The organism is Agromyces sp. CCNWLW213 (genome assembly GCF_037199545.1).
Classification (GTDB): domain Bacteria; phylum Actinomycetota; class Actinomycetes; order Actinomycetales; family Microbacteriaceae; genus Agromyces.
In genome coordinates this window covers 111,258-168,075 of record NZ_JBBBDX010000007.1, presented here as the reverse complement: position 1 = coordinate 168,075, position 56,818 = coordinate 111,258, and the positions used below count along the sequence as shown (strand labels likewise).

Here is a 56,818-nt window from a genome sequence, read left to right as displayed (position 1 = left end):
ACGAGGTTCAAAAATTGGCATTGAACATAGTGCACGCTGTTGAGTTCTCAAGGAACGGACGCACCCGGGTCACGGCCGCCTGAGGCGAGCCGATCAGCCGAGGCTGTTCTGTTCTCCATCCGGTGATCCGCTTGAGGACCGTTCCGGACGCTTCGAACCCGGACGATCGAGTCGTCATCAGGTTCGGGATCTTCGTGCCGCTTGAGGAGGAGAAGCTCTCTCGCTTCTCTCGCTCCTGTGGGGCAACGAATGAATACTTTACGGATCCCGGCGGGGTCCTGCAACTCGGCCCTGCATCCCGGGCGTGTCGCCCGTCATTCCGCCCATCTGGGCGCATCCGACCCCCACGGATGCGGCGGCTCGGACCAGGTCATCGCACCCGTCGGCGAAGCGATCGCGGGGAGTGCGATCCGCTGCGTGCCGGCGACTCCGGCGAGCTCGGTGGAGTGCGCCGCAGCCACGGCATCGCCGAGCGACCGCGCCGGCGTCGGGTCGGGCGTGCGCGGCAGACGCAGGAGCTCGGCCGCCGTCCGGCGCAGCGACATCCGTGCCAGCCACGACCCGCCCCCCGCCAGCCGCCGCTCGTGGAGCGTGCAGACCGCGGCGGCGAGGAGGTAGCCCGTGGCGTGGTCGAGCGCCTGCGCGGGCAGCACGCCGGGCGCGTCGGCGCCGCCCTCGACGACCGCGATCCCGCTCTCGGCCTGGACGAGGCTGTCGAACCCGCCGCGCGCCGCCGATGCGTCGTCGAATCCCCATGCCGACAGCTGCGCGATGACCAGTCCGGGGTACCGCACGGCGAGGCCCGCGGGGTCGAGCCCGATCCGGGCGAGGGACGCCGGGCGGTATCCGAGCACGACGACATGCGCGTCGCCGAGGAGTCCGTGCAGGGTGCGCGCCCCGTCCACGGTCCTGGCGTCGACCAGCGCGGTGCGCTTCCCCGGCCCGCCCTCGAGGTGCTGCCAGCCGATCTCGGGAGGACTCGGCGGGTCCACGCGCAGCACGTCCGCACCGAGCAGCGCGAGCGTGCGCGTGGCGACCGGTCCGGCGATCACCCGGGTGAGGTCGAGCACCCGCACGCCCGCGAGCGGGAGGCCTCGATCGGGAGCCGGACGTGCGCGGCGCGGCGGCGCGGCATCCGTCACCCGGGCGACGTCGACGAGCGGACCCGCGGCGAGCCGTGCGTCGACGGCGGGATCCTCCGGCGCCACCACGACGCACATGCCGCCCGCCGCGGTCACCTGGGCGGCGAGGGCATCGGCGGGCCATCGCGACACGGCGTCGTCCACGAGCGCCGGCACCGCGGCGTCCGTCGCCGTGAGCCCCAGCACCCAGCGGAGCGCCGCCGCATGATGCGGGTAGTTGCCGTGCGTGCGCACCCATCCGTCGCGAGCCCGGCGGAAGCCGGACAGGGGCGACCACACGTCCGGCGCCTCGCCGTCGAACCGGGCGACGCGCTCGCTCCGGAACGCGTTGGCGATGCGATCGCCGTCGAGGCGGATCGAGCCGGGGCTCGCGCTCGGGGCCCATCCGGCGAGGCTCGCGGCGGCGACGGATGCCACGGCGAGCGCGGAGACGTCGAGCCGGGCCGGCAGCGGCGCGGTCGGGAGGGGCGCGAGGCGGTCGAGCTCGGCGGCATCGCGCCCGAGCTCCGACCACACGCGCGCGAGGAGTCGGTCGGCGGCTCCTCGCATCATCACGGCCTAGCGGACGAAGACGCCCGCGAGGGTCTTCTTGCCGCGCCGGAGGACCGCCATGCCACCGGACGGCACGCGGTCGGAGATGGTCGCCGTCTCATCGTCGACGCGCACGTTGTCGAGCGAGACGCCGCCCTGCGCGATCGCCCGGCGGCCCTCGCTGAGGCTCGAGACGAGTCCGGTGTCGAGGAGCAGCTGCGCGACCGGCGCACCCGGCTCGGCCTCGGTGTGCGGCAGTTCGCGGAGCGCGGCCTCGAGGGTGCCGTGGTCGAGCTCCGCCAGGTCGCCCTGGCCGAACAGGGCCTGCGAGGCCGCGACGACCGCCGCCGTGGCATCCGCCCCATGGACCAGCGTCGTCACCTCGTGCGCGAGGACCCGCTGGGCCTCGCGGCGGAACGGCTCGGTCGCGACCTTCTCGGCGAGCTCGTCGATCCGCTCGCGCGTGAGGAACGTGAACACCTTGAGGCGCGAGATCACGTCGGCGTCGTCGGTGTTGAGCCAGAACTGGTAGAAGCGGTAGGGGCTGCACATCTCGGCGTCGAGCCAGATGGCGTTGCCCTCGCTCTTGCCGAACTTCGTGCCGTCGGAGTTCGTGATGAGCGGCGTGCCGATGGCGTGGGCGTGGACGCCCTCGACGCGGTGGATGAGGTCGGTGCCGCTCGTGAGGTTGCCCCACTGGTCGCTGCCGCCGGTCTGGAGCACGCAGCCGTACTGCCGGTAGAGCTCGAGGAAGTCGAAGCCCTGCAGGATCTGGTAGCTGAACTCGGTGTAGCTGATGCCCGCCTCCGAGTTGAGACGCGAGGCGACGGCGTCCTTCTTCAGCATCGTGCCGACGCGGTAGTGCTTGCCGATGTCGCGGAGGAAGTCGATCGCCGAGAGGTCGGCGGTCCAGTCGAGGTTGTTGACCATGCGCACCGCGTTGTCGCCCTCGGCCGAGAGGAAGCGGCTGACCTGCGCGCGGAGGCGCTCGACCCACTCGGCGACGGTCTCCTTGGTGTTGAGCGTGCGCTCGGCCGTCGGACGCGGATCGCCGATGAGCCCGGTGGAGCCGCCGACGAGCCCGAGCGGCCGGTGTCCCGCGAGCTGGAGGCGCCGGAGCGTGAGGATCTGCACCAGGTTGCCGAGGTGCAGGCTCGGCGCGGTGGGGTCGAAGCCGCAGTAGTACGTCACCGGGTCGCCGGCGAGCAGTTGCTTCAGGGCGGCCTCGTCGGTCGAGACGTGCACGAGCCCGCGCCAGCGGAGTTCCTCCCACACGTCCTCGAACGTGGGGTCGTTCTGCTGCGTGGCGAGGATCGCGGGGTCGGACACGACTGCAAGGGTATCAGCGCGCTCGTTCCGGTCCCCGAAGGTCGAGGACTTCAGAGATGTCGATCAAGCTTGAACACTTGATCTTACCAGTTCAAGTCTGATACCTTCAGTTCTGGGAGGATGCATGTACGTGATCACCGCCGACCAGATCGGCAGCCGCGCCGACATCGATCGCTCGGAGGCCATGCGGCACCAGCTGCAGGCCGAGTTCGGCGAACGCCTCCTGCTCCCCGTCGACCAGACCGCCGGCGACGAGGTCCAGGCGATCACGGACGACCCCGGCACGACGCTGGACCTCGTCCTCGCACTCCACCGCGCGGAGCGCTGGAGCATCGGCCTCGGGATCGGGGACGTCCGGCAACCACTCCCCGACGCCGTGCGCAAGGCCGCCGGTCCGGCGTTCGTCGCCGCCCGCGAGGCGGTCGACGCCGCCAAGCGGGCCGACGGCCGCTTCGCGCTCCGCGCCGCGGAGGGCCGCCGGGGCCTCCTCGACGCGGCACACGTCGAGTCGCTCATCCGGCTGCTCCTGCTGCTGCGCGATCGACGGACCCCGCAGGGATGGGAGGCGGTCGACCTCGTGCGCGACGGGCGCACGCAGAAGGACGCCGCCCGCCTGCTGGGCATCTCGGACGCCGCCGTCAGCCAGCGTCTCCGCGCGGCGCAGTGGAATGCCGACGGCGACGCCGGTCCGGCCCTCGTGCGGCTCCTCGCCGACCTCGACGGCCTCGCGGTCCCCCCGTCGCACGCGGGCGACGCTCCGCGCCCGGACGCGACGCATGACGGACCGGCTCGCTAGGCTCGTCGCGCGGCCGTCGCCCCGCCCCACCCGGACCCGGACGCCGCAGGAGGAGGACCCGTGAACCTCGTCGAGGCGATGTCGGCGCTCGGCTGGGCGGTGATCATCGCGGCGCTCGCGGCCGCGGCCGTGCTCTCCGTGCTCGCCTACCTGCGACCGCGCCCCATCCACCTCTGGCCCGCGGCCGGGACCGTCGTGGTCGCGATCGTCGCGGCGTCCACCGTGACCGACCCGGTTCCGACGGTCGCCGCACCGCTCGTCGCCGTGCTCGGCATGGTCGTCGCGGTCTTCGGCGGAAGCCCCGCCGCAGCCACCGCGCTGCAGCTCGCGATGGGATCGAGCGCGCCGCCCGGCGCCCACGGCGGCATCCTGGTCGCCGTCCGCCCCGACGAGCCCCGCGCCCCGGGCGTCGCCGCCACGCGGCGCGAGGTGCTCCGCGGCGGGTTGACGATCGGCGTGCTCGAGCGCCTCGGTGCCGCGGGGTCCATCATCGCCGGGTTCCCCGAGGGCCTCGCCATCGTCGTCGCCGTCAAGGGCGTCGGGCGCTTCACCGAGCTCGAAGCCCCCGAGGCGCGCGAACGCTTCATCATCGGCACCTTCGCGAGCCTGATCTGGGCCTGCGCGGCGGCGATCGCCGTCCACCTCGCGATCCGCTGAGCCGGCGACGGGCACGACCGAAGCGGGCTCCGGCGCTCTGCGATCGCGGACGCTCAGTGCGATCGCGGATGCCGCCGGTAGACCGAGACGCCGGGGTCGCCTGCAAGCCAGAACCGCCACGGGTACTCGGTCGCTCCCCCGGCTCCGCTGATGCCCGTGCGCGGCCCGGTCTCGTGCGGAAGCGGGGTCGACGGCACCTGCAGATCGAACGGCTCGGCGAGCAGGTCGGCGCCGTTGCGCGCGAGCGGCACGCCGAGCGCCTGCGCCAGCCGGGCCGGCCCGCGGGCGAGATCGCGATCGGTCGAGCGCGGTCGTCGCGCACGCGCGAGGTCGACCCCCTCGACGATCGTCCCGCCGCGCAGCAGCACCCCGGCGGACCGCCCCTCCCAGCCCGCGACGACGTTGATGCACACGTGCATGCCGTACGTGAAGTACGCGTAGAGGTGCCCGCCCTCGCCGAACATCACCGCATTGCGCGGCGTCCTCCCCCGGAAGCCGTGCGATCCCGGATCCTCGCCGACCCCGCGGTACGCCTCGACCTCGGAGAGGCGGACGGCCACGCGCCCCTCCTCGGTGTCGTGCGCGAGCACCGCGCCGAGCAGCAGCGGGGCCAGCTCGACCGAGTCGCGCGCGAACCACGCCCGCGACGGACGGACGAGGTCGCCGCCGCGGGGCGGCGCCGGCATCCGCTCGCCCGGTCCAGTTCGATCCGGCGACACGTCAGGCGTCGCCGCCCGGCAGCGCCTGGACGAGGTGGCGCACGCGGTCGGCGAGCGCCGCGAACTGGGCGTCGACCCGCACGGGCGCGGTGCCGCCGATGCCGTCGCGACTCGCCACCGACCCCTCGATCGTCAGCACCTCGCGCACGTCGGGCGTGAGATGCGGCGAGACCGCCGCGAGGGCCGCATCGTCGACCTCGTGGAGCTCGAGTCCGCGCTCCTCGGCGTGCCGCACGAGCGCACCCGTGATCTCGTGGGCGTCGCGGAACGGCACGCGGCGCTTGACGAGCCACTCCGCGACATCCGTCGCCAGCGAGAAGCCCGCGGGGGCCAGCTCGGCCATCCGGTCGGCGTGGAAGGCGAGCGTCTCCACCATCCCGGTGAACGCCGGCAGCAGCACCTCGAGCGTCTCGACCGAGTCGAAGACCGGCTCCTTGTCCTCCTGCAGGTCGCGGTTGTACGCGAGCGGCAGCGCCTTGAGCGTCGCGAGCAGCCCCGTGAGGTTGCCGATGAGCCGTCCCGACTTACCGCGAGCCAGCTCGGCGATGTCGGGGTTCTTCTTCTGCGGCATGATCGACGACCCGGTCGAGTAGGCGTCGTCGAGCGTCACGAAGCCGAACTCGCGCGTGTTCCAGAGGATGACTTCCTCGGAGATGCGCGAGAGGTCGACGCCGATCATCGCGGCGACGAACGCGAACTCGGCGACGACGTCGCGACTCGCGGTGCCGTCGATGGAGTTCTCGGCCGGCGCGGCGAGGCCCAGGTCGCGAGCGACGGATGCCGCATCGAGGCCGAGCGTCGAGCCGGCGAGCGCGCCGCCGCCGTAGGGCGAGACATCCGCTCGCTTCAGCCAGTCGACGAGGCGCTCGAGGTCGCGGGAGAGCGCCCAGCCGTGCGCGAGGAGGTGGTGCGCGAGCAGCACGGGCTGGGCGTGCTGCAGGTGCGTGCGGCCCGGCATGATGGCACCGCGGTGGGCGTCGGCCTGCGCGGCGAGCGCGTCGATGAGGTGCACGAGCTGCCGGCCGATGATGGCCGCGTGGTCCTTGAGGTACAGGCGCACGAGCGTGGCGATCTGGTCGTTCCGGCTGCGCCCGGCGCGCAGCTTGCCGCCGAGCTCCGGCCCGACGTCGGCGATCAGCGCCGCCTCGAGCGCGCCATGCACGTCCTCGTCGAATCCGGTCGCGACGAGTTCGCCGGAGTGCACGCGCGCCTCGAGCGCGTCGAGCCCCGTGAGCATGCGGTCGAGCTCGGCCGGCTCCAGGTAGCCCGCCGCACCGAGTGCCCGGGCATGCGCGCGCGACCCGGCCAGGTCGTAGGGTGCCAGCTGCCAGTCGAAGTGCGTCGACTTCGACAGGCGCTGCAGCTCGGGCGAGGGGCCGCCGGCGAAGCGCGCGCCCCACAGCGACCCCTCGTTGGTGCCGTGCGTGCCGTTCGCGTCCGTCATGTTCACGCGTCCTTCCTGGCGAGCAGCCACACGAGGAGCGCCTTCTGCGCATGCAGCCGGTTCTCCGCCTCGTCCCAGATGATCGACTGCGGGCCGTCGATGACGTCGGCGGTGACCTCGTAGCCGCGATCCGCGGGCAGGCAGTGCAGGAACACCGCGTCGGACGCGGCGAGCGACATGAGCTCGGGATCGACGCGGTAGCGGCCGAACGTCGCGACCCGATGCGCCTTCTCGTCCTCCTTGCCCATCGAGACCCACGTGTCGGTCACGATCACGTCGGCCCCCGCGGCGGCCTCGGCCGGGTCGGTGTAGAGCGTCACGGATCCCCCGGTGCCTGCGGCGATGCGATCGGCGTCGGCGACGACGGATGTCGCGGGCGCGAACTCCTCGGGCGAGGCGACGCGCACGTGGATGCCCGCCGTCGCGCCCGCGAGCACGTAGGACTGCGCCATGTTCGACGCGCCGTCGCCGAGGAACGCGACGGTGAGCCCGGTGAGCCGGCCCTTGTGCTCGCGGATGGTGAGGAGGTCGGCGAGGAGCTGGCAGGGGTGGAAGTCGTCCGAGAGCGCGTTGACGACGGGCACCGTGGTGCCGGCGGCCATCTCGTCGAGGCCCGACTGGGCGTAGGTGCGCCAGACGATCGCGGACACCATGCGCTCGAGCACGCGGGCGGTGTCGGAGGGCGTCTCCTTGCCGCCGAGCTGGCTCGAGGCCGTCGAGATGATGAGGGGCGACCCGCCGAGGTCGGCGATGCCGACCGCGAACGACACCCGGGTGCGCGTGGACGACTTGTCGAAGATGACCGCGACGGTCTGCGGCCCCGCGAGGGGCTGCTCGGCCCACCGGTCGGCCTTCAGGCGCTCGGCGAGGTCGAGGATCTCGGCCTGCTCGGCGGGCGTGATGTCGTCGTCGCGGAGGAAGTGTCGCGTCATGTGGTCTTCCGTTCGGGCGCGCGGTGCGCGGGATGGTCAGCGGTGCGGTCGGGCGACCGCGGCGAGCGCGCGCGCGAATCGCGCCTCGAACTCGTCGAGTTCGTCGTCGCCGATGATGAGCGGCGGCGCCAGCCGGATGGTGGAGTCGTTCGCGGCGTTGACGATGAGCCCCGCGTCGAGCGCGGCGGCCGAGAGCGCCTGGGCGACCGGTTCGTTCAGCGCGATGCCCACGAGCAGGCCCCGACCGCGGACCCCCTCGACCAGGGGCGAGCGCATGGCGAGCACGCGCTCGCGCAGTTCTGCGCCCCGTCGTCTCGCGTTCGCGACGAGGTCGGCGCGCTCGATCTCGCCCAGCACCGCGTCGGCCACGGCCGTCGCGAGCGGGTTGCCGCCGAACGTCGAGCCGTGCTGGCCCTTCGAGAACAGGTCGGAGGCGTGCCCGAAGGTCACGAGCGCACCGATCGGGATGCCGCCGCCGATGCCCTTCGCGACCGTGATCGCATCGGGCACGATGCCCTCGTGCTGGAAGGCGAACCACGCGCCGGTGCGGCCGGCACCGGTCTGCACCTCGTCGATGATGAGGAGCGCGCCGTGCCGGCGGGTCAGCTCGCGCGCCGCCTGCAGGTACCCGTCGGGCAGGTCGAGCACGCCCGCCTCGCCCTTGATGGGTTCGACGATGAGGGCCGCGACCGAGTCGTCGAGCTCCGCCTCGAGCGCGGCGATCGTGGACGGCAGGTGGTGCACGCCGCCCGGCAGGGGCTCGAAGCCGTCGCGCATCGCTGGCTTGCCCGTGAGCGCGAGGGATCCCATCGTGCGGCCGTGGAACGCGTCGACGAGCGCGAGCACGCGCGTGCGCGCTCCCCCGGAGTTGTTCCGGCGGGCCAGCTTGAACGCGGCCTCGTTGGCCTCGGCGCCGGAGTTGCCGAACCAGACCCGGCCCGACTCGCCCGCGCCCGTGAGGCGTGCGAGCCGGTCGGCGAGTGCGAGCGCGGGCGCGGTCGCGAAGTAGTTCGACACGTGCGACAGGGTCGCGGCCTGTCGGGACACCGCCTCGACGAAGACCGGGTGCGCATGGCCCAGCGAGTTGACGGCGATCCCGGCGAGGAAGTCGAGGTGCCAGGTGCCCCGGTCGTCCTGCACCCAGCAGCCCTCGCCGCGCTCGAACTTCGCGAGCGGCATGCCGAGCGTGCGCATCATGCGACGTTCGAAGCGATCGCGCCAGTCGTCCGCCGTCGTCATGAGCCCGCTCCCGCGACATCCGTCGGCGCCCCGGCGAGGGACGACGCGGCATCCGTCGCCGGGACGACCTCGGTGCCGATGCCCTGCTGCGTGAAGATCTCGAGCAGGATCGAGTGCGGCACCCGGCCGTCGATGATGGCCGCCTTCGGAACGCCCCCCTCGACGGCCTCGAGGCATGCGGCCATCTTCGGGATCATGCCGGACTCGAGCGACGGGAGCAGCGCCTCGAGTTCGGGAAGGGCGATCTCGGAGACCAGCGAGTCCCGGTTCGGCCAGTCGCGGTACAGTCCGGCCACGTCGGTGAGGATCACGAGCTTCGCCGCCCCGAGGGCGACGGCGAGCGAGGCCGCGGCGGAGTCGGCGTTCACGTTGAGCGACTGCCCGGGCTGGTCGAGGTCGGGCGCGATCGACGACACCACGGGGATGCGGCGGGCCTCGAGCTGCGCGAGAACCGCCTCGGGGTCGACCTCCACGACGTCGCCGACGAGACCGAGGTCGACCTCCTCGCCGTCGACCACCGCGCCGCGCCGTCGACCGCGGAACAGACCCGCATCCTCACCGGACAGGCCCGCGGCGAGCGGTCCGTGCTGGTTGATGAGGCTCACGAGCTCGCGGTTCACCTGCCCCGACAGCACCATGCGCACGACGTCCATGGTCTCGGGCGTCGTGACCCGGTACCCGCCGCGGAACTCGCTCGGGATGCCGAGCCGCTCGAGCATCGACGAGATCTGCGGGCCCCCGCCGTGCACGACGACCGGCCGGATGCCGGCGTAGCGGAGGTACACCATGTCCTCGGCGAACGCGCGCTGGAGCTCGGGGCTCACCATCGCGTTGCCGCCGAACTTCACGACGACGACCTCGCCGTGGAACCGCTTGAGCCACGGCAGCGACTCGATGAGGGTCTCCGCCTTGCGGGCGGCGGCAGCGGCATCCGCTCGGGCGTCGCCCTCGGTGGTCATCTGCTCCTCGCTCATGCTCAACTCGAGTACGCGCTGTTCTCGTGCACGTAGTCGTGGGTGAGGTCGTTGGTCCAGATGGTGGCGGAGGCCTCGCCGGCGTGCAGCTCGATGAGCACGTGCGTCGCGCGCGGCGTGAGGTCGACCGCGTCGCGCGGCTGGTCGGGGCGACCCGCGTGGCACACCCGGACGCCGTTCATCGCGACGTCGACGAGGTACGGGTCGAACGGCGCGCGCGTCGTGCCGATCGCGGCGAGCACCCGGCCCCAGTTCGGGTCGTTGCCGAAGATCGCCGCCTTGAAGAGGTTGTTGCGCGCCACCGCGCGACCCACCTCCACCGCGTCGTCCTCGGTGACCGCACCGCGGACCTCGATCGCGATGTCGTGGCTCGCGCCCTCGGCATCGCCCTGCAGCTGGAGCGCGAGGCGCCGGCACGCGGTCGTGAGGGCCTCGGCGAAGGTCTCGGGGTCGGGCACCACGCCCGACGCGCCCGACGCCAGCAGGGTCACCTGGTCGTTCGTCGACATGCACCCGTCGGAGTCGAGGCGGTCGAACGTCACCCGCGTCGCCCGCCGGAGCGCCGCGTCGAGCTGCGGCGAGGGCACGTCGGCGTCGGTCGTGAGCACGACGAGCATGGTCGCCAGGCCCGGCGCGAGCATGCCCGCACCCTTCGCCATGCCGCCGATGCGCCATCCGTCGACCTGGAGCTCGACCGTCTTGGGGCGCGAGTCGGTGGTCATGATGGCCCGGGCGGCATCCGCGCCCGCCGACGCGTCGCCTGCCAGGCGGTCGACCGCGGACAGCACGCCCTCCTCGAGGACCTCGCCGTCGAGCTGGTCGCCGATGAGCCCGGTGGAGCACACGAGCACGTCACCGGCCGAGACGTGCAGCGCGGATGCCGCGGCCTCCGCCGTGCGATGCGTGACTTGGAAGCCCTCGGGGCCGGTGAAGCAGTTCGCCCCGCCGGAGTTCAGCACGACCGCGGCCACCGTGCCGTCGCGGATGACCTGCTCGGACCAGAGGATCGGGTTCGCCTTCGCCCGGTTCGAGGTGAACACGGCAGCCCCGTGCTGCTTCGGCCCGCGGTTGACGACGAGGGCGAGGTCGAGCGCGCCCGTCCGCTTGAGGCCGGCCGCGATGCCGGCCGCCTCGAATCCAGCCGGTGCCGTCACGCTCACGGTGCCACCCCGTTCACCGGCAGGCCCGTGGTCTCGGCGAGGCCGAGTGCGATGTTCGCCGACTGGATCGCGGCGCCCGCCGTGCCCTTCACGAGGTTGTCGACCGCGGTCACGACCACCACGCGCCCTGCGGCCTCATCGACGGCGAGGCCCATCAGGGCGGTGTTCGCGCCCACGACGTCGGCCGTGCGCGGGAACTGGCCGGCGGGGAGCACCTGGACGAACGCCTCGCCGGCGTACGCGTCCTCCCAGGCCGCGCGGACCGCGGCGGGATCGGTGCCCGGCACGATGCGCGCGGTCGAGGTCGCCAGGATGCCGCGCGACATGGGCACGATGACGGGCGTGAACGAGAGCGTCGGCGCCGCCGCACCGGCCCAGCGCAGCGCCTGCCGGATCTCGGGGATGTGCCGGTGGGTGCCTCCCACGGCATACGGGTTGGCCGAGCCGAGGATCTCGGAGCCGAGGAGGTGCGCCTTGAGCGCGCGACCCGCTCCCGACGGGCCGACCGCGAGCACCGAGACGATGTCGCGGTCCTCGATGACGCCCGCTCGGATGCCGGGAGCCAGCGACAGCGACACCGTCGAGGCGTTGCACCCCGGCGCGGCGATGCGGCGCGTCCTCGCCAGGCGCGTGCGCTGCGTCCCCGACATCCTGGGGAGCTCGGGGACGCCGTACGCCCAGGCGCCGTGGAACTCGCCGCCGTAGAACGCGGCCCAGTCGCCGGGCTCCTCGAGGCGGTGGTCGGCGCCGCAGTCGACCACGAGCGTGTCGTCGGGGAGGTGCGCGGCGATGGCCCCGGATGCCCCGTGCGGGAGCGCCAGGAACACCACGTCGTGCCCCGAGAGCGTCTCGACCGACGTCTCCTTGAGCGTGAGGTGCGTGTAGCTGCGCAGGTGCGGCTGCACCGCGGCGAGCGGCTGGCCGGCGTTGGAGTGCGCCGTGACCGTGCGGACGTCGAACTCGGGATGGTCGGCGAGCAGGCGCAGCAACTCGCCGCCCGCATAGCCGGACGCGCCGGAGACGGCGACGGTATACGTCATGGATTCCACCTTATGGGCTGATCGGTCGGGTGAGACGGCTCCGGCGACGCCCATGACGGCAGGATCAGGCCGTCGCGGGGGCCGCCTCGATTCGGCGCTCGCCTCGCCGTCGGCCGCGCGCCGCGGCGGCACGCGCGAGGCGTGCGGGGGCGGCGGGCCGGCAGGTGGACATGCAGCGACCCTACCGATCGGTTCCCCGGGCTCGCAAACCGGCTCGGGACGGAGTCAGACGTCGTCCCCGCGCGTGCGCACCCACGCCCGGTCGACGAGCGCCTCGAGCACGTGCCGGTCGATGGTCGCGAGCCGGCCGATCCAGAGGCACCCGGCGCCGACCTTGACCTTGCCGAGCCGGTCGATGAGCTCCTCCGCGCCGGGCGTCTGCAGCCCGTACAGGGAGATGCTGGCCTTCCGCGGGGAGAAGCCCACGACCATCCAATCGCCCTCGCGGCCCGTCTCGTACCGGTAGTGGTGGAGTCCGTACCCCACGATCGACGGACCCCACATCACCGCGTCGGCGTCGGTCACGCGGTCGAACAGCTCCCGCAGCTCGAGACCGTCGTCACGGCGCCCGGGCGGCTCCACCGCGTTCAGGAACTCGGACACCGAGGCACCCGTCGGCAGCGTCTTCTGTTCGGCCATGCCTCACGCTACCGCCGCGCCGCCGCCCGCGGCACCCCTATTCGCGGATCACCGCGCCCGTGCGCTCGGCAGCCAGTGCGGCCCCCGCGAGTTTCGCCTCGCTCGCCTCGGCGGCGGTGAGCGTGCGGTCCGCGGCACGGAAGCGCAGCGCGAACGTCAGGCTCTTCGCACCCTCGCGAACGCCCTGGCCGCGGTAGTCGTCGACGAGCCGGAGGTCCTCGAGCAGTTCGCCGGCGCCGGCGCGAACGGCCTCGGCCACCGTGGCCGCGGCCACGTCCTCGCCGACGACGAGCGAGAGGTCCTGCGTCGCAGCCGGCAGCGTGCCGATCGCGCGCGCCTCGACCGCCGGGTCGGTGAGCGCGATCACGGCGTCGAGGTCGATCTCGGCGACCGCGACGACGCGCGGCAGGTCGGCCTCGGCGGTGATCCGCGGGTGCAGTTCGCCGGCGTAGCCGACCACGCGGCCCGCGACGCGGACCTCGGCGGTGCGACCCGGATGCAGCGCCTGGTGGGCGCCCTGCGCGAACTCCACCTCGGCGCCCGCGGCGTGCGCCACGCGACGGACGGCATCGAGGGCGTCGGCGATGCCCGCCGACTCGGCCGCGCGGCCGGGCTGCTTCGGGCGCAGGTCGCCCGTGAGGAGCACCGCGAGGTGACGCGGCTGCGCGGGGATGCCCGCGTCCAGCTCGCCGAGCACGGCGTCCGAGGGCCGTTCCGAGCCGACGGGGAGCTCGGCGGAGCCGTACCTGCGGCCCTGCTCGGGCAGGAACACGAGTCCGAGCTCGAACACGTCGAGGTCGGTGAGGCCCCGTGACAAGTTGCGACGCGCGACCCCGACGAGTCCCGGCAACAGCGAGCGACGCAGGTACGGCGTGGATGCGTCGAGCGCATTGGCGAGCCGCACGCTCGCCACCGGCGACCCGTCGACCGAGCCGTACTGCGCGTTCTCGGCCTCGGTCACGAACGGGAAGGCGAGGACCTCGGTGCTGCCGGCAGCCGCGAGCGCGTCGGCGACGGTCCGGCGCACGCGCTGCGAGCGCGTGAGTCCGCGGCCGGGCGGGGCGACGGGCAGCACCGACGGGATGCGGTCGTAGCCGAGCAGTCGCGCGACCTCCTCGGCGAGGTCGGCCCGGCCGGTGAGGTCCGGTCGCCAGGTGGGCGGCACGACGGAGAAGCCGCCGTCGACGCGCGACACGCGGCCCCCGACCTCGGCGAGCGCGTCGTGCACCTCGGCCTCGGTGTACTCGACGCCGATGAGCTTCGTGACGTAGCCGTCGGGCAGGTGGATCGCCTCGCGCTCGGGCGCCGCGTGGATGAGCGAGCCGGCCCCGTCGGCGGTGCCGCCGGCGAGGTCGACGAGCAGCTGGGCGACACGCGCCGCGGCGGCCCCGGCGATCGCGGGGTCGACGCCGCGCTCGAAGCGCTTGGACGCCTCGCTGGGCAGCTTGTGCCGGCGTGCGGTGCGCGCGATCGAGACCGGGTCGAAGTTCGCCGCCTCGATGAGCACGTCGCGGGTCTCGTCGCCGATCTCGGTGTCGGCGCCGCCCATCACGCCCGCGAGGCCGATGGCGCCGCGGTCGTCGGTGATGAGCAGGTCCTCGGGATGGAGCGCGCGCACCTTGCCGTCGAGGGTCTCGAGGGTCTCCCCCGGCGCGGCACGGCGCACCACGATGCCGCCCTGCAGCGCGTCGAGGTCGTACCCGTGGATCGGCTGGCCGAGTTCGAGCATCACGTAGTTGGTGATGTCGACGGGCAACGACAGCGAGCGGATGCCGGCGAGCTTGAGCCGCGCGACCATCCACGGCGGCGTCGGGCGGCCGGCGTCGATGCCGCGGACGATGCGCGTCGCGAAGACGCTCGCGCCGACGCGGCCCCGGATGGGCGCGTCGTCGCGGATCTCGACCGGGAACGCGTCGGATGCGGCATCCGGCGCCGTCACCTGCGCGGCGGGGTCGCGGAAGACCGCGCCCGTCGCGTGCGCGTACTCTCGCGCGACGCCCCGGATGGAGAACGCGTACCCGCGGTCGGGCGTCACGTTGATCTCGACCGCCGCATCGTCGAGCCCGAGCAGCGCGATCGCGTCGGTCCCCACGGGCGCGTCGATGCCGAGCGTCGAGAGGCGGAGGATGCCGTCATGGTCGTCGCCGAGGCCGAGCTCGCGGGCCGAGGCGATCATGCCGTCGGAGACGTGGCCGTAGGTCGTGCGCGCCGCGATCGGGAACGGACCGGGCAGCACCGCACCCGGCAGGGTCACCACGACCTTGTCGCCCACGAAGAAGTTGCGGGCGCCGCAGACGATGCCGTGCACGGCGTCGCCGCCGTCGGCCGCCGTCTCGCCGTCGGGCGCCACGCGTACCTGGCACCAGCGGATGGTCTTGCCGTTGGACTGCGGCTCCTCGACGAACTCGAGCACCTCGCCGACCACGATCGGGCCCTGGAGGTCGAACGTGTGCACGTCCTCCTCCTCGAGCCCGACGCGCACGAGCGCGGCGTGCACGTCCTCCAGGGACGTGCCCGGGGGCAGGTCGACGTATTCGGCGAGCCAGCTGAGCGGCACTCGCATGTTCTAGACCACCATTCCGAACTGCCGGGAGAAGCGGATGTCGCCCTCGGCCATGTCGCGCATGTCCTGGACTCCGTTGCGGAGCATGAGCCCGCGCTCGATGCCCATGCCGAAGGCGAAGCCCGTGTACTCCTCGGGGTCGATGCCGGCCGCGCGGAGGACGTTGGGGTGCACCATGCCGCAGCCGCCCCACTCGATCCAGCGCGCGCCGCCCTTGAACGTCGGGTGCCAGAAGTCGAGCTCGGCCGACGGCTCGGTGAACGGGAAGAAGCTCGGCCGCAGTCGCACCTTGGCGTCGTCGCCGAAGATCGACTTCACGAAGTGGTCGAGCGTTCCACGCAGGTGCGCCATGGTGAGTCCCCGGTCGACCGCGAGGCCCTCGAACTGCATGAAGACGGGCAGGTGGGTCGCGTCGAACTCGTCGGTGCGGTAGACGCGTCCGGGGGCGAGCACGTAGATCGGGACCTCGCGCTCGAGCATCGAGCGCACCTGCACCGGGCTCGTGTGCGTGCGCAGCACCAGGTGCGACTCGGGCGGGTCGACGAAGAACGTGTCCTGCATCGCCCGGGCCGGGTGGTCGGCGTCGAAGTTCAGCGCGTCGAAGTTGAACCACTCGCTCTCGAGCTCGGGCCCCTCGGCGATCTCCCAGCCCATGCCGGTGAACACGTCGCACACGCGGTCCTGCAGCAGAGCGAGCGGATGCCGCGCGCCCGGCGTGAAGCGCGACGGAAGCGCGGTGACGTCGACCGCCTCGGCGGCCAGCTGCGCCTCGGCCTCGGCGGCGACGATCTGGGCCTCGCGCGCGGCGAACGCCTGGTTCACGCGGCCGCGGGCGGCGCCCACGAGCTTGCCGAGTGCGGCCTTCTGGTCGTTGGGGACGTTCCGCAGCGATGCGTTGAGACGCGCCAGCGTGGACTTCTCGCCGGTGTGCTCGGTGCGGACGGCCTTCAGCGCCGCGGAGTCGCCGGCCGCCGCGATCGCCGCGATCGCGGCGTCGACGGCCGCGTCGACCGCGGCTTCGGTGATCTGGAGGGGCTCGGACACGAAGAACGAGTCTAGTGGGCGGGGTCTCCCCTAGATGGACCCCTGACCCATCTGCCGGGACGCGGCGATCGCCTCGGCCTGGAGCAGCGCGGTGCTCTCGTCGTCCGGATTCGGCGCCGGGCGACCCGTCTTGCTGGCCGTGCGCCGCGCGACCCAGCGCGCGAACCACGACAGCAGCAGGTTCATCGTGAGGTACAGCACGAGCGTGACCAGGAAGAACGAGAACAGGTAGTAGTTGCCGTAGAAGTTCGCCAGCTGGTTCATGTTCACCCGCAGCAGCTCGGCGTATCCGACGATGTACCCGAGCGAGGTGTCCTTCAGCAGGACGACGAGCTGGGCGATGATGATCGGCAGCATCTGCCGGAACGCCTGCGGGAACTCGACGAGCATCTTCGACTGCATGGGCCGCATGCCGAGGCTGAGGCCGGCCTCGCGCTGTCCGCGCGGCAGCGAGGCGAGCCCGGCTCGGAGCGCCTCGCCGATGAGCGCGCCGTTGTAGAGCGCGAGCGCGGCGACGACCGCCCAGTACGACCCGCTGCGGAACACCAGCAGGATGAAGAGCATCATCAGCAGCACCGGCATGCCGCGGACGAACTCGAGCACGACGGCCGTCGGGATCCTCACCCAGCTGCGGTCGGCACTGCGGAGCAGGGAGAACACGATGCCCAGCGCGATCGCGAGCACAGAGGCGACGAGCGCCGCCCGCAGCGTGCCCCACACGCCCTCGATGAAGATGTAGGACCAGACCTGCGGGTCGGCGAACACATCCCAGCGGGACGGGTCGAAGTACCCCGGCAGCTCGCCCTTCGGCGAGGCCAGCGTGAAGACGACCCAGGCGAGCCCGGCGGCGATGAGGAGCCCGCCGACGATCGAGAAGATCAGCGAACGGCGCCGGGCCACCGGCCCCGGGGCGTCGAAGAGGACGTTCGTCATCGCTGGACCACCCAACGTCGTTCGAGCCGGCCGGCCAGCAGTCCGAGCGGCACCGTGATCAGGAGATAGAACGTCGCGACGCCGAGCAGGATCGGGATGACCGCGTCGCCTCGCGCGTTCGCGAGGGTGCGGCCGACGGCGAAGAGCTCGACGACGAAGAAGCCGCCGGCGACCGACGTGTTCTTCGTGAGCGCGATGAACACGTTGATGAGCGGGGGGATGGTCATGCGGAACGCCTGCGGCAGCACGATGAGCCCGACGGTCTGGCCGAAGCCGAATCCGACGCTGCGGGCGGCCTCCGCCTGGCCGACGGGCACGCCGTTCACGCCCGAGCGCAGCGCCTCGGCGATGAAGGGCGAGGTGTAGACCGAGAGTCCGACGATCGCCGCGGTCGCGTAGTCGAGGCGCGACCCGAGCACCGGCAGGACGAAGGCGCAGAAGAACAGCACGAGCGTGAGCGGGGTGTTCCGCACGAGCTCGGTGTAGATCGTGGCGAACCAGCGCAGCGACGGGATCGGCGAGATGCGCATCGCGGCGATGATCGTCCCGATGACCAGCGCTGCGAGCCCGGAGACCACCAGGAGCAGCAGCGTCATGCCGAAGCCCTCGAGGTACGCGGGCAGGTTCTCGATGACGGCGTCCATGCTCCTCCTCGCTCAGTCGTGGACCGGTGGCCGCGGTGCGCCCGCGACGACCGGTGGGCGGGACCCGGCGGCGTGCGCCGCCGAGTCCCACCGGACGGTGATCAGTAGCGGTCGACGGCGGGCGGGTCGCGGAACTCCAGCACGGTGCCGGCGGTCGCGTTCCACGCCTCCTCGTAGGTGCCGTCCTCGTAGGACTCCTCGAGGACGTCGTTGATGAAGTCGCGGAATTCGTCGTCGCCCTTCTGGAGGCCGATGCCGTACGGCTCCTGGGTGAAGGGGTCGCCCACGATCTTGAACTCGCCGGGGTTCTGGTCGACCAGTCCCGCGAGGATCACGTTGTCGGTGGACACGGCGACCGCCTGGCCGCTGCGAACCGGCTCGAGGCAGTTGCTGTACGTGTCGGTCTCGATCACCTCGGCGCCGAGCTCCTTGAGGTTCGCCGCGGGGGTGGAGCCGGTGACGGAGCAGACGGGCTGGCCGACGAGGTCGTCCTCGCTCTGGATGTCCTCGTTGCTCTCGAGCACGAGGATCGACTGACCGGCCTCGAAGTACGGTCCCGCGAAGTCGACGACCTCCTTGCGCTCGTCGTTGATCGTGTAGGTGGCGATGACGATGTCGACCTCGCCCTGCTCGATGAAGGGCTCGCGGTTCGCCGACACGGTCTCGACCCACTCGATGTTGTCGGGCGAGATGCCGAGCTTGCCGGCGATGATCTTGCCGATCTCGACGTCGAAGCCCTCGGGCTCGCCCGACGGCCCGACCAGGCCGAAGAGCGGCTGGTCGAACTTGGTGCCGATCGTGATGCTGCCCGCCTCGGCCAGCTCGGCCATCGTGGTGCCCTCGTCGAACTCGGGGGCCTCCTCGACGCTGGGCTCGGCCTCGTCGCCGCCCGGCGTGCCGGCGTCGCCCGCGCACCCGCTGAACAGGAGTGCGGACGCGGCGGCGGCGGCCACCAGTGCGATTCTGCTGCGTCTCATGTCGTGCCTCATCTCTCGTGGTTCGTTCGGGTTCCCCGTCGCTCGTGGCAACGGAGGTCTAGTGCTCGAGGATCTTCGAGAGGAAGTCCTTCGCGCGGTCGCTCTTGGGGTGGTCGAAGAACTCGGCCGGCGTGGCCTCCTCGACGATCCTCCCGTCGGCCATGAAGAGCACGCGGTCGGCCGCCTTGCGGGCGAAGCCCATCTCGTGGGTGACGACGATCATCGTCATGCCCTGCTCGGCGAGGCCGACCATGACGTCGAGCACCTCGTTGATCATTTCCGGGTCGAGCGCGCTCGTGGGCTCGTCCATGAGGATGAGCTTCGGGTTCATCGCGAGCGACCGTGCGATCGCGACGCGCTGCTGCTGCCCGCCCGAGAGCTGGGCCGGCATCTTCTTCGCCTGGTTCGCCACGCCCACGCGCTCGAGCAGTTCCATCGCCTTGGCGTCGGCGTCCTTGCGCGACATCCGCTTGACCTTGATGGGCGCGAGGGTGACGTTCTCGAGCACGGTCTTGTGCGCGAACAGGTTGAACGACTGGAAGACCATGCCGACGTCGGCGCGCAGCTTCGCGAGTCCCGCGCCCTCTTCGGGCAGCCGCTCGCCGTCGATCGTGATGGTGCCGGAGTCAATGGTCTCGAGGCGGTTGATGGCGCGGCACAGCGTGGACTTGCCCGAGCCCGACGGGCCGATGACGACGACGACCTCGCCGCGGTTGACGACGGTGTTGATGTCGTTCAGGACGTGGAGTTCGCCGAAGTGCTTCTCGACGTGGTCGATCACGACGAGCGGTTCGCCGCGGCGGACCGAGATGTTCGACGTTCGTGGTTCGGTGTCGGCCGGAGGCATACCCCTCAAACTAGGGCCCGCGAGGCCCGCGCGGCCACCCGCCCGGCGGCGCGTTTACCGTTTCGTGACCTACGCGTCGCGCTGGGCGAAGGCGCTCTCGTAGAGGCACACGGATGCGGCGGTCGCGAGGTTCATGGACTCGGCATGACCGTAGATCGGCACGGTCACCACGCGGTCGGCGAGCGCGAGCTTGTCGTCCGGCAGGCCGTGCGCCTCGTTGCCGAACACCCACGCGGTCGGACGCTCGAGGAGGCCCTCCCGCCGGGCGGCCAGCAGGTCGTCGCCCTTCACGTCGGCCGCGAGCACCGTGAGGCCCGCCTCGCGCGCGCGCACGAGCACGTCCTCGAGCTCCGCGCCGACCGCGACCGGCAGGTGGAAGATCGATCCGGTCGAGGACCGCACGACCTTGGGGTTGTACAGGTCGACGGCGCGGCCGGTGAAGACCACGGCGTCGGCCCCCGCGGCATCCGCTGCCCGCACGATCGTGCCCGCGTTGCCGGGGTCGCGCACCTCCTCGAGGATCGCGACGAGCCTGGGCTTCATCGCGAACACGTCCTTGACCGCGGTCGGGAACTGGTGGCACACGGCGACGAACCCCTGCGGGGTGACCGTGTCGGCCATCGCGTTCAGCACCTCCTCGGACACGAACTCCACGTCGACGCCGGCGTCGATCGCGGTGTCGCCGATGTCGCTGTAGCGCTCGAGCGCGGTCGGGGTGGCGTACAGCTCGACGACCAGCTGCGGCCGGAAGGTGAGCGCCTCGGCGACCGCCTGCGGTCCCTCGAGGAGGAACATGCCCGTCTCGACGCGCGCCGGCTTCTTCGCGAGCTTCGCGACGGCCCGCACTCGCGGCGACCTCGGGTTCTCGAGCATGCGGCCAGTCTACGGACCGCATCCCGAGGCGGCGGCAGCCCCGCCGGGCGGATGCGGCCCCGGCCGGGTGCGCCGCGGCATCCGCTCGCAGACGCCGAACGGCCCGGCATCCGCGGGGGATGCCGGGCCGTCGAGCCGGATGGCGGGGCTTACGCCGCGCTCTTCGGGGCGTTCACGTCGCTCGGGAGGGCCTGGCGGGCCGACTCCACGAGGGCGGCGAACGTCGCGGGCTCGTTGACCGCGAGGTCGGCGAGGATGCGACGGTCGACCTCGATGCCCGCAAGGCCGAGGCCCTGGATCAGGCGGTTGTAGGTGAGGCCGTTCTGGCGCGCAGCCGCGTTGATCCGCTGGATCCACAGGCGACGGAAGTCGCCCTTCTTCGCACGACGGTCGTTGTACGAGTAGACGAGGGAGTGGGTGACCTGCTCCTTCGCCTTGCGGTAGAGGCGCGAACGCTGACCGCGGTAGCCCTCGGCGCGCTCGAGGATGACCCGACGCTTCTTGTGGGCGTTGACCGCCCGCTTCACTCTTGCCATTGCTCTGTTACTTCCTTATCGGGTCTCGTCGCTCAGCGACCGAGCAGCTTCTTGATGACCTTGGTGTCGGGCGCCGAGGCGACCTTGTCCTGGTTCAGACGGCGGGTGCGCACCGAGGACTTGCCCTCGAGGTTGTGACGCATACCGGCCTGCTGCTTCTTGATCTTGCCGCTGCCGGTGACCTTGAAGCGCTTCTTGGACCCGGAGTGGGTCTTCTGCTTCGGCATCTCGTGTTTCTCCTTGGTTCTGCCGCCACTCGGGGATGACGGACGTCGTACTGGCCTAGGCCTCGGTGGCCTCGGCCGACTGCGACTCGGCGCCATCGGCCTCGGCCGAGGGGCGCTGCTTCGCCGCAGCACGCTGTGCGTTCGCCTCGGCCTTGGCCTCGGACTTGTTCTTGAGCGGAGCGATGACCATCACCATGTTGCGGCCGTCGATCGTCGGGTTGTGCTCGACCGTGCCGAACTCGGCGACGTCCTCCGCGAAGCGCTGGAGGAGGCGGACGCCCATCTCGGGACGCGACTGCTCGCGACCGCGGAACAGGATCATCGCCTTGACCTTGTCGCCGGCCTTCAGGAAGCCGACGGCGCGCTTCATCTTGGTCTCGTAGTCGTGCTTGTCGATCTTGAGGCGGAACCGGACCTCCTTGAGGATCGTGTTCGCCTGGTTGCGCCGAGCCTCCTTGGCCTTCTGCGCAGCCTCGTACTTGTACTTGCCGTAGTCCATGATCTTGACGACCGGCGGACGTGAGTTCGGCGCGACCTCGACGAGATCGAGGTCGGCCTCCTGCGCGAGCCGCAGTGCCACCTCGATCTTCACGACGCCGACCTGCTCTCCGCCGGGGCCCACGAGGCGGACCTCGGGGACGCGGATACGGTCATTGGTACGCGGATCGCTGATGCGTGTCTCCTCTACTCGAACTGGTTTCCAGCTATCGGGAGACGGTCGCCGCCCGACGACGAGAGCGGAAATCCACGCGATGAACTGCCGCGGATCTCAATTCCGCGGGCTCATGCGGCACCCTTGCTACTCCCCCGCCGGAGCGGGGAAGCGGAGTGCGAACGACCCGGTAACCTTGATGAAGCGGTATGCGCGGGTGGGAGTCTCTCCACTTTCGTACCGGGGACTGACCCCGGAGCCCGCAGTAGTCTAGCAGAGGAATCCCCCGGTGAGCGACACTTCGCCCGAGCCCACGCGTGCGCCCGAGCACGCCCCCGCCGACGAGCACGTCGACGCCGTCGCCGACGCGACGCGCGACATCGCCGAGGTGCCCGCCGTCGAGGTCATCACGACCGCGGCCGTGCACCTCATGAGCGCGGCCGCGGTCAAGGTGGGCCTCGCCGACGACCCCGAGTCGCAGACCGACCTCGACGAGGCGCGCAAGCTCATCAACTCGCTCGCGGGCCTCATCACCGCCGGCGCGCCGGAGATCAGCGACATGCACGCCCGCTCGCTGCGCGACGGGCTGCGCTCGCTCCAGCTCGCGTTCCGCGAGGCCTCGACCATCCCCGATCCGATCGGCCAGGGCCCGGGCGAGAAGTGGACGGGGCCCGTCACCTGACCGGCTGATCCGCTCGGCCGGTCACGGCTGGCAGTGCGGGCACCAGTAGGTCTCGCGCAGCTCGACGTCGTTCCGGCCGAACCGGCCGTGCACGATCCGCGTGCCGCACCGCCGGCAGGGCTGGCCCTCGCGCCCGTAGACCCAGAGCCGGCGTCCCGGTCGGGTGTCGCCCGTCGTGGTGCGCTCGAGGCGATCCCTGTTGGCGAAGATCACCCGGCGCGCGAGGTCGATGGCCGGCGCCAGGTCGACCTCGCCGATCGACCGGTCGGGGCGGATGCCGCGGAGGAAGCACACCTCGTTGACGAGCACGTTGCCGAGCCCGGCGAGGTTGCGCTGGTCGGCGAGGGCGACCACGGCGGGCACCTCGGGCGCGGCCTCCAGTCGTCGGGCCGCCTCGGTCGCATCCCAGTCGGCTCCGAGCAGGTCGGGGCCGAGGTAGCCCATCCGGTCGGCCTCCTCGATCGCCGGGAACACCTCGACGAGCCCGAGGTCGAAGCCGATCGCCGTGGCGTCCGCCGTCTCGACGACCGCCCTGGCCCGATGCGCGGGGCGCGGCCACTTCTGGCCGGGACGCAGCACCCGCCACTCCCCCTCCATCTTCAGGTGGGTGTGCAGCACGGCGTCGCCGATGCGCATGAGGAGGTGCTTGCCGCGGCTCGCGACCGAATGGACGACCTCGCCGGCGAGGTCGACCGTGGCGAACGCGGGCACTCGGAGGTCGGTGCGCGTCACCACGCGCCCGGCCAGTGCGTCGTCGAGGCGCCTGGCGACGCGGAACACGGTGTCGCCCTCGGGCACCCGCTCAGCCCTTCGCCTCGAAGCGGAGGCCCTGCGGAGTCTCGCGGAAGCCCGCGGCGCGCAGCGGCGCGTCGAGCACCGAGCCGTGGACTCCCCCACCGTTGACCGACTCCACCCGGAACCGGGCGCCGCGGGCCCGCCGCAGCGCCTCGGCGAGCGCGGTCGCGCCCGCGGCGAGCGTTTCGTCGTCGTCGGTGAAGACGAGGGCGGTGCGCCCGCCGCGTTCGAGGTAGAACACCGCCTCGCCGTCGACGATCGCGACGAGCGCTCCGCCCTTGCGTGCGGGGCGGTGCGTGAGCTCGGCGGTGGGCTCGGGCCAGTCGAGGGCGGCGCCGAAGGGGTTGGCGGGATCGGTCGCGGCGAGCACGACGGCGCCGCCGGTCGGCGCCTGCCGGAGCCGGTCGACGGCCGCGCTCGTCGCGAACTGCGCCCCGCCCTGCCCGTCGATGAAGTAGCCGCGGCGCACGCGACCCGTCTCCTCGAAGCCCGCGAGCGTGCGGTATGCGAGCGCGAATCCGCCGAGCACGTCTTCGGCGACGACCGACCCGCGCGTCACGATGCCGTATCGCTCGAGCAGCGTCTCGCCGAGCGCGTGCGCCCGCGGGGTGGCGGCGTCGCTCGGGATCGGCAGCACCGACCAGCGGCCCGCTGCACGGGGCGGGGCGGACCGCGGCGTACGGGCGCCCTCGGCGGCCGCCGCCGCCGACACCAGGGCGCGCCGCGAGAGCGAGCGTCCGCGGAGCCTCGCGCGCGGTGCGGCGGCCTTCGTCTTGTGCGCTCCGCCGCCGGTGAGCAGGCCGCGCACCGGGGCGAAGGTGTCGTTGGTGACGAGACCGGCCCAGACCAGTCGCCAGAGGGCGTCGAGCACGGCGGCGTCGTCGGTGCCGCCGACCGCGTCGACGAGCTGGCGGAAGAAGTAGGCGCCGCCCCCGCCGAGCACGGCGAGCAACTCGGTCTCGAGCGCGTCGAGCGGCTGGTCGACGGGTGCCGGCATGGTCAGCTTCGCGGTGTCGGCCAGGTGCAGGCTGATCCATCCGTCGTCGCCGGAGAGCGACCCCTGGCCGGCCCAGAGCACCTCGCCGCTCGCGGTGAGCTCGTCGAGCATGTCGGGTCGGTAGTCGCCGACGCGCGCCGGCAGCACGAAGGTCTCCCACGCCGACGCGGGGATCCGCACGCCCTCGAGCTGCTCGATGACGGCCGCGACGCCGTCGACGCCCCGGAGGCGCCCGCCGACGTGCTGCCAGTCGGGGAGGAACCGCGCGAACTCGCGCGGTGCGACGGGCTCGACCTCCTCGCGGAGCGCGGCGAGCGAACGACGACGCAGCCGGCGCAGCACCTCGGCGTCGCACCACTCGGTGCCCGAGCCGTGCGGCAGGAATGCGCCCTCGACGACGCGCCGGTCGCCGGCGAGGCGCGCGAGGGCCGCGTGCGCGACCGCCACGCCGATGCCGAACCGCTCGGCGACCGCCTGCGTCGTGAACGGTCCGTGCGTGCGCGCGTATCGGCTCACGAGGTCGCCGAGCGGGTCGCGCACCGCCTCGCCGAAGGCCTCCGGAAGCCCCGGGGGGATCGGGACGCCGAGCGCGTCGCGCAGGCGGCTGAGGTCTTCGACCGCGACGATCCAGTCGCCGCCGCCGAACCGGACGTGTGCGGCACGGCGGGCGGCGACGAGCGCGTCGACGGAGCCTGCGGCATCGGTCTCGTCGTCGACGCGCCCGGCGATCTCGGCGGGGGTGATCGGCCCGAGCTCGCGGAGCAGGTCGGCCACGCCCTCGTCGCCCTTGGCGAGCCGGTCGGGATGCCGGCGCTGCAGCATCCGCTCGGTCTCCTCGACCACCGCGGGGTCGAGGAGCTCGCGCAACTCGACCGTGCCGAGGAGCTCGGCGAGCAGGCCCGGGTCGAGCGAGAGCGCAGCGGCGCGACGCTCGGCGAGGGGCGCGTCGCCCTCGTACATGAAGGCGCCCACGTAGCCGAACAGGAGGCTCGCGGCGAACGGGCTCGCGGTCTCGGTCGCGACGTCGACGAAGCGGATGCGACGGGCACGGATGCGCTCGGCGATCGCCGTGAGCGCGGGCAGGTCGTAGACGTCCTGCAGGCACTCGCGCACGGCCTCGAGCACGATCGGGAAGTCGGGGAAGTCGCGTGCGACCTCGAGCAGCTGCGATGCCTTCTGCCGCTGCTGCCAGAGCGGAGACCGCTTGCCCGGATTCTGGCGCGGCAGCAGGAGCGCCCGGGCAGCGCACTCGCGGAAGCGCGAGGCGAACAGCGCCGAATCGCCGACGCGCTCGGTGGCCAGCTGCGCGAGCTCGGCCGGGTCGAACTCGAACAGCTCGCTGCCGGGCGGCTCGTCGGCGGTGTCGGGCAGGCGCAGCACGATCCCGTCGTCGCTCGCGACGGCGTGGGACTCGAGCCCGAACCGCTCCTGGACTCGTGCGTCGACCGCGAGCGCCCACGGTGCGTGCACGCGCATGCCGTACGGCGAGTGGAGCACGATGCGCCAGTCGCCGAGCTCGTCGCGGAAGCGCTCGACGACGAGGTTCTGGTCGTCGGGCACCACGCGCGTGGCCTCGCCCTGATCGGCGATGAACCGCACGAGGTTGGCGCCCGCGCGCGCGTCGAGCCCCGCGGCGGAGCAGCGTTCGAGCGCCGCCGCGGGGTCGGCGCCTGCGAGCTCGCCGATGAACCCGCCGATGGCCTCGCCGAGCTCGGCGGGGCGCCCGATGCCGTCGCCCTTCCAGAACGGCAGCCGGCCGGGCTCGCCGAACGCCGGGGAGACGAGCACCCGGTCGTGCGTGATCTCCTGGATGCGCCAGCTCGTCGCGCCGAGCGCGAACACGTCGCCGACTCGCGACTCGTACACCATCTCTTCGTCGAGCTCGCCCACGCGGCGCCCGGGGCCGGCGTCGCCGATCATGAACACCCCGAAGAGCCCGCGGTCGGGGATGGTGCCGCCGGAGGTGACCGCGAGGCGCTGCGCCCCGCGCCGGCCGGTGATGGTGCCGGCGTCGCGGTCCCAGACGATCCGCGGACGGAGCTCGCCGAACCGGTCGGACGGGTAGCGACCGGCGAGCAGGTCGAGCGTGGCGTCGAAGACGGAGCGCGGGAGCGCGTGGAACGGGGCGGCACGGCGGACCACGTCGAACCAGTGCTCGACCTCCCATTCGTCGACCGCGACGGCGGCGACGGTCTGCTGCGCGAGCACGTCGAGCGGGTTCGCGGGGATGCGGAGCGGCTCGATGCCGCCCGCCACCATGCGCTCGGCGACGACCGCGGAGTGCAGCAGGTCGGCTCGATGCTTCGGGAACATCAGCCCCTTGGAGACCTCGCCCACCTGGTGTCCGGCACGCCCGATGCGCTGCAGGCCGCTCGCCACCGAGGGCGGCGACTCGACCTGCATGACGAGGTCGACCGCGCCCATGTCGATGCCGAGCTCGAGGCTCGACGTCGCGACCACGCACTTGAGGCGACCGCCCTTGAGGTCGGCCTCGACGAGGGCGCGCTCCTCCTTGCTGACCGAACCGTGGTGGGACCGTGCGATGAGCGGCTCGGCGCCGGCGGTGAGCCCCGAGGCGCCCGGCAGGTCGGCCGGTGGTCGCCGCACGCCCGCGGGCGGCGGCGAGGCGGCGGTCGCCCCGGCGACCGGCTCCCGCCCCGCCGGGACCGCGGAACCCGCCGGGACGGAGGCCACGGGGACCGCCGCCTCGAGCGGACCGTCGGAGGCCTCGCCCTCGGGCGGGGCGTTGCGTTCGGCCCACAGCTCGTTGAGCCGGGCCGTGAGGCGCTCGGCGAGCCGCCGGGAGTTCGCGAAGACGATCGTCGAACGGTGCGCGAGCACCTCGTCGAGGATGGCCTCCTCGACGTGCGGCCACACGGAGCCGCCCTGGTCGCCGGAGAGGTCGGCCAGGTCGTCGACGGGAACCGTCACGCGAAGGTCGAAGCGCTTGCCCGAGGGCGGGGCGACGATCGAGACCGGACGCGTGCCCGACAGGAACCGCGCCACCTCGTCGTGCGGTCGCACGGTGGCCGACAGGCCGATGCGCTGCACCGGGGCGGCGACGATCTCGTCGAGCCGCTCGAGCGAGAGCGCGAGGTGGGCGCCGCGCTTGCTGCCCGCGAGCGCGTGGATCTCGTCGACGATGACCGTCTCGACCCCGGCGAGCGTCTCGCGGGCCTGCGAGGTGAGCATGAGGAACAGCGACTCGGGCGTCGTGATGAGGATGTCGGGCGGACGCTTCACGAGCGCGCGGCGGTCGGCGGGCGACGTGTCGCCCGACCGCACGCCCACGGTGACCTCGGGCACCTCGACGCCCATCGCCGCGGCCGTGCGCGCGACGCCCACGAGCGGAGCGCGCAGGTTGCGCTCGACGTCGACGCCGAGGGCCTTGAGGGGTGACACGTAGACCACGCTGGTGCCCCGCCGCGCGGCGTCCGTCACCTCGCCGGTCGCCGCGTCGACGGCCGGGAGGGGCGCGTGGTGCAGCCGGTCGATCGCCGAGAGGAACGCCGCGAGCGTCTTGCCCGACCCGGTCGGCGCCACCACGAGGGCGTGCTCGCCGCGCGCGATCGCGCGCCACGCCGCGTCTTGCACGGTCGTGGGCTCGCGGAAGGACTCGGTGAACCACGCCCGCGTCGCAGGCGCGAACTCGTCGAGGGCGCCGGTCATCCCCCCATTCAAGCGGATGCCACCGACACCGTCGCCGGGTTGCGCTCAGCTGCCCGCGCGCACCTCGGCGAGCGCGCGCTCGACGGCGGCGATCGTGCGGCGGGCCTGCGCGGCATCCGTGCCCCAGTTGCTCACCGAGAAGCGCACGACCGCCCGATCCCGCCAGCGGGAGGTCATCGCGAGGACCTCGCCGTCGGCGAAGAGGCGTGCGCTCAGGGCCTGCGTCGCCGCGTCGTCCTCGAGGGCGATGCACACCTGCGTGAAGACCACCTCGTTGAGCACGGTGACGCCGGGGAGCCGGGCCACGCCCTCGGCGATGAGGCGGGCGGAACCGGCGAGGCGGTCGATGAGCTCGGCGACGCCGGCCCGCCCCAGGTGACGGAGGACCGCCCACGTCGGCACGCCGCGGGCGCGCCGCGACAGCTCGGCGACCTTCTCGTGGGGGTCGGCCCCCACCGCGGTCGCCTGCAGGTAGCTCGCGTGCATGGTCAGCGCGTGCCGCATCGCGGCGCCGTCGCGCACGATGGCGATGCCGCAGTCGTAGGGCACGTTGAGGGTCTTGTGCGCATCGGTCGACCACGAGTCCGCGTCGGCCAGCCCCTCGGCGAGGTGGCGCAGGCGGGGGGATGCCGCCGCCCACAGCCCGAACGCGCCGTCGACGTGCACCCACGCGCCCGCCTCGTGCGCGATGCGCGACGCCTCGGCGAACGCGTCGAACGCGCCGGAGTGGATGTTGCCCGCCTGCAGGCAGACGACGGCCGGCCCCTCGCCCGAGGCGAGGAGCTCGCGCAGCGCCTCCGGACGGATGCGCCCCTGGTCGTCGGACGCCGCCTCGACCGGGGTGCCCAACCCGAGGTACCTCCCGGCGAGGTCGATCGTGCCGTGGCGTTCCGCGCCCACCACGAACCGGACCCGCGGTCCGCCGGCCAGGCCGTCGCGCGCGACATCCCACCCGGCGCGGCGGAGCACCTCGTCGCGCGCGGCCGCGAGGCACGCGAACTGGGCGGTCGTCGCCCCGGTCGCGAAGCCGACCTCGCTCTCAGGGGGCAGCCCCAGCAGGTCGAGGACCCAGGCCCCCGCGATCTCCTCGACGGCGGCGGTGCCGGGCGTGACGTTCCGGAGCCCGTTGTTCTGGTCCCACGTCGAGACCAGCCAGTCCGCCGCGAGCGCCACGGGCTGCGTGCCGCCGATGACCCAGCCGAAGAACCTCGGCGATCCCATGGCCATGAGCCCGGGTTCCACGCCGTCGGCCAGCCGCTCGATCACCGCCTCGGCGGATTCCCCGCGCTCGGGCAGCTCGCGGCCGAGCGCATCGCCGACCTCGTCGACGTTCGCGCGGGGCGGGATCGCGCGCTCCGGCAGGCCCTCGAGCCAGTCGGCGGCGCGGCGATGCGCGAGGGCGAGCAGTTCCTCGTCGTACGGCTGGTGCGCCGGCGGGGCGTGCCCCGCTCCGGTTCGCGGGCGGGCGGACGCGGGGGCCTCGTCGAGTCGGTCGGGCATCATTCACCTGGATTCCGCGCGGATCGCGCACCCCGATCATGCTCCCGGTCCCGAACCGGAGTCAACGTCGGCTCACGCGGCCGGGCAGGTGACGTCGGCGGGCGGGACGACGCCGTCGACGAGGTACTGCTCCACCGCGGCATCCACGCACGCATCGCCCTTGTTGAAGGCCGTGTGGCCCTGGCCGGTGCGCGTCACGAGCACGCCGCTCTCGAGCTGCGACGCGACCGCGACCGCCCAGGCGTGCGGCGTGGACGGATCGCCCGTGGTGCCGAGCACGAGGATGGGCGCCGCGCCGGGCGCGGCGATCGCGACCCGCTCGAGCTCGGACCGGAACGGCCACGACAGGCACGACACGTCGCCGAACGAGAAGTAGACCCCGATGTGCGGCGCCGCCGCGCTGAGGCCCCGCGCCTCCTCCTTCATGACCTCGACGTTGTTCTGCGCCGCGTGGTCGAGGCAGTTCACCGCGCGGATCGCCTCGGGGAGGTTGCCCGAGTACTCGCCCTCGGGGGTCCGCCCGTAGTAGCCGTCGACCACCGTCAGGGCGAACTCCGCCTGCCCGGCGAGCACGGTCGTGAAGACGGTGTCGAGCGCCGGCCAGGTGTCCTCCCGGTAGAGCGGCGCGGCGATCGCGAGGAGCAGCGTGTCGACGCCGAGGACCCGCCCGTCGGTCGACGGGATCGGGTTCTTGGCGACGGCGTCGAGGATCTCGCGCACGACGGGCAGCGCCTGATCCGCCGTTCCCTCGAACGGGCAGGTCGCCGCGGGGATGCATGCGGCGAGGTAGGTCCGCAGGGCGTTCTCGAACCCCGTCGCCTGGGCGAGCGTGATCGCGGCGCGGTCGAGCGACGGATCGATCGGGCCGTCGAGCACGAGCCGACCCACCTTGGCGGGGAACAGGCCGGCGTAGACCGTGCCGAGGTAGGCGCCGTACGAGTAGCCGAGGTAGGCGAGCTGCTCCTCCCCGAGCGCCGCGCGGAGCATGTCGAGGTCGCGCGCGACGCTCTGCGTGTCGACGTTCGCGAGGAGGTCGCCCGTGTTGCGCAGGCACGCCTGGCCGAAGCGGTGCGTGAGCTCGTTCTGCGACGTGAGCCAGTCGGTGGTCCCCCGCACCCCGTGCGCCGGCGCGTACAGGAACTGGTCGAGCTCCTTCGCGGAGAGGCAGTCGACCGCCGTCGATCGACCGACGCCGCGCGGGTCGAACCCGATCACGTCGTAGCGGTCCTGGAGGGCGTCCGTCACGGCGGTGTCGAGCGCGGTGGCGACGGCGTCGTACCCCGAGACGCCGGGTCCGCCGGGGTTCACCAGCAGCGACCCGATGCGATCGCCGCGCGCGGGCTGCCGGATGAGCGCGAGTTCGATCTCGCCCGCCGCGGGCGCATCCCAGTCGAGCGGCGCGATGGCGGTCGCGCACTCGAACTCGCCGCACTGCTCCCAGCGGAGCACCTGGCCGTAGAAGGGCTCGAGCGCCGCATCCACCTTCTCGCCGGTGGGCTTCGACTCGTCCACGACCGGGAAGAACGTCGAGAGGCCGCAGCCGGTTCCGGTCACGGCGATGCCGACGGCTGCCGCGACGGCAGCCGCGAGCACGACCCCCCGCGGTGCCCGACCCATGGCGCCCTAGTATCCATCCAACGGCCGGTCCCGAATGACCCCCCTTCTGGGGGTATGTCCGCGGGCGCCGCGTGTCCCCCGACCCGATCCGCGTCAGGACGCGGATCGTACGCGCTGCATGCAGAGTTGTCCCCCGAATCGGGGATGCGCACCGGGTTGCCGCGGTCCGGCACCCGGAGGACAATCAGGCGGGTCGCGGCACGGACTCGAACGGCTTCCGCCGGTGCCGCGCAGGGGGGTAAGAGTCGGTGAACTCGTACGCGCTCGGAATCGATATCGGAACGACCTACACCGCCGCCGCGATCACCCGGCGGGACGCCGGTGGTGCCCTCGTCAGCGCTCCGCTGGAGCTCGGCAGCCGCAAGGCCGCGATGCCCACCGTGGTCTACCTCGGCGACGACGGCGCCGTCGTCGTGGGCGAGCCTGCGGAACGCCGGGCGATCGACGCGCCCGACCGCGTCATCCGCGGCTTCAAGCGACGCATCGGCGACGAGACGCCGCTCATCGTCGGCGACCTCGTCGTCGCACCCGAGGACCTGTTCGCGCTGCTGGCCCGATGGGTCGTGGAGCGCGCGGCGGAGCAGGAGGGCGCACCGCCGGCATCCGTCACGCTCTCGCACCCGGCAGCCTGGGGCAGCCACCGCGTCGAATCGATCCGGAGCGCCCTCGACGCCGTCGACCTCGGCGACGCCGAGCTCGTCAGCGAGCCCGAGGCGGCCGGACTGAAGTACCTCTCGGAGCACCACCTCGACGACGGCGGAGTCGTCGCGGTCTACGACCTCGGGGGCGGCACCTTCGACGTCGCGCTCCTGCGGCTCGAGGACGGCCGGGGCCTGCGCCTGGTCGGCACGCCGCGGGGCATCGACCGCCTGGGCGGGTCCGACTTCGACCAGGCCGTCTTCGACCACGTGCTCGGCTCCGCCGGCGATGCGATCGGCGACCTCGAGGAGGGCACCGGTGAGACGACGGTCGCCCTCGCGCGGCTGCGGCGCGAATGCACCGAGGCGAAGGAGGCGCTCTCCTTCGACGCGGAGACCGCCGTGCCGGTGCTGCTGCCCAGCGGGCATGCGCGCGTGCGGCTGGTCCGGTCGGAGTTCGAGCAGATGATCGACGCCGACCTGCGGCGAACGGTCGACACCCTGCGCGAGGCCATCGCCGCGGCCGGCCTCGACGCCGACGACCTGGCGACGGTCCTGCTCATCGGGGGATCCTCGCGCATCCCCGCCGTCACCCAGCTGATCTCGTCCGAACTCGGCGTCCCGGTCTCGATCGACGCGGACCCCAAGGCCTCGATCAGCCAGGGCGCGGCGCTCGCCGCCGCCGGCCGACTGGAACCGGTCCTCGCGCCCGCCGCCGAGATCGTCGAGCCCACGGGCGACGACGATGCGGAACCGGCCTCGGCCGACGGACGCGGTGCCGCCCTTCCGGCGTGGCTGCGTCGGGACGGCGGTGCGCCGCGGCTCTCGATGGGTCTGCGGACCACCCTGCTCGCGGGCGCGGCAGCCGCCCTGCTCGGCGTGCTCGTGCCGATCACGCCGCTCGGCGCCGGCGGTGGCCAGGGCGATCCGACCGGCGGTGCTGCCGAGCTCGACGAGGCGGGTGCAGCGACGGCCGCGGGAAGATACGTCACCGGTGGCGGCGCTGCCGGCGACGAGTCCGCCGCACCCCGTCCGGCCCCGACCGACGATCCGCTCACCCGAGCGGACGAGTCGAAGCTCGAGGCGTCGCCGGGCCCGCTGAAGCCCGGGAAGACCACGGCGTCGACCGCGGATCAGGCCTCGCCCTCGTCGAGTTCCTCCTCCGGATCCTCGGGGCGCGACGACTCGTCGTCGGCCTCGGGCCCGGGAACGGACGGCACGACGGAGCCGGTGACCGATCCTGCCCCGAGCCCGACCCCCGACCCGGATCCCTCGCCTTCGCCCTCGCCCGAGCCGGTGCCCGACCCGACCCCCGACCCGGTGCCCGAGCCCGAGCCGGAGCCCGTCCCGGATCCGCAGCCCGAGCCGGAGCCCGAGCCCGAGCCCGAGCCCGCTCCGGATCCGGCGCCCGAGCCCGCGCCCGAACCTGCGCCCGAGCCGGCGCCCGAGCCGACCGTCGCAGCGGAGCCGACCTCCGAACCGACGGAGCCCGCGCCGGCCCCATGACCCCGCCAGCACGAGCGAACGACGACCTCCACCCGGCCCACGTCGCCGGGTGGACCGACGCGTCGGCCCTGGTTCGGCTCATCTTGGGCGGCGACGACCGCGTGATCGCCGGCGTGACCGGTCCGGGCGGATCCGGGAAGTCGACGCTGCTCGGGCGCATCGCCGCCGAGCTGGACGCCGGCGGGGCGCGTGTCGTCCACGGACTCGACGCGGCTCATCCGCCCGTCGCACAGGCCGCCTCCGGCCCCGTGGTCGTGCTGGTCGACGACGGCGAGCAGCTCGCCGCTGGCGAGGTCCCGCTCCTCGAGCGCGTCCTCGGTGACGACCTCGCCCATCTCGTCGTGGCGTTCCGTCCCGTTCCCGCCGCCGCGGCCACCGAGGTGCTCGACCAGGCCGGTCGCCGGCATGCGATCGTGCTGCATCCGCTCTCGGTCGCCGAGGTCGGCGAGCGTGCGGACCTGCTGCTCGGGCACGCCGTGGATCCGGGCACGGCCCAGCGGATCCTCGAGCTGACCGGCGGCAATGCCCGTCTCGTGGACCTCATCCTCGTCGCGGTCCGCGACGACGCGTGGGATCCGGAGCCCCCAGGTCCGCCGCCGCCCTCCGTGCTCGCGCACGTGGCCGAGGAGCTCGACGGACTCGACCGGACGACCCGCCGATTCGTGCTCGCCCTGGCCGTCGGCTTCTCGGCGTCCGGACCCGCCCTCGCCACCGCGCCCCGCTTCTCGGGCGCCGACACGCTCGCGCTCATGCAGGCCGCCAGGGCATCCGGTCTCGTGGGCGCCGACGGCCGGCTCGCGCCCCTCGTGCGGACGGCGGTCCTGAGCACCGCGCTCCCCGACGAGGCGTGGTCCCTGCGCCGGGAGCTCGTCGACGCCCTCGAGTCCGCCGGGATGCCGCTCGACGAGGTGGCCCTCTCGCTCGCCGACCAGGGGTTCCGCGATCACCGCATCGCCTCCGCGCTCGAGCGGGCGGGTGACGAGCTGCTCGCCGTCGACGCCGTCCGGGCCGCGCGACGCTACGCCGCCGCCGTCGCGGTGGGTGCCGACCCCGCCGCCCTCGAGGCTCGCCGGGCCCATGCCGCCTGGGGCTCCGGCGACATCCGCGCCGCCGAACGCCTGGTCGATCGGCTCCTGGACCGGCCGGAAGCCGCCGACGTCCGCCGGGGCGTGACGGTCGCGGCCGCGGTCTGGGCGCGCCAGGGACTGCTTCGCCGCAGCGCCGAGGCGTACGAGCGCCTCGCCGGCGAGGAGTGCGCGCTGACGCCGCTGGCGGTGCTGAGCCTCGCCGCGACGGGCGAGCTCGACCGCGCGACCGCCCTTCGCGCCGACGGCGACCGCGTCGCCTACCCGACGTCGTCGCACCTGGCCGTCGAGCTCATGGCCGAGGGTCTGCTCCAGGTCATCGAGGGCGAGCCCGATCGGGCGCTCGCCTCGCTGCTCAATTCGTCGAGCCTGCTGTCGGAGGCCGGAACCGCCACGCCCCTGCCGGAGGTGCCGGCGGTGCTCGCGGCCCAGGTGGCGCTCGCGGTGGGCGAATCCCGCATCGCCGACGAGGTGCTCGCGGCGGCCATCGAGGCCGGACAGGGCGGCCCCGCGTTCTCGGTGCGCCTGCAGCTCACCCGCGGCCTCGTCGCGCTCCGCGCCGACCGGCCTCTGCACGCCCGCGCGCACCTCGCGGCCGCGACCTCCGAGGCCGCGGCGCGACCACCCGGCCGTCGCGACGAGTTGCTCGCGGGCGCCCTCACGGTCGGGCTCGCGCGCCACCAGGGCGAGATCCCGGGGCTGTTCCGGGCGTGGGGCGCGGCGCGGCACGTCGTCGCGGGGATGCGGCTGGACCTCACCGACCTCCCGGCCCTCGGCGAACTCGCGGTCGCGGCCGCTCGCCTCGGCGAGATGCACGTCGTCGCTCCGCGACTCGGCGAGGCGTGGGAGCTGCTCGAGCGGGTCGGGAACCCCGCGCCGCTGACGGCGGCGCTGCACTGGACCGAGATCGAGTCGGGACTGCTGCGCAACGACGACGACGCGGTGCGCCGGCACGCGGACGCCCTCGACGCCCGCGACGGCGACCGCACGGCGCAGCTGCTCGCGCGAGCCGGGCGCACGTGGGCCTCGGCGCTCGCGGGACGGGTGGACGTGGAGTCCGTCGAGCGAGCGGCGCACGACCTGGCCGCCGCCGGGTACCCGTGGGACGCCGCGCGGCTCGCGGGGCACGCCGCCGGACGCGCCGCCGAGCACCAGGATTCGCTGCGCCTGCTCGCGCTGGCGCGGAGCCTGCACCCCGACGAGTCGCAGCCGGTCGGCGCGGGACCGGCGCCCGAGCGGGAGCCCGCGGCGGCGACCACTTCCGGCGACCGCGACGACGGGATCCTCAGCGCGCGGGAGCGCGAGGTGGCGCGCCTCGTCATCGAGGGCAGGACCTACGCCGAGATCGGCCAGGCGATCTTCATCTCGCCTCGGACGGCCGAGCACCACATCGCACGCATCCGGCGCCGCCTCGGCGCGACGACGCGATCCGACCTCATCGCGAAGCTGCGCGCCGCCCTGGGCGACGAGGGAGCGGCGTGACCGCGCGACGTCGGGGGCCCGATCGCGGGTCGGACCCCGTCGTGCGGGCGCTCCCCCGCCCCGATCCCCTAACGCACCCCCTCCCCCCACCCCGAGTCCCCCACGGGAGTTCGGCGAAGAGGGGGCTCGCCCCCGATGCCGGCGGACCCGCTCGAGGACGAAGCTGACTTCCGGGGGGCCGGCGTGAGGTCGGTCATCGCCATCTCAACGTATGGAGGAGACGATCATGTCGAACATCACGACGGCGCTGCTGGACTTCCTCATGGGTCTGCTGCGCAACCCGGAGGCGAGCGCCGAGTTCGAGGCCGACCCGGACACCGCGCTCACCAACGCCGGCCTGAACGGCATCTGCGCGGCTGACGTCGACGCGGTCCTGCCGGTCGCGCTGGACTTCTCGCCGGTCGGGAACCGCGAGTACAACACCGGCGGCAACAGCATCGACAGCAGCGCCTCCGGCGGCGCCTGGGGCGGCGGCGGCGGCGGCAGCTGGGGCGGCGGCGGTGGCGGACACCACGGCGGCGGCGGACACCACGGCGGCGGTGGCGGACACCACGGCGGCGGCGGCGGACACCATCACGGCGACGGCGACTACGAGGCGGCCGTGCAGAAGATCATGAACGTCGTGCACAACTACTCGTACATCGACGACCGCGACGTCGTGAACGACCAGTCGGTCAACACGAACATCTGGGCGAACGACAGCATCGTCGGCGTGTCCAACGACGTCGAGAACAACGTCACGACGGCCTCGGGCGACGGCGCGGTCGCGGCGAGCACGGGCGCCGTGGTCGACGCGTACAACACCGACATCGACGTCGACATCGAGGACTCCTTCAACGAGGAGACCGAGATCGAGATCGAGGACTCGTTCAACGAGGACAACTCGACGAACACGACGAACATCGCGGTCGACTCGTTCAACACCGACAACTCGACCGAGGTGGACATCGAGGACTCCTTCAACGAGGAGCACGAGCTCGAGGTGGACATCGAGGACTCCTTCAACGAGGACTCCTACAACGACGAGACCGAGATCGACGTCGAGATCGAGGACTCGTTCAACGAGGACAACTCGGTCGACAACTCGGTCGAGACGGACGTCGACGTCGACATCGAGGACTCGTTCCAGGTGAACGACAACAACGTCGAGCAGGGCGGCGGCGACCTCAACGACGATGCCTACAACGGCGCCAACGTCGAGCAGGGCGGCGGCGACCTCATCGAGGACTCGTTCGAGGACGCCAACGTCGAGCAGGGCGGCGGCGACCTCAACGACACCGAGATCGATGTCGAGGTCGAGGAGTCGTTCAACGAGGAGGTCGAGGTCGAGGACTCGTTCAACGACAACAACCTCGAGGGCGGCCCGGGCGACCTCACCGATGTCGATGTCGAGGTCGAGGACGTCGCACTGTGACGACGACCTGACACGCCGATTCGGCCCGGTGCGTGCGAACGCACCGGGCCGATTCGGCTGCAGTCTGCTTGAATCGAAGGACCGAAGGGGAGTGCAACGGTGCAGCAACTCATCGAACTCGTCGACCGCGGCATCGCCCTGGCCGGCAGCGGCGACCGTCCCGACCTGCGCCGCCGGCTCGAGCAGACCCGCGACCGCCTGAACGACCCGAACATCCGGGTCATCGTCGTCGGCGAGTTCAAGCAGGGCAAGAGCCAGCTCATCAACGCCCTCGTGAACGCCCCGGTGTGCCCCGTCGACGACGACATCGCGACCGCGGTCCCCACGACGGTCCGCTACGGCGAGCGCGCCTCCGCATCGGTGCTCTCCACGAGCGCGATCGGCGGGACGATCGAGGCCGACGGGCGATCGCAGCGCACCGAGATCCCGATCACCGACCTGGCCCGCTACGTATCCGAGCGCGGCGGGCGAGGCACCGAGACGGACGTCGCCTCCGCCGAGGTCCTGCTTCCCCGCAAGCTGCTGCGCAACGGCCTCACGCTCATCGACTCCCCCGGCGTCGGCGGCCTGAACTCGGCGCACGCGATCACGACCCTCGCCGCGCTCCCCGCGGCGCACGCGATGCTCTTCGTGTCGGATGCGTCGCAGGAGTACACGGAACCGGAGATCCAGTTCCTGCGGCACGCGATGCGGATCTCGCCGAACGTCGCGTGCGTGCTCACGAAGATCGACCTGTACCCGCAGTGGCGGCAGGTCGAGGAACTCGACCGCGGGCACCTGCAGTCCATCGACCCGACGATCCCGATCTTCCCCGTCTCGTCCAACCTCCGCCTCGCCGCACTGCAGGAGTCCGATCCCGAGTTGAATGCCGAGTCGGGGTTCACCGAGCTCGTCTCCTACCTCCGCCGCGACGTCGTCGGCAAGGCGGAGCTGCTGCAACGACGCTCGGCGGCCGCCGACCTGGTCTCCACGACCGACCACCTCCGGCTGTCCCTCGACTCCGAGCTGAGCGCGCTGCTGAGCCCGGAGAAGACGCCCGAGATGCTGGCCAGGCTCGAGACCACCAAGGCGCGAGCCGATGAGCTCCGGCGCAACTCGGCGCGTTGGCAGACCACCCTGAACGACGGCGCGACCGATCTCATCGCCGACATGGAGCACGACCTGCGCGACCGGCTCCGCACCATCCAGCGCGAGGCCGAGGAGGCGATCGACGAGGGCGATCCCGGTCCCGTGTGGGACGAACTCGTCGACTGGTTCGAACAGCGGGTCTCATCGGCGGTCACGGACACGTTCGTGTGGACCCAGGAGCGCGCCCAGTGGCTGTCGGCGAAGGTCGCACAGCACTTCAACGAGGAGGAGGTGACCCTCCCGCAGATCCACGTGGACGACACCCACGAGGTCCTCGACGCGGTCGACGCCATGTCCGGGCTCGACCCGGGCCGGATGGGACCGATGCAGAAGTTCTACATCGGCCTCCGCGGCTCGTACGGCGGCGTGCTCATGGTGGGCATCATCACGAGCATCATCGGGATGTCGCTGATCAACCCGCTCTCGCTCGCGGCGGGTGCGGTCATCGGGCGCAAGGCCTACAAGGAGGACGTCGAGAACCGGCTGCAGCGTCGCCGAAACGAGGCGAAGACGCTCATCCGACGGCAGGTCGACGAGATCATCTTCCAGGTCGGCAAGCAGTTGCGCGACCGGCTGCGACTCGTGCAGCGCATCACGCGCGACCACTTCACGGCCATCGCCGACGAGCACCACCGGTCCCTGGCCGACTCGGTCCTCGCCGCGCAGAAGGCCGCGAACATGTACGCGAGCGATCGCGACAAGCGCGTGCAGCAGCTGCGAAGCGATCTGCAGCAGGTCGACGCGCTCTCCAGCCGGGCGAGGGCCATCGACGGCGCGACCCCGGCGACGGGCACCCCGCGCCACTCCAGCTCGGCCGCGCCGCCGGCGGGCACTGCGACGGGCGCCGGCACGACCACCGCCAGCGGCACGGCGTGAACGCACGTCTCCTGGAGCAGACGAACGAGCTCCTCGAGCTCGCCGCCGATCACTGCCGGGGTGACGCCGTGGCGCTCGGGCGCATCCGGGCGCAGCAGGAGCGACTGCGGGAGCCGCTCCGGGTGGCCATCGCGGGCATGGTGAAGGCGGGGAAGTCGACCCTGCTCAATGCCGTGATCGGCGAGGAGATCGCGCCGACCGACGCGGGCGAGTGCACCCGGGTCATCGTGTGGTACCGCCACGGGCCGACTCCGCGCGTCACGGTGCACCTGCGGAGCGGCGAGCAGCGACATCTCCCCGTGCGCCGCCCGGACGGCCGGCTCGCCATCGAGTTCGCGCCGGCCACGCCCGAGGAGGTCGAGCGCGTCGTCGTCGAGTGGCCGTCGAAGCGGCTGGAGGACGTGACCCTCATCGACACCCCCGGCATCGCCTCGCTCTCGCCCGACATCTCGGCGCGCTCCGCCGCGTTCCTCACGCCCGCGGCGTCGCCCTCCGCGGCCGACGCCATCGTCTACCTGACCCGGCACATGCACGCCGCGGACGTCGGCTTCCTCTCCGCGTTCCACGACACGGCCGTCGCGAGGTCGCGCACGGTGAACGCGATCGCGGTGCTCTCGCGCGCCGACGAGATCGGCGCCGGACGCATCGACGCGCTGCTCTCCGCCCGGTCCATCGCCGAGCGGTACCGCAGCGACGGCTCCCTGCGCTCCCTCGCGCTCGACGTGGTCCCGGTCGCCGGCCTGCTGGCGCAATCGGCGCGCACCCTGCGCGAGCAGGAGTTCGACGCGCTGCGCCGTCTGGCACGGCTCGGGCGCACGGCCCGCGAACGGATGCTCGTCTCGGTCGACCGCTTCGTGCGCGACGACGCCCCCGTCGACCTGACCGCGGAGGAACGTCGCAACCTGCTGCAGCGCTTCGGCATGTTCGGCATCCGGATGGCCTCCGTGTCGATCCGGGCGGGCTTCCACGACTCGACCTCGCTCGCCGACGAGCTGTACCGGCGCTCCGGCATGGAGGACCTCATCCACCTCGTGGGAGGTCAGTTCCGCTCGCGCGCCGACGCCCTGAAGTCCAGTTCGGCGCTCGCCGCGCTGCGCGCGCTGCTCGCCGACCGGCCGCCCGCGGCGGCCTCGCTCATCGAGCGCTCGATCGAACGGCTGGAGTCCAACGCGCACGAGCTGCGGGAACTCGCGCTCCTCTCGACGGCGCGCACGAGCGACCTGGGCCTGGGGCGGACGGAGTCGGCCGAGGCCGAGCGGCTCATCGGGGCCGCCGGCACCGCTCCGGCCGACCGCCTGGGACTGCCGCCCGACGCGGCCGAGGAGGAACTGCACCGAGCGGCCACCTCCGCACTGCAGCGCTGGCGCGCGCTCGCGGGCAGCCCGCTCCTCGACCGATCGGCCGCCGAGGCGTGCGACGTGGTCACGCGCAGCTGCGAGGCCCTCGTGATCGCCACGGGACCCGTCTCAGTCGAGCGGCGCCGGCTCCACCTTGCCCGCAGTGCGGAACCAGCGACGGGCGGCGGGGAGCAGCTCGGCGATCCATCCGGCGACGGCGAGCGCCAACCCGCCGACCAGCATCGCCTCCACGGCGATGCCGAACTCGGCCACGGTGAGGAAGGCGCTGCCGACCACGACCGCACCGGCGTGCACCACGAGTAGGACGAGCTGCCACCAGCGCGCTCCTCCCCTGCGGTTCAGCACCATCGCGAGCAGGATCCCCTCGACGGTGACGACGACACCGAGGCTCGCGAGCGCGGTCCAGTAGATCACGTCCACGAACGACGAGATGGAACCCGCCTCGTACCCGGGTGCCAGGCGCAGGAGCGTCTCCTCGAGCTCGCTCGCGATGGTCTCCTGCGACAGGAACGCGATGAGCATCGCCACCGCGGTCGCCGCGAAGCTGAACAGCCACAGCACGCGCGCGACCGTGATCGACGAGGGCGGCGGCACGTTCTTCAGCACGGGTGGCGGCCGCTCGTCGGACAGGCTCGGCCGTTCCGGCGGCGCGAGGGCGCTGGTGTCGTCGCCCGAGTCGTCGGCCGCGGTATCGTGCCGCAACGGACGCTCGTTCCCCCCGGAGGCGTCGCTCATGCCGTCAGCCTACGGCAGCACTCCGGTCGAGGGAGGTCCCGCGCCGTCGCCGGTGAGGCGCACCGTGAGCGAGTCCACGCCGGTCGCGATCACGTCGTCGGCGGCCCAGCGCCGAGCGAGGCGCGCGGTGACGGCGTCCAGCTCGACCCTGGTCAGGCCGGCGACGAGCCTGATGCGGACCACGAGCTCCGGGCCGCGGAGTCGTGCACCGGCGTCGCCCGGCATGAGGTCGACGCCCACGACGGCCAGCTCACCCGCGATGGAGCGCTCGAACGCCTCACGCACCGCGTCGGACTCGTGGGGCGGCCGCCACGGCTGCTGCTGCGCGACCGCCCACACGGCGGGTCGGCGCAGCACGAACTCGGTCGGACTGGCGGGATCGAGCACCACGAGCTCGGTGCCGTCGTCTGCCGCGGCGAGCGCCACGCGCACGCCGTCGGCGGGCACCGGACGGGCGAGCGGGTTCCAGCGCGACATCGCCTCGACGGAGCCGAAGACGGGCAGGACCCGCCGACCGTCCGGGCCCTCGACCGTGACGATCGAGAGCTCCTGGCTCTTGTCGACGGCGTGCCCGTGGGCTCCCACCTCGGTGCCGCCGTCGCCGAGTTCGGCGAGCAGCGGGATCAGCAGTCGCGACGTGCCGAACGCCGCGACGACGTCGGCCGCGCCGCCGTCGCCGGAGCGGAAGCGCTCGAGGGCGGCGGCGAGCTCGGGCGGCATCCGCCCGTCGTCGCCGGCGTGCGGGTTCGACTGGAACGACCGACCGGCCCACGGCCGACCGGCGGAGTCGCCGGCCGGGTCAGTGGGAGGCGACATCCAGCGCCTCGGGCAACGTGAACGCGCCCGCGTAGAGGGCCTTGCCGATGATGGCGCCCTCGAGGCCCTGCGGCACCAGCTGGCGCAGGGCGGCGATGTCGTCGAGGCTCGAGACGCCGCCCGACGCGATGACCGGCCGGCGCGTGCGCTCCATGATCTGGCGCAGCAGGTCGAGGTTCGGACCCTGCAGGGTGCCGTCCTTGGTGACGTCGGTCACGACGTAGCGGGCGGCCCCGGCCTCCTCGAGGCGCTCCATGACCTGCCAGAGGTCGCCGCCGTCCTTGGTCCAGCCGCGCGCTGCGAGGGTGTGGCCGCGGACGTCGAGTCCGATCGCGATCGCGTCGCCGTACTGCGCGATGACGGAGGCCGCCCACTCGGGGTTCTCGAGCGCGGCGGTGCCGAGGTTGATGCGCTTGGCGCCGATCTCGAGCGCGTGCTCGAGCGACCGGTCGTCGCGGATGCCGCCGGAGAGCTCGACGTTCACGCCGCGGACCTGCCGGATCACCTTCTTCAGGATGCCGGCGTTCGAGCCCCGCCCGAAGGCGGCGTCGAGGTCGACGAGGTGGATCCACTCCGCGCCCTGGTCGGCCCAGTCGGCGGCGGCGTCGACGGGGTCGCCGTAGCTGGTCTCGGTGCCCGCCTCGCCCTGCGTCAGGCGGACCGCCTTGCCGCCCGCCACGTCGACTGCCGGAAGCAGTACCAGGCGGGGGCTCTTGCTGAACTCACTCATCACTGTCCTCGAATCGGATGCCGCGAGGTTCGCGACTTCGGCACAGTCACAGCATCCTAGTCCGCTGCGGGCCGGTCATGACGAACCGAAGGTCCGTGGCCGTCAGGCGAACGACCCGATCCAGTTCGCGAGCAGGCGGATGCCGGCATCCGACGACTTCTCGGGATGGAACTGCGTGGCCGAGAGGGGGCCGTTCTCGACGGCCGCGAGGAACCGCCCGCCGTGCTCCGCCCACGTCAGCCTCGGCTTCGGGAACGGCGGCATGACGTCGAGGTGCCAGTCCTGCGCCGCGTACGAGTGCACGAAGTAGAACCGCTCGTGCTCGAGGCCGGCGAACAGCACGGAGCCCTCGTCGGGCTCGACGGTGTTCCAGCCCATGTGCGGCAGCACGTCGGACGGCAGCTCGCGAACGGTGCCGGGCCACTCCCCCAGCCCCTCGGTGTCGACGCCGCGCTCGACGCCGTGCTCGAACATCACCTGCATGCCCACGCAGATGCCGAGCACGGGGCGACCGCCCGCGAGGCGACGGTCGATGAGCTCGTCCCCGCGCACCGCGCGGAGACCGTCCATGACCGCGGCGAAGGCCCCCACCCCCGGCACGAGGAGGCCGTCGGCCTCCATCACGGCACGCCGGTCGGCGGTCAGCCGGACGTCGGCCCCGGCGCGCTCGAGCGCCTTCGCGGCCGAGTGGACGTTGCCCGACCCGTAGTCGAGCACGGCGACGCTGGGGGTGCGGCTCACAGCGCGCCCTTCGTGGAGGGGATGCCCGTGACGAGCGGGTCGTGCGCCTTCGCCTGGCGGAACGCGCGGGCGAACGCCTTGAACTCCGCCTCGGCGATGTGGTGCGGGTCGCGACCGCCGAGCACGGTGACGTGGACGGTCAGCCCGGCGTTGAACGCGATGGCCTCGAAGACGTGACGCACCATGGAGCCGGTGAAGTGCCCGCCGATGAGGTGGAACTCGTAGCCGGGGGGCTCGCCGGCGTGGACGAGGTACGGTCGGCCGGAGATGTCGACGACGGCCTGCGCGAGCGCCTCGTCGAGCGGCACGAGCGCGTCGCCGTACCGGGAGATGCCGCGCTTGTCGCCGAGCGCCTGGCGGATCGCCGTGCCGAGGACGATCGCCACGTCCTCCACCGTGTGGTGGACGTCGATCTGGATGTCGCCCCGGGCGCGCACGGTGAGGTCGGTCAGCGAGTGCTTCGCGAACGCCGTGAGCAGGTGGTCGAAGAACGGCACCGTGGTCTCGATGTCGCTCGTGCCCGTGCCGTCGAGGTCGATGGAGAGGTCGATGCTCGATTCGCTCGTCTCGCGCTGCACGCGCGCGGTGCGCCCGGGGCGGTCGGTGGTCATGCGGTCATCCTATTCCGCGGGTCCGTGGGGTCGCCGTACGGCGCGGTCAGGTGGCCGAGGCGGATGCGGCCGGCGTGAACGCCGCCATCGCCTCGAGGAACGCGGTGGTCTCGGCCTCGGTGCCCGCGGTGACGCGCAGGCACCCCGGCAGACCGATCTCGCGGATGAGGATGCCGCGCTCGAGCAGCGCCTCGAACACGGCGTGCGGGTCGTCGACCCCGCCGAAGAGCACGAAGTTGGCTCCGCTGCGGTACGGACGGTAGCCGAGTGCGGCGAGCTCGCGCGCGATGCGGTCGCGCTGGGCGCGGATCTCGTCGACCATCGCGAGCATCTCGCCGGCGTGAGCGAGCGCGCCCAGCGCGGCCGCCTGGGTCAGCGCCGACAGGTGGTACGGCAGCCGCACCAGCCGGAGGGCATCGACGACGGCCGGGTCGGCGGCGAGGTAGCCCACGCGGGCGCCGGCGAAGGCGAACGCCTTGCTCATCGTGCGGGAGACGAGCAGTCGCGGACGCCCGGGCAGCAGGCCGAGCGCGCTGGGCGTGCCCGGGTCGGCGAACTCCTGATAGGCCTCGTCGACCACGACGATTCCGCGGGCGGCGTCGGCGACCGCCTCGACGGTCTCGCGGCCGAGCGGCGTGCCGGTCGGGTTGTTGGGCGAGCAGAGGAGCACGAGGTCGGGATCGTGCCGCTCGACCGCGGCGACCGCGGTCTCGGGCGTGAGCTCGAAGTCCGCGTCGCGGTCGGCGGTGACCCAGGCGGTGCCCGTCCCCGAGGCCAGGAGGCCGTACATCGAGTAGGTGGGCGCGAAGCCGAGTGCGGTCCGGCCCGGCCCGCCGAACGCCTGCAGGACGTGCTGCAGCACCTCGTTGGACCCGTTGGCCGCCCAGAGCTGCTCGGGCACGAGGCCGTGCCCCAGGTAACCGGCGAGCGCGACGCGGAGGTCGGCGAACTCGCGGTCGGGATAGCGATTCAGGCCGATGATGGCCGCCGCGACGCGCGCGACGATGTCGTGGGCGACGTCCTCGGGGATGGGGTGCGTGTTCTCGTTGACGTTCAGCGCGACGGGCACGCGCTTCTGCGGTGCGCCGTACGGGGACTTGCCGCGCAGGTCGTCGCGGATGGGCAGGTCGTCGAGACTCGTCACCGATCAATGCTATCCGCGCCGCGCCGGCGCCCCGCCGAGTGCGGCGCCGGGTGACGCAGCGCCCCGCGGCTCAATCGAGGACGGGAAGGGCGAGTCGCTGCCCGGGCTGCACCACGGCGTCGGACATGCCGTTCAGCCGCATGATCTCGAGGATCACCTCGCGCGGGTCCTCCGACGGTGCGACGGATTCGGCGATCCCCCACAGCGTGTCGCCGGCGCCGACGACGACGGTCTCGAACACGACGGGCGCCGAGCCGTCGTCGATGCCCGCCACGGCCCCGCCGGAGGACAGCGTGCCGACGAGGACCCCGGCGAGGATCGGCAGGGCGGCCAGCACCGTGACGACCCCGCGGCCGCGACGCGTCAGGCGCAGTCGGGTACGGGGGCCCGCCCCGGCGAATCCGGTCACCGACGCACCGGCGGTCGACCCCATCAGCACTGCACTCATTCCGCACCTCCTCGGGAGAGCCCGCATCCGACCCTCGGCCGGGAGGGCCGGATGCGAAGCTGTGTTCCGAATATATCTTCGAACAATCGCCCCTGCAAGGACCGCGGGTGGGAGTTTCGGCCCGGATCGCGCGACACACTCGAACAGATGTTTGTCGCGAGCACATCAGGCGGATACAGTTTCGAATGTCCGACGACAGTCGAACACCGACCACCGACATCCGGGCCATGGCGGCCCCGACGAGAGGCCAGCACCGTGAGCATCGACATCGACCGGGCACCCGGCGCAGGCGGTCGTTCACGTCGGCGCAAGGGGCTCAGCGCGAAGCAGGTGGCCATCCTCGAGGTCATCCGCGACTCGGTCGCCGAGCGCGGCTACCCGCCGAGCATGCGCGAGATCGGTGACGCCGTGGGCCTCTCCTCGCTCTCGAGCGTCACCCACCAGCTCAACCAGCTCGAGCTCGCCGGCTACCTGCGACGCGACCCAAACCGGCCCCGCGCGCTCGAGATCCTCATGGACGCACCGGGCACCGAGCCGCGCCAGCCGACGGTCGCCGAGGCGCCGACGATCGGCGACGCGACCATGGTCCCGCTCGTGGGCCGGATCGCCGCGGGCGTGCCGATCACGGCCGAGCAGCAGGTCGAAGAGGTCTTCCCGCTCCCCCGCCAGCTCGTCGGCAAGGGCGAGCTGTTCATCCTCAAGGTCGTGGGCGACTCGATGATCGATGCGGCCATCTGCGACGGCGACTGGGTCGTGGTGCGCTCGCAGCCGACGGCCGAGAACGGCGAGATCGTCGCGGCCATGCTCGACGGCGAGGCGACCGTGAAGGTACTCCGGCAACGCGACGGGCACACCTGGCTGCTTCCCCGCAACACCGCATTCGAGCCCATCCTCGGCGACCATGCCGAGGTGCTCGGCAAGGTGGTCGCGGTCCTCCGAGCCGTCTGATTCACGGCCCGGCCGGGCCGGCGGCGCACGAGCGGCGGATGCCGCAGCCGACGCCGCGTCACCCGCCCCCGTCCGCCGACTAGCCGGCGCTCGCGCCGATCGCCACGCCCGCACGCACGGCGCGCGTGGCCTCGACGATGTTCGCGAGCGACGCGACGGTCTCGTCGTAGCCGCGCGTCTTCAGACCGCAGTCCGGGTTCACCCACAGGCGGCCCGCGGGCACCCCGCCGACCGCGCGCTCGAGCAGCGCCCGCACCTCGTCGACGCTCGGCACGCGCGGCGAGTGGATGTCGTACACGCCCGGACCGACGCCATGGTCGAACCCGCTCGCGGCCAGGTCGTCGACGACCTCCATGCGACTGCGCGCCGCCTCGATCGACGTCACGTCGGCGTCGAGGCGTCGGATCGCGTCGATCACGACGCCGAACTCGGAGTAGCAGAGGTGGGTGTGCACCTGCGTCGCCGGCGCCGCGCCACCCGTCGCCAGGCGGAACGAGCCGACCGACCACTCGAGGTACGCGGCCTGGTCGGCGCGCTTCAGCGGCAGCAGCTCGCGCAGCGCCGGCTCGTCGACCTGGATCACCCGGATGCCGGCGGTCTCGAGGTCGGCGATCTCGTCGCGCAGCGCGAGCGCGACCTGGCGCGCGGTGTCGCCGAGCGGCTGGTCGTCCCGCACGAACGACCACGCGAGGATCGTCACCGGACCGGTGAGCATGCCCTTGACCGGCTTCCCGGAGAGCGACTGCGCGTAGGCCGACCACTCGACCGTCATCGGCGCGGGTCGCGACACGTCGCCCCACAGGATCGACGGGCGCGTGCAGCGCGAGCCGTACGACTGCACCCATCCGTGCTGCGTGACCGCGAAGCCGTCGAGCAGCTCGGCGAAGTACTGCACCATGTCGTTGCGCTCGGGCTCGCCGTGCACGAGCACGTCGAGGCCGAGGTCCTCCTGCAGGCGGATGACGCGTGCGATCTCCTCGCGCATCAGCTCCCGGTACGCGGCATCCGTCAACTCGCCCTTCACGAGGCGGGCTCTGGCGCGGCGGATGTCGGCGGTCTGCGGGAACGACCCGATCGTGGTGGTCGGCAGCGCGGGCAGGTCGAGGTCCTCCTGCGCCGCCGCCCGCGACTGGTACGCGACGCGCGAGAAGGCGGCGGCGTCGAGCGCGGCCAACCGGTCCCGCACGGCCGGCACGCGCACCCCCGGTGCGGCGGTGCGGTCGGCGAGGGCCTCGGATGCCGCGTCGAGCTCGGCGGCGATCGCCTCCCGGCCCTCGGCGAGTCCCCGCGCGAGCACGGCGATCTGCGCGACCTTCTGGTCCGCGAAGGCGAGCCAGCTCGAGAGGCGGGGGTCGAGCGCGGACTCCTCCTCGACGTCGTGCGGCACGTGCAGCAGCGACGTCGACGTCGACACGGCGACCGAGCCGGAGCGCGACCGCAGGGCCTCCGCCCGCTCGAACGCGCGGTCGAGGTCGCCGCGCCAGATGTTGTGGCCGTCGACGACGCCCGCGACGAGGGTCTTCGCGGCCAGCGCCTCCTCGGTCACGGGATCGAGCCGCGCGGGCAGGTCGCCGCGCACGAGATCGAGCGCGATCGCCTCGACCGGCGTCGCCGCGAGAGCGGGCAGGGCGCCGTCGAGCGAGCCGTACGGCGCGGCGACGAGGATGGCCGGACGGTCGTCCGCCGCGCCCAGCGCGTCGTATGCGGCCGCGGCCGCCTCGAGCACGCGCTCCCGCGCCTCGTCGAGGCTCTCGCTCACGAGCGCGGGCTCGTCGAGCTGCACCCACTCGGCACCGGCCGCCGCGAGTTCGGCGAGGAGGCGCGCGTACACCGGCACCAGGTCGGCCACGCGGTCGAGCGGGCGGAAGCCGTCGGGCGCGTCATCCGCCGCCTTGGCCAGCAGGAGGAACGTGACCGGACCGACGAGCACCGGGCGCGTGACGAAGCCTGCCTCGCGGGCCTCGCGGACCTGCGCGACGAGCGCCTCGGCGTGCGGCGCGAACGCCGTGCCGGGCCCGATCTCGGGAACGAGGTAGTGGTAGTTGGAGTCGAACCACTTCGTCATCTCGAGCGGCGCATCGGCGCCCTCGCCGCGCGCGACCGTGAAGTAGCCGGCGAGGTCCAGGCTGCCGTCGGAGCCGCGGAGCCGCTCGAAGCGCGTGGGCACCGCGCCCACCGCGACCGCGGCGTCGAGCACCTGGTCGTAGTAGGAGAAGCTCTCGGGGATCGCCGAGTCGGTGCGGCCGAGGCCGAGGGAGGCGAGGCGCTCGCGTGTGGCGGCCCGGAGCCCGGCGGCGGTCCGCTCGAGCTCGTCCGCGTCGATGCGGCCGGCCCAGAACGCCTCGACGGCGTGCTTGAGCTCGCGGCGGCGCCCGATGCGGGGGTAGCCGAGGATGGTTCCTGCGGGGAAGGCGGGTGCGGTCATCGTTCTCTCGTGTTCCTCTCGGTTCCCGCGTGGGCGGGCGTACGGATGCCGAGCCGGTCCAGGACGGCGAGCACGGCCTCGTGGCGGTTGAAGGTGTACAGGTGGAGGCCGGGTGCGCCGCTGTCGAGCACCTCGCGGGCGAGGTCGGCGGCGAAGCCGACCCCGAGGTCGAAGAGCGCGTCGGCGTCGGGCTCGATCTCGAGCGGGATCGCGAGCTCGCTCGGCGCCGGCACGCCCGTGAGCTCCTGGAGCCGGGCCAGCCGCCCGGGGGTCGTGACGGGCATGATGCCGGGCAGGATCGGGATGGTCACGCCGCCCCGGCGCGCCCGCTCCACGAACCCGAGGTAGTCGTCGGCGTGCCAGAACAGCTGCGTGATCGCGAGGTTCGCGCCGGCGACCTCCTTGGCGAGCAGCACGTCGACGTCCTGGCCGATCCCCCGCGAGCGAGGGTGGCCGCTCGGGAACGCGGCGACCGCGACGCGCTCCGGGCGCGGACGCTCGAGGATGCGCGTCGCGCCCGGGATGCCGGGGATCCCGGCCTGGCCGAACGGCTCGCGCTCCTGCTGGACGCGGTGGATGAGCTGCACGAGCTCCGCCGCGCTCTTCAGGTCGCCGAGGCCCGACTCGGGTCCGGCACCCGCGGGCGGGTCGCCGCGCAGCGCGAGGAAGCTCGTCACCCCGGCGTCGAGGAACTCGCGCACGAGCCGGTTGGCCTCGGCGTGGCTCGACCCGACGCACGTGAGGTGCGCCATAGGCTCCACGTCGGTGTGCTCGAGCATGTACCGGAGCACGGTCAGCGACCGGTCCCGCGAGGACCCGCCCGCTCCGAAGGTCACCGAGATGAACGCGGGGTCCACCTCGGCGAGCCGGTCGATCGTGCGGCCGAGGGCCAGCGCCGCGGCATCGGTCCGCGGCGGGAACAGCTCGAACGAGATCGGCGGCCGAGGCCGACGGTCGCCGTCGTCGGGTCCGGTTCCGGTCATGGTGCTCCAGGTGGCGGATGCCGCACCGGCCGGTCGGACGCGCGGCACGCCGCGCCCGACCGGCCGTCTCGGCCGGTGGGTCTCGCGGGCGGGTGCCGGGCTCGGCGGTCGCTCCAGGCGGGCGGCATCCGGCCGCTCGCCACGATCAGGTGCGACGATACGCCCGGCGCGGGACGTCCGGGCAGGTTGTTACGACGCGTGACCGCCCGCGCCGCCGGTCACGCGCGCGAACGCCGACGGCCCGGCCGACGCGTGGTCGGTCCGGGCCGTGCGGTGATCGGAGGCTACGCGAGCGCGCCCATGCGGAACTCGGCGAGCTGCGCGGCCTGCTCGGGCGAGGCCAGGGCGCGGATGCGGGTGCCGTCCTCGACGTACTCGGTGGAGAGCACCCGGCCGGTCTCGTGGAGCGTCGACACGACGTCGCCGCGGTCGTAGGGCACGAGCAGGTCGACCTCGACCGCGGGATCGGGCAGCATGCGGCCGATCGCCTCGAGCACGGCGGGCACGCCCTCGCCCGTGCGCGCCGACGCGAACACCGCGTTCGGCTCGAGTCCCTGCAGCACCAACCGGTCCTCGGGCGTGATGAGGTCGGCTTTGTTGAAGACGACGAGCTCGGGGATGTCGCGCGCGCCCACCTCGCCGATGACATCGCGCACGGTCGCGATCTGGCTCGCGGGATCGGGGTGCGCCGCGTCGACGACGTGCACGATGAGGTCGGCGTCGGCCACCTCTTCGAGCGTCGACCGGAAGGCCTCGACGAGCTGGTGCGGCAGGTTGCGCACGAAGCCGACGGTGTCGGCGATCGTGTACACGCGGCCGTCGGCCGTCGTGTTCCGGCGCACGGTCGCGTCGAGCGTCGCGAACAGGGCGTTCTCGACGAGGACGCCCGCCCCCGTCATGCGGTTCAGCAGGCTCGACTTGCCGGCGTTCGTGTAGCCGGCGATCGCGACCGACGGCACGGCGTTGCGCTTGCGGTTCGCCCGCTTCGCGTCGCGTGCCGGCTTCATGCCCGCGATCTGCTTGCGCAGGCGTGCCATGCGGGAGTGGATGCGGCGGCGGTCGAGCTCGATCTTCGTCTCACCGGGACCGCGGGAACCCATGCCCGCACCCGCGCCGCCGACCTGGCCGCCGGCCTGGCGCGACATCGACTCGCCCCAGCCGCGGAGGCGCGGGAGGAGGTACTCGAGCTGGGCGAGCTCGACCTGCGCCTTGCCCTCGCGGCTCTTGGCGTGCTGGCTGAAGATGTCGAGGATGACGGCGGTGCGGTCGATGACCTTGACCTTCACCGCGTCCTCGAGCGCACGCCGCTGGCTCGGTGCGAGCTCGGTGTCGGCGACGACCGTGTCGGCGCCGAGCGCCGCGACGATGTGCCGCAGCTCCTCGGTCTTGCCGCGGCCGAGGTACGTCGACGGGTCGGGGTGCGGACGGCGCTGGAGCACGCCGTCGAGCACGCGCGCGCCGGCGGTCTCGGCGAGGGCCGCGAGCTCGCGCATGGAGTTCTCGGCGTCCTCGAGCGAGCCCTGGGCGTACACGCCGATGAGCACCACGTTCTCGAGCCGCAGCTGCCGGTACTCGACCTCGGTGACGTCCTCGAGCTCGGTCGACAGCCCGCCGACGCGGCGGAGCGCCGCGCGCTCCTCGCGGTCGTACTGCTCGCCGTCGTAGCCGTCGCCCTCGGCGAGGCGGTCGAGGCCGTCGCGCTGGATGGACGTGGCGTCGCCGCCGCCGAAGCGCGCGACGCCGGCGCGCGTCTCGGCGCTGCGCAGCACGCGCTCGACGGCGTCGTCTGAGGTCTCGTGTGCAGCGTCGTTCATCTGGTCCAGCCTACTTCCGTTCGTGCGATAGGTTCCCGTGTATGCCGCAGGAGCACTACTTCTCGTCGAAGCCCGCCGACGACGGCTCGCTCCGCACCGTCCCGGTCCGGCTCGCCGGTCGCGACGTCGAGGTGCTCACCGCGGGGGGCGTGTTCAGCCCCGGTCATGTCGATCTCGGCACCCAGGTGCTCCTCGGCGAGGTGCCCCGGCCTCCGGCATCCGGCCACCTGCTCGACCTCGGCGCCGGGTGGGGGCCGATCGCGCTCACCCTGGGCTTCGAGGCGCCGGATGCCGCGGTGTGGGCGGTGGACGTGAACGAACGGGCGCTCGACCTGGTCCGGAGGAATGCGCGGCGTCTGGGCCTCGGCAATGTCAACGCGGCGCTGCCCGACGATGTTCCCGCCGAGGTGCGGTTCGCCGCGATCTGGTCGAACCCCCCGATCCGGATCGGGAAGGCCGAGCTGCATGCGATGCTCCGCCGGTGGCTGCCGCGGCTCGAGACCGGCGCGAAGGCCTGGCTCGTGGTGCAGAAGAACCTCGGGGCCGACTCGCTGCAGCGGTGGCTCGCGGACGAGCTCGGCGAGGACTGGACCGTGGCCCGCGCGTCCACGTCGAAGGGCTTCCGCGTGCTGACCGTCACGCGCGAGGCCTGACGCGCCGCCCGGGCGGCTGCCCGGTCAGGCGAGGCTCAGCACGCCGTCGAAGACGAGCTCGGCGGGCCCGGACAGCAGCACGTGCTCCCCGTCGGCCTCGGCGACCATGCGCACGCCGACGACGCCGCCGGGCACCTGCACGACCCACTCGTCGAGCGCGGCCTCCCCCGCCCAGTACCGCACGGCCAGCGCCGAGGCGACCGCACCCGTGCCGCACGAGAGCGTCTCACCCGAGCCCCGCTCGTGCACGCGCATGCGGATCCGGCCGCGACCTCCCTCGACGAGCGGTTCGGCGGGCACGACGAACTCGACGTTCGCGCCGGCCGGCGGCGGCGGGTCGAGGATCGGCAGGTAGGCGAGGTCGAGCCCCTCGAGCTCGGCGTCGTCGGCGAGGGCGACGACCACGTGCGGATTGCCGACGTCGATCCCGAGCCCGGGGCGCGCGACCGGCAGGTTCTTCGCCCGCACGAGCGGCTCGCCGCCGTCGAGGCGCCACACGCCGAGGTCGGCCTCGAAGCCGCCGCTGCCGAGGGCACGGACCCGGCGCACGCCCGCGCGCGTGCCGACCGCGATCCACTCGTCGGCGCCGAGCTCGACGAGGCCCTGGTCGATGAGGTAGCGCACGAAGACGCGGATGCCGTTGCCGCACATCTCCGACGGGCTCCCGTCGGCGTTCCAGTAGTCCATGAACCACGTGGCGGCCGGGTCCTCGGCGAGCGCGGCGGCGCCGTCGGCGAGGTGCTCCGAGCGCACGGCGCGGATCAGGCCGTCCCCGCCGACGCCGAAGTGCCGGTCGCACACCGCGGCGATGCGCATCGGCGTGAGTTCCGTCTCGCCCTCGGGGTCGCTGAAGAGCACGAAGTCGTTGCCCGTGCCGTGTCCCTTGGTGAAGCGGAGATCGAACGCCATCGCACCAGTCTAGGGAGGCGGGCGTGGCCGCCGTGCCGCACCGGCGGCGGTCGCGCGCCGGGAGCTGCCGGTGCCGCTCAGGCGGTCGCGGCCGCCTGCCGGGCCGCCTCCGCGGCGACCGCGTCCCGGTCGTCGGCGTCGACCACGGATGCCGCGGCGTACCGCCGGAACCAGCCGACCTGTCGTCGGGCGTAGGTGCGCGTGAGCGCCTGCGTCTCGGCGATCGCCTCGGCCTGCGTCATCCGGCCGTTCACCTCGGCCAGGGCCTGGGCGTAGCCGATGGCCTTCCGCGCGGTGATCCCGCGCTCGAGGCCGAGGGGGATGAGCGAGCGCACCTCGTCGACGAGGCCCGCCGCCCACATGTCGAGCACCCGCGCGTCGAGCCGCTCGACCAGCCGTGCGCGGTCGGCGCGCAGGTGCACGATGCGATGCAGGCGCCACGGGACGGGCTCGTCCGGCAGTCGGGCGGCCTTGGGCTCGCCGGTGAGCTCGATGACCTCGAGCGCGCGCACGATGCGCCGGCCGTTCTGCGGGTCGACGGATGCCGCGGTCTCGGCGTCGAGCTCTCGCAGGCGCCGGTGCAGCAGGCCGGGTCCGACCTCGTCGAGCTCGCGCTCCAGGCGCGCCCGGATCGCGGCATCCGTGCCCGGGAACCGCAGGTCGTGGATCACGCTCGAGACGTACAGCCCCGAGCCCCCGGTGAGCAGCGCGACGCCGCCGCGCGCGACGATGTCGTCGACGGCCGCGCGGGCCGAGCGCTGGTACGCCGCGACGGAGGCCTCGTCGGTGACCTCGAGCACGTCGAGGAGGTGGTGCGGCACGCCCTCCCGCTCGTCGACCGCGAGCTTGGCGGTGCCGATGTCCATGCCCCGGTAGAGCTGCATGGCGTCGGCGTTCACCACCTCGGCGAACCCGCCGCGGGCGGCGAGGGCGTGCGCGACGTCGAGCGCGAAGCGCGACTTGCCGGTGCCCGTGGCGCCGACGATCGCGATGAGGGTCACGTCAGCGCTGTCCGTCGGTCGCGTCGTAGATCGGCATGGTGGCGACGCCCGGCGACGTGAGCGGCTCGCGGCCGATGCGGAGCGTCGGCAGGCCGAGCGAGACCCGTCCGGGGCCGGACGCCGCCGACCCGGCCGTCGTGGGCACGCCGCAGCTCTCGGCCTGCGCGCGGTCCCACGCGTCGCCCGCTCGCGTGCGACGGATGCGGAGCGGTGCCCCGTCCGGCGCGTCGGCGAGCAGGTGGAACGGCGCCGCGTGGCTGATCGTGACCGACACCACGTCGCCCGGCCGTGGCAGCTCGGAGCCGTCGGGCACCTCGAAGTGGACGAGCCGGCTGTCCTCAGCGCGGCCGCTGAGGCGGTGCGTCTCGGCGTCCTTCTTGCCCTCGCCCGTGGAGACGAGCACCTCGACGGGGGTGCCGACGAGGGCGCGGTTCTCCTCCCAGGAGATGCGCTCCTGCAGGGCGGTCAGGCGGTCGTAGCGCTCCTGCACGACCTCCTTCGGCACCTGGTCCTCCATGGTCGCGGCGGGAGTGCCGGGACGGATCGAGTACTGGAAGGTGAACGCGGAGGCGAAGCGCGCGGCCTCGACGACCCGGAGGGTCTCCTGGAAGTCCTCCTCGGTCTCGCCGGGGAAGCCCACGATGATGTCGGTCGAGATCGCCGCGTTCGGGATGCGCGCACGAACGCGGTCGAGGATGCCGAGGAACTTCTCGGAGCGGTACGAGCGCCGCATCGCCCGGAGGACGCGGTCGGAGCCGGACTGGAGCGGCATGTGCAGCTGCGGCATGACGTTCGGCGTCTCGGCCATGGCGTCGATGACGTCGTCGGTGAACGCGGCGGGGTGGGGACTCGTGAACCGGATGCGCTCGAGGCCGTCGATGCCGCCCGCGGCGCGCAGGAGCTTGCCGAAGGCCCGGCGGTCGCCGAACTCGACGCCGTACGAGTTCACGTTCTGACCGAGGAGCGTGACCTCGATCGCGCCGTCGTCGACGAGCGCCTGGATCTCGGCGAGGATGTCGCCGGGGCGGCGGTCCTTCTCCTTGCCGCGGAGCGCGGGGACGATGCAGAAGGTGCAGGTGTTGTTGCAGCCGACCGAGATCGACACCCATCCCGAGTAGGTCGAGTCGCGCTTGGTCGGGAGGGTCGAGGGGAAGACCTCGAGCGCGTCGAGGATCTCGAGCTGCGCCTCGTCGTTGTGGCGTGCGCGCTCGAGCAGGCTCGGCAGCGAGCCCATGTTGTGCGTGCCGAACACCACGTCGACCCAGGGCGCCTTCTCGAGGATGACGTTCTTGTCCTTCTGGGCGAGGCAGCCGCCGACGGCGATCTGCATCCCCTGATGCCGGCGCTTGACGCCGGCGAGGTGGCCCAGGTTGCCGTAGAGCTTGTTGTCGGCGTTCTCGCGCACCGCGCACGTGTTGATCACGACGACGTCGGGCTCGACGCCCTCGGCGCGGACGTAGCCCGCCGCCTCGAGCGAGCCGCTCAGGCGCTCGGAGTCGTGCACGTTCATCTGGCACCCGTAGGTGCGGACCTCGTAGGTGCGCGGCGCGGCCTGCGCGGCGGCGCCGCCGACCGGGCGCGTGGCCTCGTGGATGGTGCTCATGATCGCACCAGTCTACGAGCCGTCACTCGTCCTCGGCGTCGAGCGCGAGACGGACCGCCTCGCGCACGACCTCGCTGCCGTATCCGCGGCGGAGGAGGAACGCGGTGAGCCGTCGATGGGCCACAGCGCGGTCGAGGCCCGCCAGCTGGCGGGCGCGGCGTTCGGCGATGACGGTCGCGTGCTCGAGCTCGACGTCGGGATCGAGCGCCTCGAGCGCCGATCGCGCGAGCTCGCCGTCGATCCCGCGACGGCCGAGTTCGTGGAGGAGCGCGCCGCTCCCCCGTCCGCGCCGGACGCCGTGGCTGTGCACGAGCTGCTCGGCGAGGCGCCGATCGTCGAGGTAGCCCAGCCGCACGTACCGTTCGATCCACTCCTCGGCCTCGTGGTCGTCGAGGCCGTGCTCGGCGAGCGTCGCGCGGACCTCGGCGACCGAGAGCGAGGACCGGCGGAGGCGCGACACGATGAGCCGGTCGATGCGCTCATCGCGCTCGACCCCGGTCTCGTCCTCGAGCTCGTCGCGGACCACGGCGAGGCGGTGGGTCGCGCGATCCGGGCCGCGCCGCGCGGACGTCTCGTCGAAGGTGCGCCCGCGCCGACCTCGACCCACGGGAT

The 56,818-nt window shown here is 73.0% G+C and carries 47 protein-coding genes (1 of these 47 running past the window's edge); 10 read left to right on the top strand and 37 right to left on the bottom strand.

Annotation, left to right across the window (positions count from 1 at the left end):
• Window positions 1–314: 314 nt before the first annotated feature.
• Both WBQ80_RS14045 and tyrS read right to left on the bottom strand, forming a co-directional pair.
• Complete coding sequence (locus tag WBQ80_RS14045) at window positions 315–1,694, bottom strand: CoA transferase (protein WP_336573541.1); 1,380 nt, start codon at window positions 1,692–1,694, stop codon at window positions 315–317.
• Between the two features lie 6 nt (window positions 1,695–1,700).
• Entirely contained in the window at window positions 1,701–3,002 is a 1,302-nt protein-coding gene (gene tyrS, locus WBQ80_RS14040) for a tyrosine--tRNA ligase (protein WP_336573542.1), read from the bottom strand.
• A 124-nt stretch (window positions 3,003–3,126) separates the two neighbouring features.
• On the opposite strand from tyrS, the gene WBQ80_RS14035 reads away from it, so the two are divergent.
• The gene (locus WBQ80_RS14035) at window positions 3,127–3,798 is read left to right on the top strand and encodes a DNA-binding protein (protein WP_336573543.1); all 672 of its coding nucleotides are present in this window, start codon (window positions 3,127–3,129) and stop codon (window positions 3,796–3,798) included.
• A 60-nt stretch (window positions 3,799–3,858) separates the two neighbouring features.
• Window positions 3,859–4,455 carry a hypothetical protein gene (locus WBQ80_RS14030; RefSeq protein WP_336573544.1) on the top strand — a complete coding sequence of 199 codons (597 nt, stop codon included), beginning with the start codon at window positions 3,859–3,861 and terminating at the stop codon, window positions 4,453–4,455.
• 53 nt (window positions 4,456–4,508) lie between these two features.
• On the opposite strand, the gene WBQ80_RS14025 is transcribed toward WBQ80_RS14030, so the two are convergent.
• From WBQ80_RS14025 to infC, 18 genes are all read right to left on the bottom strand, one after another.
• Window positions 4,509–5,141 (bottom strand): DNA-3-methyladenine glycosylase, encoded by a 633-nt coding sequence (locus tag WBQ80_RS14025; protein WP_337282586.1) that lies wholly within the window; start codon window positions 5,139–5,141, stop codon window positions 4,509–4,511.
• A 34-nt stretch (window positions 5,142–5,175) separates the two neighbouring features.
• Window positions 5,176–6,618 (bottom strand): argininosuccinate lyase, encoded by a 1,443-nt coding sequence (gene argH, locus WBQ80_RS14020; RefSeq protein ID WP_337282585.1) that lies wholly within the window; start codon window positions 6,616–6,618, stop codon window positions 5,176–5,178.
• Between the two features lie 2 nt (window positions 6,619–6,620).
• Window positions 6,621–7,550 (bottom strand): ornithine carbamoyltransferase, encoded by a 930-nt coding sequence (argF, locus tag WBQ80_RS14015; protein ID WP_336572950.1) that lies wholly within the window; start codon window positions 7,548–7,550, stop codon window positions 6,621–6,623.
• Window positions 7,551–7,586: 36 nt separating this feature from the next.
• Entirely contained in the window at window positions 7,587–8,789 is a 1,203-nt protein-coding gene (locus tag WBQ80_RS14010) for an acetylornithine transaminase (protein WP_442892722.1), read from the bottom strand.
• Entirely contained in the window at window positions 8,786–9,748 is a 963-nt protein-coding gene (gene argB, locus WBQ80_RS14005) for an acetylglutamate kinase (RefSeq protein ID WP_336572979.1), read from the bottom strand. The genes WBQ80_RS14010 and argB overlap by 4 nt, the downstream gene beginning before the upstream one ends.
• Window positions 9,749–9,765: 17 nt before the next feature.
• On the bottom strand, window positions 9,766–10,923 hold the full coding sequence (gene argJ, locus WBQ80_RS14000; RefSeq protein ID WP_336572951.1) for a bifunctional glutamate N-acetyltransferase/amino-acid acetyltransferase ArgJ: 1,158 nt from the start codon (window positions 10,921–10,923) through the stop codon (window positions 9,766–9,768).
• Window positions 10,920–11,963, bottom strand: a complete 1,044-nt coding sequence (gene argC / locus WBQ80_RS13995) for an N-acetyl-gamma-glutamyl-phosphate reductase (RefSeq protein ID WP_336572952.1) — start codon at window positions 11,961–11,963, stop codon at window positions 10,920–10,922. Before argC ends, argJ begins: the two co-directional genes overlap by 4 nt.
• 225 nt (window positions 11,964–12,188) lie before the next feature.
• The gene (locus tag WBQ80_RS13990; RefSeq protein ID WP_336572953.1) at window positions 12,189–12,602 is read right to left on the bottom strand and encodes a DUF1801 domain-containing protein; all 414 of its coding nucleotides are present in this window, start codon (window positions 12,600–12,602) and stop codon (window positions 12,189–12,191) included.
• Between the two features lie 37 nt (window positions 12,603–12,639).
• Window positions 12,640–15,165, bottom strand: coding sequence for a phenylalanine--tRNA ligase subunit beta (pheT, locus tag WBQ80_RS13985; RefSeq protein ID WP_336572954.1), 2,526 nt, complete (start codon window positions 15,163–15,165; stop codon window positions 12,640–12,642).
• A 3-nt stretch (window positions 15,166–15,168) separates the two neighbouring features.
• The gene (pheS, locus tag WBQ80_RS13980) at window positions 15,169–16,209 is read right to left on the bottom strand and encodes a phenylalanine--tRNA ligase subunit alpha (RefSeq protein WP_336572955.1); all 1,041 of its coding nucleotides are present in this window, start codon (window positions 16,207–16,209) and stop codon (window positions 15,169–15,171) included.
• A gap of 30 nt (window positions 16,210–16,239) precedes the next feature.
• A complete protein-coding gene (locus WBQ80_RS13975) occupies window positions 16,240–17,142 on the bottom strand; it encodes an amino acid ABC transporter permease (protein WP_336572956.1) in 903 nt (300 codons plus the stop codon).
• Window positions 17,139–17,786: an amino acid ABC transporter permease gene (locus tag WBQ80_RS13970; protein WP_336572957.1), complete on the bottom strand. Its 648-nt coding sequence runs from the start codon at window positions 17,784–17,786 to the stop codon at window positions 17,139–17,141. The genes WBQ80_RS13975 and WBQ80_RS13970 overlap by 4 nt, the downstream gene beginning before the upstream one ends.
• Window positions 17,787–17,887: 101 nt before the next feature.
• Window positions 17,888–18,763 (bottom strand): glutamate ABC transporter substrate-binding protein, encoded by an 876-nt coding sequence (locus WBQ80_RS13965; protein WP_336572958.1) that lies wholly within the window; start codon window positions 18,761–18,763, stop codon window positions 17,888–17,890.
• A gap of 58 nt (window positions 18,764–18,821) precedes the next feature.
• Window positions 18,822–19,610 (bottom strand): amino acid ABC transporter ATP-binding protein, encoded by a 789-nt coding sequence (locus tag WBQ80_RS13960; RefSeq protein WP_336572959.1) that lies wholly within the window; start codon window positions 19,608–19,610, stop codon window positions 18,822–18,824.
• A gap of 69 nt (window positions 19,611–19,679) precedes the next feature.
• A complete protein-coding gene (locus WBQ80_RS13955; RefSeq protein ID WP_336572960.1) occupies window positions 19,680–20,483 on the bottom strand; it encodes a TrmH family RNA methyltransferase in 804 nt (267 codons plus the stop codon).
• A gap of 149 nt (window positions 20,484–20,632) precedes the next feature.
• Window positions 20,633–21,019 carry a 50S ribosomal protein L20 gene (gene rplT, locus WBQ80_RS13950; protein ID WP_336572961.1) on the bottom strand — a complete coding sequence of 129 codons (387 nt, stop codon included), beginning with the start codon at window positions 21,017–21,019 and terminating at the stop codon, window positions 20,633–20,635.
• 32 nt (window positions 21,020–21,051) lie between these two features.
• Window positions 21,052–21,246, bottom strand: a complete 195-nt coding sequence (gene rpmI / locus WBQ80_RS13945) for a 50S ribosomal protein L35 (protein ID WP_067949205.1) — start codon at window positions 21,244–21,246, stop codon at window positions 21,052–21,054.
• 55 nt (window positions 21,247–21,301) lie between these two features.
• Entirely contained in the window at window positions 21,302–21,919 is a 618-nt protein-coding gene (gene infC / locus WBQ80_RS13940; RefSeq protein ID WP_336572980.1) for a translation initiation factor IF-3, read from the bottom strand.
• A 268-nt stretch (window positions 21,920–22,187) separates the two neighbouring features.
• On the opposite strand from infC, the gene WBQ80_RS13935 reads away from it, so the two are divergent.
• Entirely contained in the window at window positions 22,188–22,580 is a 393-nt protein-coding gene (locus WBQ80_RS13935; protein ID WP_336572962.1) for a DUF1844 domain-containing protein, read from the top strand.
• A 21-nt stretch (window positions 22,581–22,601) separates the two neighbouring features.
• On the opposite strand, the gene WBQ80_RS13930 is transcribed toward WBQ80_RS13935, so the two are convergent.
• The 4 genes from WBQ80_RS13930 to WBQ80_RS13915 form a co-directional block, all read right to left on the bottom strand.
• The gene (locus tag WBQ80_RS13930; RefSeq protein ID WP_336572963.1) at window positions 22,602–23,378 is read right to left on the bottom strand and encodes a DNA-formamidopyrimidine glycosylase family protein; all 777 of its coding nucleotides are present in this window, start codon (window positions 23,376–23,378) and stop codon (window positions 22,602–22,604) included.
• A gap of 4 nt (window positions 23,379–23,382) precedes the next feature.
• The gene (locus WBQ80_RS13925) at window positions 23,383–28,041 is read right to left on the bottom strand and encodes an Lhr family ATP-dependent helicase (protein WP_337282584.1); all 4,659 of its coding nucleotides are present in this window, start codon (window positions 28,039–28,041) and stop codon (window positions 23,383–23,385) included.
• 45 nt (window positions 28,042–28,086) lie between these two features.
• Window positions 28,087–29,541, bottom strand: coding sequence for a pyridoxal phosphate-dependent decarboxylase family protein (locus tag WBQ80_RS13920; protein WP_336572965.1), 1,455 nt, complete (start codon window positions 29,539–29,541; stop codon window positions 28,087–28,089).
• 72 nt (window positions 29,542–29,613) lie between these two features.
• Window positions 29,614–31,158 carry an alpha/beta hydrolase gene (locus WBQ80_RS13915; RefSeq protein WP_336572966.1) on the bottom strand — a complete coding sequence of 515 codons (1,545 nt, stop codon included), beginning with the start codon at window positions 31,156–31,158 and terminating at the stop codon, window positions 29,614–29,616.
• 248 nt (window positions 31,159–31,406) lie between these two features.
• Between WBQ80_RS13915 and WBQ80_RS13910 the strand changes: the two genes are divergently transcribed.
• From WBQ80_RS13910 to WBQ80_RS13890, 5 genes are all read left to right on the top strand, one after another.
• The gene (locus WBQ80_RS13910; RefSeq protein ID WP_336572967.1) at window positions 31,407–33,302 is read left to right on the top strand and encodes an Hsp70 family protein; all 1,896 of its coding nucleotides are present in this window, start codon (window positions 31,407–31,409) and stop codon (window positions 33,300–33,302) included.
• Complete coding sequence (locus WBQ80_RS13905) at window positions 33,299–35,869, top strand: LuxR C-terminal-related transcriptional regulator (RefSeq protein ID WP_336572968.1); 2,571 nt, start codon at window positions 33,299–33,301, stop codon at window positions 35,867–35,869. The genes WBQ80_RS13910 and WBQ80_RS13905 overlap by 4 nt, the downstream gene beginning before the upstream one ends.
• Before the next feature lie 226 nt (window positions 35,870–36,095).
• Complete coding sequence (locus WBQ80_RS13900; protein WP_336572969.1) at window positions 36,096–37,283, top strand: IniB N-terminal domain-containing protein; 1,188 nt, start codon at window positions 36,096–36,098, stop codon at window positions 37,281–37,283.
• 99 nt (window positions 37,284–37,382) lie between these two features.
• Window positions 37,383–39,287, top strand: a complete 1,905-nt coding sequence (locus tag WBQ80_RS13895; RefSeq protein ID WP_336572970.1) for a dynamin family protein — start codon at window positions 37,383–37,385, stop codon at window positions 39,285–39,287.
• Window positions 39,284–40,948, top strand: a complete 1,665-nt coding sequence (locus WBQ80_RS13890) for a dynamin family protein (protein ID WP_336572971.1) — start codon at window positions 39,284–39,286, stop codon at window positions 40,946–40,948. The genes WBQ80_RS13895 and WBQ80_RS13890 overlap by 4 nt, the downstream gene beginning before the upstream one ends.
• Window positions 40,949–41,389: 441 nt before the next feature.
• On the opposite strand, the gene WBQ80_RS13885 is transcribed toward WBQ80_RS13890, so the two are convergent.
• The 6 genes from WBQ80_RS13885 to WBQ80_RS13860 form a co-directional block, all read right to left on the bottom strand.
• Window positions 41,390–42,196 carry an SseB family protein gene (locus WBQ80_RS13885; RefSeq protein WP_337282583.1) on the bottom strand — a complete coding sequence of 269 codons (807 nt, stop codon included), beginning with the start codon at window positions 42,194–42,196 and terminating at the stop codon, window positions 41,390–41,392.
• Window positions 42,180–42,926, bottom strand: a complete 747-nt coding sequence (gene priA, locus WBQ80_RS13880) for a bifunctional 1-(5-phosphoribosyl)-5-((5-phosphoribosylamino)methylideneamino)imidazole-4-carboxamide isomerase/phosphoribosylanthranilate isomerase PriA (RefSeq protein ID WP_336572973.1) — start codon at window positions 42,924–42,926, stop codon at window positions 42,180–42,182. Before priA ends, WBQ80_RS13885 begins: the two co-directional genes overlap by 17 nt.
• A 102-nt stretch (window positions 42,927–43,028) precedes the next feature.
• Entirely contained in the window at window positions 43,029–43,667 is a 639-nt protein-coding gene (gene hisH / locus WBQ80_RS13875) for an imidazole glycerol phosphate synthase subunit HisH (protein ID WP_337282582.1), read from the bottom strand.
• Window positions 43,664–44,278 (bottom strand): imidazoleglycerol-phosphate dehydratase HisB, encoded by a 615-nt coding sequence (gene hisB / locus WBQ80_RS13870; RefSeq protein WP_336572975.1) that lies wholly within the window; start codon window positions 44,276–44,278, stop codon window positions 43,664–43,666. The genes hisH and hisB overlap by 4 nt, the downstream gene beginning before the upstream one ends.
• 46 nt (window positions 44,279–44,324) lie before the next feature.
• Window positions 44,325–45,422, bottom strand: coding sequence for a histidinol-phosphate transaminase (locus WBQ80_RS13865; RefSeq protein ID WP_336572976.1), 1,098 nt, complete (start codon window positions 45,420–45,422; stop codon window positions 44,325–44,327).
• A gap of 70 nt (window positions 45,423–45,492) precedes the next feature.
• Window positions 45,493–45,870, bottom strand: a complete 378-nt coding sequence (locus WBQ80_RS13860; RefSeq protein ID WP_336572977.1) for a LysM peptidoglycan-binding domain-containing protein — start codon at window positions 45,868–45,870, stop codon at window positions 45,493–45,495.
• A 147-nt stretch (window positions 45,871–46,017) separates the two neighbouring features.
• On the opposite strand from WBQ80_RS13860, the gene lexA reads away from it, so the two are divergent.
• The gene (lexA, locus tag WBQ80_RS13855) at window positions 46,018–46,818 is read left to right on the top strand and encodes a transcriptional repressor LexA (protein ID WP_442892723.1); all 801 of its coding nucleotides are present in this window, start codon (window positions 46,018–46,020) and stop codon (window positions 46,816–46,818) included.
• A gap of 79 nt (window positions 46,819–46,897) precedes the next feature.
• Here lexA and metE read toward each other — a convergent pair whose 3' ends face one another.
• The 3 genes from metE to hflX all read right to left on the bottom strand — a co-directional run bounded on the left by metE (window position 46,898) and on the right by hflX (window position 52,040).
• On the bottom strand, window positions 46,898–49,243 hold the full coding sequence (gene metE, locus WBQ80_RS13850; RefSeq protein ID WP_336573154.1) for a 5-methyltetrahydropteroyltriglutamate--homocysteine S-methyltransferase: 2,346 nt from the start codon (window positions 49,241–49,243) through the stop codon (window positions 46,898–46,900).
• Window positions 49,240–50,226 (bottom strand): methylenetetrahydrofolate reductase, encoded by a 987-nt coding sequence (locus WBQ80_RS13845; RefSeq protein WP_336573152.1) that lies wholly within the window; start codon window positions 50,224–50,226, stop codon window positions 49,240–49,242. Before WBQ80_RS13845 ends, metE begins: the two co-directional genes overlap by 4 nt.
• Before the next feature lie 284 nt (window positions 50,227–50,510).
• Window positions 50,511–52,040 (bottom strand): GTPase HflX, encoded by a 1,530-nt coding sequence (gene hflX, locus WBQ80_RS13840; RefSeq protein WP_336573151.1) that lies wholly within the window; start codon window positions 52,038–52,040, stop codon window positions 50,511–50,513.
• Between the two features lie 41 nt (window positions 52,041–52,081).
• Here hflX and WBQ80_RS13835 point away from each other — a divergent pair, with 41 nt between their 5' ends.
• On the top strand, window positions 52,082–52,693 hold the full coding sequence (locus WBQ80_RS13835; RefSeq protein WP_336573150.1) for a class I SAM-dependent methyltransferase: 612 nt from the start codon (window positions 52,082–52,084) through the stop codon (window positions 52,691–52,693).
• 24 nt (window positions 52,694–52,717) lie between these two features.
• On the opposite strand, the gene dapF is transcribed toward WBQ80_RS13835, so the two are convergent.
• The 4 genes from dapF to WBQ80_RS13815 form a co-directional block, all read right to left on the bottom strand.
• Window positions 52,718–53,602, bottom strand: a complete 885-nt coding sequence (gene dapF / locus WBQ80_RS13830; RefSeq protein WP_336573149.1) for a diaminopimelate epimerase — start codon at window positions 53,600–53,602, stop codon at window positions 52,718–52,720.
• A 77-nt stretch (window positions 53,603–53,679) separates the two neighbouring features.
• On the bottom strand, window positions 53,680–54,603 hold the full coding sequence (gene miaA, locus WBQ80_RS13825; RefSeq protein ID WP_336573148.1) for a tRNA (adenosine(37)-N6)-dimethylallyltransferase MiaA: 924 nt from the start codon (window positions 54,601–54,603) through the stop codon (window positions 53,680–53,682).
• Window position 54,604: 1 nt separating this feature from the next.
• A complete protein-coding gene (gene miaB, locus WBQ80_RS13820) occupies window positions 54,605–56,206 on the bottom strand; it encodes a tRNA (N6-isopentenyl adenosine(37)-C2)-methylthiotransferase MiaB (RefSeq protein WP_336573147.1) in 1,602 nt (533 codons plus the stop codon).
• A 22-nt stretch (window positions 56,207–56,228) separates the two neighbouring features.
• Window positions 56,229–56,818, bottom strand: the 3' portion of a protein-coding gene (locus tag WBQ80_RS13815; RefSeq protein WP_336573146.1) for a regulatory protein RecX. 178 nt of this gene lie beyond the right edge of the window; the window shows 590 of its 768 coding nt (coding positions 179–768); the start codon falls outside the window, past its right edge; its stop codon occupies window positions 56,229–56,231.

Bases quoted from the DNA above. Each gene is read 5' to 3' on its own strand.
- WBQ80_RS14045 (WP_336573541.1), bottom strand. From the start codon at position 1,694: ATGATGCGAGGAGCCGCCGACCGACTCCTCGCGCGCGTGTGGTCGGAG.
- WBQ80_RS14035 (WP_336573543.1), top strand. From the start codon at position 3,127: ATGTACGTGATCACCGCCGACCAGATCGGCAGCCGCGCCGACATCGAT.
- WBQ80_RS14025 (WP_337282586.1), bottom strand. From the start codon at position 5,141: ATGCCGGCGCCGCCCCGCGGCGGCGACCTCGTCCGTCCGTCGCGGGCG.
- argH (WP_337282585.1), bottom strand. From the start codon at position 6,618: ATGACGGACGCGAACGGCACGCACGGCACCAACGAGGGGTCGCTGTGG.
- argF (WP_336572950.1), bottom strand. From the start codon at position 7,550: ATGACGCGACACTTCCTCCGCGACGACGACATCACGCCCGCCGAGCAG.
- WBQ80_RS14010 (WP_442892722.1), bottom strand. From the start codon at position 8,789: ATGACGACGGCGGACGACTGGCGCGATCGCTTCGAACGTCGCATGATG.
- argB (WP_336572979.1), bottom strand. From the start codon at position 9,748: ATGACCACCGAGGGCGACGCCCGAGCGGATGCCGCTGCCGCCGCCCGC.
- argC (WP_336572952.1), bottom strand. From the start codon at position 11,963: ATGACGTATACCGTCGCCGTCTCCGGCGCGTCCGGCTATGCGGGCGGC.
- WBQ80_RS13990 (WP_336572953.1), bottom strand. From the start codon at position 12,602: ATGGCCGAACAGAAGACGCTGCCGACGGGTGCCTCGGTGTCCGAGTTC.
- pheT (WP_336572954.1), bottom strand. From the start codon at position 15,165: ATGCGAGTGCCGCTCAGCTGGCTCGCCGAATACGTCGACCTGCCCCCG.
- WBQ80_RS13975 (WP_336572956.1), bottom strand. From the start codon at position 17,142: ATGACGAACGTCCTCTTCGACGCCCCGGGGCCGGTGGCCCGGCGCCGT.
- WBQ80_RS13970 (WP_336572957.1), bottom strand. From the start codon at position 17,786: ATGGACGCCGTCATCGAGAACCTGCCCGCGTACCTCGAGGGCTTCGGC.
- WBQ80_RS13965 (WP_336572958.1), bottom strand. From the start codon at position 18,763: ATGAGACGCAGCAGAATCGCACTGGTGGCCGCCGCCGCCGCGTCCGCA.
- WBQ80_RS13960 (WP_336572959.1), bottom strand. From the start codon at position 19,610: ATGCCTCCGGCCGACACCGAACCACGAACGTCGAACATCTCGGTCCGC.
- WBQ80_RS13955 (WP_336572960.1), bottom strand. From the start codon at position 20,483: ATGCTCGAGAACCCGAGGTCGCCGCGAGTGCGGGCCGTCGCGAAGCTC.
- rplT (WP_336572961.1), bottom strand. From the start codon at position 21,019: ATGGCAAGAGTGAAGCGGGCGGTCAACGCCCACAAGAAGCGTCGGGTC.
- rpmI (WP_067949205.1), bottom strand. From the start codon at position 21,246: ATGCCGAAGCAGAAGACCCACTCCGGGTCCAAGAAGCGCTTCAAGGTC.
- WBQ80_RS13925 (WP_337282584.1), bottom strand. From the start codon at position 28,041: ATGACCGGCGCCCTCGACGAGTTCGCGCCTGCGACGCGGGCGTGGTTC.
- WBQ80_RS13920 (WP_336572965.1), bottom strand. From the start codon at position 29,541: ATGCCCGACCGACTCGACGAGGCCCCCGCGTCCGCCCGCCCGCGAACC.
- WBQ80_RS13915 (WP_336572966.1), bottom strand. From the start codon at position 31,158: ATGGGTCGGGCACCGCGGGGGGTCGTGCTCGCGGCTGCCGTCGCGGCA.
- WBQ80_RS13905 (WP_336572968.1), top strand. From the start codon at position 33,299: ATGACCCCGCCAGCACGAGCGAACGACGACCTCCACCCGGCCCACGTC.
- WBQ80_RS13900 (WP_336572969.1), top strand. From the start codon at position 36,096: ATGTCGAACATCACGACGGCGCTGCTGGACTTCCTCATGGGTCTGCTG.
- WBQ80_RS13885 (WP_337282583.1), bottom strand. From the start codon at position 42,196: ATGTCGCCTCCCACTGACCCGGCCGGCGACTCCGCCGGTCGGCCGTGG.
- priA (WP_336572973.1), bottom strand. From the start codon at position 42,926: ATGAGTGAGTTCAGCAAGAGCCCCCGCCTGGTACTGCTTCCGGCAGTC.
- hisB (WP_336572975.1), bottom strand. From the start codon at position 44,278: ATGACCACCGACCGCCCCGGGCGCACCGCGCGCGTGCAGCGCGAGACG.
- WBQ80_RS13860 (WP_336572977.1), bottom strand. From the start codon at position 45,870: ATGAGTGCAGTGCTGATGGGGTCGACCGCCGGTGCGTCGGTGACCGGA.
- lexA (WP_442892723.1), top strand. From the start codon at position 46,018: ATGTTTGTCGCGAGCACATCAGGCGGATACAGTTTCGAATGTCCGACG.
- metE (WP_336573154.1), bottom strand. From the start codon at position 49,243: ATGACCGCACCCGCCTTCCCCGCAGGAACCATCCTCGGCTACCCCCGC.
- WBQ80_RS13845 (WP_336573152.1), bottom strand. From the start codon at position 50,226: ATGACCGGAACCGGACCCGACGACGGCGACCGTCGGCCTCGGCCGCCG.
- hflX (WP_336573151.1), bottom strand. From the start codon at position 52,040: ATGAACGACGCTGCACACGAGACCTCAGACGACGCCGTCGAGCGCGTG.
- WBQ80_RS13835 (WP_336573150.1), top strand. From the start codon at position 52,082: ATGCCGCAGGAGCACTACTTCTCGTCGAAGCCCGCCGACGACGGCTCG.
- dapF (WP_336573149.1), bottom strand. From the start codon at position 53,602: ATGGCGTTCGATCTCCGCTTCACCAAGGGACACGGCACGGGCAACGAC.
- miaB (WP_336573147.1), bottom strand. From the start codon at position 56,206: ATGAGCACCATCCACGAGGCCACGCGCCCGGTCGGCGGCGCCGCCGCG.